This window comes from Azospirillaceae bacterium (genome assembly GCA_028283825.1).
Classification (GTDB): Bacteria; Pseudomonadota; Alphaproteobacteria; order Azospirillales; family Azospirillaceae; genus Nitrospirillum.
Genome location: JAPWJW010000002.1, coordinates 576179 through 633849, shown reverse-complemented (window position 1 = coordinate 633849; position 57671 = coordinate 576179). Strand labels below are relative to the sequence as shown.

44 protein-coding genes (2 of these 44 running past the window's edge) are annotated in these 57671 nt (G+C 66.6%); 27 read left to right on the top strand and 17 right to left on the bottom strand.

Annotated features, from left to right (window positions below):
- Positions 1 to 4145 carry the 5' portion of a hypothetical protein gene (locus PW843_11380; protein MDE1147207.1) on the bottom strand. Its footprint begins 217 nt before the window's first position, so the window shows 4145 of its 4362 coding nt (coding positions 1-4145); its start codon is at positions 4143 to 4145; the stop codon falls past the left edge of the window.
- Positions 4146 to 4935: 790 nt separating this feature from the next.
- On the opposite strand from PW843_11380, the gene PW843_11375 reads away from it, so the two are divergent.
- Together PW843_11375 and PW843_11370 are read left to right on the top strand one after the other, a co-directional pair.
- Positions 4936 to 6141: an NAD-dependent formate dehydrogenase gene (locus PW843_11375; protein ID MDE1147206.1), complete on the top strand. Its 1206-nt coding sequence runs from the start codon at positions 4936 to 4938 to the stop codon at positions 6139 to 6141.
- 79 nt (positions 6142 to 6220) lie between these two features.
- Positions 6221 to 6730: an HPP family protein gene (locus PW843_11370; GenBank protein ID MDE1147205.1), complete on the top strand. Its 510-nt coding sequence runs from the start codon at positions 6221 to 6223 to the stop codon at positions 6728 to 6730.
- A gap of 182 nt (positions 6731 to 6912) precedes the next feature.
- Here the strand turns inward: PW843_11370 and PW843_11365 are convergent, their stop codons facing one another.
- The 6 genes from PW843_11365 to PW843_11340 are packed head-to-tail and all read right to left on the bottom strand — an operon-like array spanning position 6913 to position 12053.
- Complete coding sequence (locus tag PW843_11365; protein MDE1147204.1) at positions 6913 to 7701, bottom strand: c-type cytochrome; 789 nt, start codon at positions 7699 to 7701, stop codon at positions 6913 to 6915.
- Positions 7698 to 9320, bottom strand: a complete 1623-nt coding sequence (locus tag PW843_11360; protein ID MDE1147203.1) for a b(o/a)3-type cytochrome-c oxidase subunit 1 — start codon at positions 9318 to 9320, stop codon at positions 7698 to 7700. The genes PW843_11365 and PW843_11360 overlap by 4 nt, the downstream gene beginning before the upstream one ends.
- Complete coding sequence (locus PW843_11355) at positions 9310 to 9876, bottom strand: hypothetical protein (GenBank protein ID MDE1147202.1); 567 nt, start codon at positions 9874 to 9876, stop codon at positions 9310 to 9312. Before PW843_11355 ends, PW843_11360 begins: the two co-directional genes overlap by 11 nt.
- 16 nt (positions 9877 to 9892) lie before the next feature.
- Complete coding sequence (locus tag PW843_11350; protein ID MDE1147201.1) at positions 9893 to 10075, bottom strand: hypothetical protein; 183 nt, start codon at positions 10073 to 10075, stop codon at positions 9893 to 9895.
- Positions 10076 to 10083: 8 nt separating this feature from the next.
- The gene (locus tag PW843_11345; protein MDE1147200.1) at positions 10084 to 11316 is read right to left on the bottom strand and encodes a c-type cytochrome; all 1233 of its coding nucleotides are present in this window, start codon (positions 11314 to 11316) and stop codon (positions 10084 to 10086) included.
- On the bottom strand, positions 11316 to 12053 hold the full coding sequence (locus PW843_11340; protein MDE1147199.1) for a c-type cytochrome: 738 nt from the start codon (positions 12051 to 12053) through the stop codon (positions 11316 to 11318). The genes PW843_11345 and PW843_11340 overlap by 1 nt, the downstream gene beginning before the upstream one ends.
- Before the next feature lie 502 nt (positions 12054 to 12555).
- Between PW843_11340 and PW843_11335 the strand changes: the two genes are divergently transcribed.
- Entirely contained in the window at positions 12556 to 13788 is a 1233-nt protein-coding gene (locus PW843_11335) for a glycosyltransferase (GenBank protein ID MDE1147198.1), read from the top strand.
- Complete coding sequence (locus PW843_11330; GenBank protein ID MDE1147197.1) at positions 13785 to 15224, top strand: oligosaccharide flippase family protein; 1440 nt, start codon at positions 13785 to 13787, stop codon at positions 15222 to 15224. The genes PW843_11335 and PW843_11330 overlap by 4 nt, the downstream gene beginning before the upstream one ends.
- Here the strand turns inward: PW843_11330 and PW843_11325 are convergent.
- A complete protein-coding gene (locus tag PW843_11325) occupies positions 15217 to 16305 on the bottom strand; it encodes a radical SAM protein (protein ID MDE1147196.1) in 1089 nt (362 codons plus the stop codon). The two genes, PW843_11330 and PW843_11325, sit on opposite strands and share 8 nt — an antisense overlap.
- Positions 16306 to 16368: 63 nt before the next feature.
- The gene (locus tag PW843_11320) at positions 16369 to 17505 is read right to left on the bottom strand and encodes a glycosyltransferase (GenBank protein MDE1147195.1); all 1137 of its coding nucleotides are present in this window, start codon (positions 17503 to 17505) and stop codon (positions 16369 to 16371) included.
- 130 nt (positions 17506 to 17635) lie between these two features.
- Between PW843_11320 and PW843_11315 the strand changes: the two genes are divergently transcribed.
- Entirely contained in the window at positions 17636 to 18094 is a 459-nt protein-coding gene (locus tag PW843_11315; protein MDE1147194.1) for a DUF2141 domain-containing protein, read from the top strand.
- On the opposite strand, the gene PW843_11310 is transcribed toward PW843_11315, so the two are convergent.
- Both PW843_11310 and PW843_11305 read right to left on the bottom strand, forming a co-directional pair.
- Positions 18088 to 19323: a pyridoxal phosphate-dependent aminotransferase family protein gene (locus PW843_11310; GenBank protein ID MDE1147193.1), complete on the bottom strand. Its 1236-nt coding sequence runs from the start codon at positions 19321 to 19323 to the stop codon at positions 18088 to 18090. The two genes, PW843_11315 and PW843_11310, sit on opposite strands and share 7 nt — an antisense overlap.
- Before the next feature lie 3 nt (positions 19324 to 19326).
- A complete protein-coding gene (locus tag PW843_11305; GenBank protein ID MDE1147192.1) occupies positions 19327 to 19578 on the bottom strand; it encodes an acyl carrier protein in 252 nt (83 codons plus the stop codon).
- A gap of 264 nt (positions 19579 to 19842) precedes the next feature.
- On the opposite strand from PW843_11305, the gene lptF reads away from it, so the two are divergent.
- Together lptF and lptG are read left to right on the top strand one after the other, a co-directional pair.
- Entirely contained in the window at positions 19843 to 20982 is a 1140-nt protein-coding gene (lptF, locus tag PW843_11300; GenBank protein ID MDE1147191.1) for an LPS export ABC transporter permease LptF, read from the top strand.
- Positions 20983 to 20987: 5 nt separating this feature from the next.
- Positions 20988 to 22097, top strand: coding sequence for an LPS export ABC transporter permease LptG (gene lptG, locus PW843_11295; GenBank protein MDE1147190.1), 1110 nt, complete (start codon positions 20988 to 20990; stop codon positions 22095 to 22097).
- On the opposite strand, the gene PW843_11290 is transcribed toward lptG, so the two are convergent.
- The 3 genes from PW843_11290 to PW843_11280 all read right to left on the bottom strand — a co-directional run bounded on the left by PW843_11290 (position 22072) and on the right by PW843_11280 (position 25040).
- Entirely contained in the window at positions 22072 to 22950 is an 879-nt protein-coding gene (locus tag PW843_11290; protein MDE1147189.1) for a CDP-alcohol phosphatidyltransferase family protein, read from the bottom strand. The genes lptG and PW843_11290 overlap by 26 nt on opposite strands.
- 249 nt (positions 22951 to 23199) lie before the next feature.
- Positions 23200 to 23916 carry an NTP transferase domain-containing protein gene (locus tag PW843_11285; GenBank protein ID MDE1147188.1) on the bottom strand — a complete coding sequence of 239 codons (717 nt, stop codon included), beginning with the start codon at positions 23914 to 23916 and terminating at the stop codon, positions 23200 to 23202.
- Positions 23913 to 25040: an inositol-3-phosphate synthase gene (locus tag PW843_11280; GenBank protein ID MDE1147187.1), complete on the bottom strand. Its 1128-nt coding sequence runs from the start codon at positions 25038 to 25040 to the stop codon at positions 23913 to 23915. The genes PW843_11285 and PW843_11280 overlap by 4 nt, the downstream gene beginning before the upstream one ends.
- Positions 25041 to 25355: 315 nt before the next feature.
- Here PW843_11280 and PW843_11275 point away from each other — a divergent pair, with 315 nt between their 5' ends.
- Both PW843_11275 and PW843_11270 read left to right on the top strand, forming a co-directional pair.
- A complete protein-coding gene (locus PW843_11275) occupies positions 25356 to 27107 on the top strand; it encodes a fatty acyl-AMP ligase (GenBank protein MDE1147186.1) in 1752 nt (583 codons plus the stop codon).
- Between the two features lie 35 nt (positions 27108 to 27142).
- Complete coding sequence (locus PW843_11270; GenBank protein MDE1147185.1) at positions 27143 to 28111, top strand: NAD-dependent epimerase/dehydratase family protein; 969 nt, start codon at positions 27143 to 27145, stop codon at positions 28109 to 28111.
- A gap of 141 nt (positions 28112 to 28252) precedes the next feature.
- Here the strand turns inward: PW843_11270 and PW843_11265 are convergent, their stop codons facing one another.
- Complete coding sequence (locus PW843_11265; GenBank protein ID MDE1147184.1) at positions 28253 to 29383, bottom strand: dATP pyrophosphohydrolase; 1131 nt, start codon at positions 29381 to 29383, stop codon at positions 28253 to 28255.
- Positions 29380 to 30186, bottom strand: a complete 807-nt coding sequence (locus PW843_11260) for a sterol desaturase family protein (protein ID MDE1147183.1) — start codon at positions 30184 to 30186, stop codon at positions 29380 to 29382. Before PW843_11260 ends, PW843_11265 begins: the two co-directional genes overlap by 4 nt.
- Positions 30187 to 30431: 245 nt before the next feature.
- Between PW843_11260 and PW843_11255 the strand changes: the two genes are divergently transcribed.
- The 6 genes from PW843_11255 to PW843_11230 all read left to right on the top strand — a co-directional run bounded on the left by PW843_11255 (position 30432) and on the right by PW843_11230 (position 38752).
- The gene (locus tag PW843_11255) at positions 30432 to 32051 is read left to right on the top strand and encodes an ABC-F family ATP-binding cassette domain-containing protein (protein MDE1147182.1); all 1620 of its coding nucleotides are present in this window, start codon (positions 30432 to 30434) and stop codon (positions 32049 to 32051) included.
- A 216-nt stretch (positions 32052 to 32267) separates the two neighbouring features.
- A complete protein-coding gene (locus tag PW843_11250) occupies positions 32268 to 33347 on the top strand; it encodes a class I SAM-dependent methyltransferase (protein ID MDE1147181.1) in 1080 nt (359 codons plus the stop codon).
- Between the two features lie 101 nt (positions 33348 to 33448).
- The gene (locus PW843_11245; protein MDE1147180.1) at positions 33449 to 35581 is read left to right on the top strand and encodes a hypothetical protein; all 2133 of its coding nucleotides are present in this window, start codon (positions 33449 to 33451) and stop codon (positions 35579 to 35581) included.
- Positions 35578 to 36948, top strand: a complete 1371-nt coding sequence (locus tag PW843_11240; protein ID MDE1147179.1) for a glycosyltransferase — start codon at positions 35578 to 35580, stop codon at positions 36946 to 36948. The genes PW843_11245 and PW843_11240 overlap by 4 nt, the downstream gene beginning before the upstream one ends.
- A 185-nt stretch (positions 36949 to 37133) precedes the next feature.
- Positions 37134 to 37865 (top strand): Stf0 family sulfotransferase, encoded by a 732-nt coding sequence (locus tag PW843_11235; protein ID MDE1147178.1) that lies wholly within the window; start codon positions 37134 to 37136, stop codon positions 37863 to 37865.
- Positions 37866 to 37915: 50 nt separating this feature from the next.
- Entirely contained in the window at positions 37916 to 38752 is an 837-nt protein-coding gene (locus PW843_11230) for a hypothetical protein (protein MDE1147177.1), read from the top strand.
- Here the strand turns inward: PW843_11230 and PW843_11225 are convergent.
- On the bottom strand, positions 38685 to 39776 hold the full coding sequence (locus PW843_11225; GenBank protein ID MDE1147176.1) for a GSCFA domain-containing protein: 1092 nt from the start codon (positions 39774 to 39776) through the stop codon (positions 38685 to 38687). The two genes, PW843_11230 and PW843_11225, sit on opposite strands and share 68 nt — an antisense overlap.
- Positions 39777 to 39962: 186 nt before the next feature.
- Here PW843_11225 and PW843_11220 point away from each other — a divergent pair, with 186 nt between their 5' ends.
- The 12 genes from PW843_11220 to PW843_11165 all read left to right on the top strand — a co-directional run.
- A complete protein-coding gene (locus PW843_11220) occupies positions 39963 to 40706 on the top strand; it encodes a ferritin family protein (protein ID MDE1147175.1) in 744 nt (247 codons plus the stop codon).
- Positions 40707 to 40933: 227 nt separating this feature from the next.
- Entirely contained in the window at positions 40934 to 43105 is a 2172-nt protein-coding gene (locus PW843_11215) for a 4Fe-4S binding protein (GenBank protein MDE1147174.1), read from the top strand.
- Positions 43106 to 43147: 42 nt separating this feature from the next.
- Positions 43148 to 45112 (top strand): TAT-dependent nitrous-oxide reductase, encoded by a 1965-nt coding sequence (nosZ, locus tag PW843_11210; GenBank protein ID MDE1147173.1) that lies wholly within the window; start codon positions 43148 to 43150, stop codon positions 45110 to 45112.
- A 4-nt stretch (positions 45113 to 45116) separates the two neighbouring features.
- The gene (gene nosD / locus PW843_11205; GenBank protein MDE1147172.1) at positions 45117 to 47414 is read left to right on the top strand and encodes a nitrous oxide reductase family maturation protein NosD; all 2298 of its coding nucleotides are present in this window, start codon (positions 45117 to 45119) and stop codon (positions 47412 to 47414) included.
- Positions 47411 to 48241: an ABC transporter permease gene (locus tag PW843_11200; GenBank protein MDE1147171.1), complete on the top strand. Its 831-nt coding sequence runs from the start codon at positions 47411 to 47413 to the stop codon at positions 48239 to 48241. Before nosD ends, PW843_11200 begins: the two co-directional genes overlap by 4 nt.
- Positions 48241 to 48768 (top strand): nitrous oxide reductase accessory protein NosL, encoded by a 528-nt coding sequence (locus tag PW843_11195; protein MDE1147170.1) that lies wholly within the window; start codon positions 48241 to 48243, stop codon positions 48766 to 48768. The genes PW843_11200 and PW843_11195 overlap by 1 nt, the downstream gene beginning before the upstream one ends.
- Entirely contained in the window at positions 48765 to 49766 is a 1002-nt protein-coding gene (locus tag PW843_11190; protein ID MDE1147169.1) for an FAD:protein FMN transferase, read from the top strand. Before PW843_11195 ends, PW843_11190 begins: the two co-directional genes overlap by 4 nt.
- A gap of 145 nt (positions 49767 to 49911) precedes the next feature.
- A complete protein-coding gene (locus PW843_11185; GenBank protein MDE1147168.1) occupies positions 49912 to 50517 on the top strand; it encodes an RNA polymerase sigma factor in 606 nt (201 codons plus the stop codon).
- Positions 50514 to 51470 (top strand): FecR domain-containing protein, encoded by a 957-nt coding sequence (locus PW843_11180; protein MDE1147167.1) that lies wholly within the window; start codon positions 50514 to 50516, stop codon positions 51468 to 51470. Before PW843_11185 ends, PW843_11180 begins: the two co-directional genes overlap by 4 nt.
- A 67-nt stretch (positions 51471 to 51537) precedes the next feature.
- Positions 51538 to 54468, top strand: coding sequence for a TonB-dependent receptor (locus PW843_11175; protein ID MDE1147166.1), 2931 nt, complete (start codon positions 51538 to 51540; stop codon positions 54466 to 54468).
- Positions 54469 to 54550: 82 nt separating this feature from the next.
- On the top strand, positions 54551 to 56056 hold the full coding sequence (locus tag PW843_11170; GenBank protein MDE1147165.1) for a tryptophan 7-halogenase: 1506 nt from the start codon (positions 54551 to 54553) through the stop codon (positions 56054 to 56056).
- Between the two features lie 38 nt (positions 56057 to 56094).
- Positions 56095 to 57671, top strand: the 5' portion of a protein-coding gene (locus tag PW843_11165; GenBank protein ID MDE1147164.1) for a hypothetical protein. 472 nt of this gene lie beyond the right edge of the window; 1577 of the gene's 2049 nt are visible here — the first part of the coding sequence; it begins with the start codon at positions 56095 to 56097; the stop codon falls past the right edge of the window.

Here is a 57671-nt window from a genome sequence, read left to right as displayed (position 1 = left end):
CCGCCGTTCTGGATGGCGGAGCTGGCGCCGCCCATGCTGCTGCTGTTGTCGATCAGGCCGATGGTGCCGTCGACGTTCCAGATGCCGTGGTTGCCAGTGAAGACACCACTGTTGCTGATGGTGCCGACGCTGCCGCCGAGCGTGACGTAGACCCCGAAGGCGTTGCTCAAGGTGCCGGTGTTGTCAATCAGGCCGACGGTGCCGCCGGCGACATTGATCGCCGCGACATACGTGGCCGAGATGACACCGGCGTTGAGGACGCTGCCCACCGTGCCGGCAAGGAACAGGCCCCCGCTGACGCCGCTGATCGTGCCAATGCTGGTGTTCACCAGCGTGCCGATACTGCCGGTGCTGATGACGTTGATGCCGTAGGCGTTTCTGGCCGTGCCGCTGATCGTGCCGCTGTTGGTCAGCGTGTCGATGACGCCGCCGTTGTAGATCGCGCTTCTGCCGGACAGCGTGCCGGTGTTGACCAGGGCCCCGATGGTGCCGTGGTTCAGGACGCCGTCGCTGCCCCCGGTCAGCAGCCCGCTGTTGCTGAGCAGGCCGATGCCGCCGGTGCTGACGACGTTGATGCCGTAGCTGGCCCCGCTGATCGTGCCGCTGTTGGTCAGCGTGTTGATGACGCCGGCGTTGTAGATCGCGGTCACACCGGTCAGCGTGTCGTTGTTGGCCAGGGTGCCGATGGTGCCGTAGTTCAGGACGCCGTCGCTGTCCCCGGCCAGCAGCCCGCTGTTGCTGAGCAGGCCGATGCTGCCGTTGTTGTAGACACCCCACCAGGCGGACAGGGTGCCGCTGTTGGTCACCGTCCCGATGCTGCCGCCGTTCTGGATGGCGGAACTGGCCCCGCCCATGCTGCTGCTGTTGTCGATCAGACCGATAGTGCCGCCGTCGTTCCAAATGCCATGGTTTCCGGTGAAGACGCCGCTGTTGCTGATGGTGCCGACGCTGCCGCCCAGGGTGACGTAGACCCCGAAGGCGTTGCTTAAGGTGCCGGTGTTGTCGATCAGGCCGACGGTGCCGCCAGCGACCTCGATCGCAGCGACAATCGAGGACGCGATGGTACCGTCGTTGACGATGCTGCCCACCGTGCCGGCGACGTACAGGCCGATGCTGCCACTGATGGTGCCGATGCTGGTGTTGACCAGCGTACCGATGCTGCCGCCGGCGACGTCGATGCCATAGCCGCTACTGTCGATCGTGCCGCTGTTGTTCAGGCTGCCGATCGTGGCGGCCGACCAGACGGCGGTGTACCCGCCATGGATGGACCCGCTGTTGAGCACGGTGTCGATGGTGCCACCGGACAACTCCAGGCCGACGCTCGAGCCTTGGATCAGCCTGCTGTTGTTCAGCGTGCCGACGCTGCCGCTATTGTAGAAACCCCACCAGCCGGTCAACGTGCCGCTGTTGGTAACCGTGCCGATGCTGCCGCCGTTCTGGATGCCGGAGCTGCCGCCACCCATGGTGCCGCTGTTATCGACCAGGCCGATGGTGCCATCGACGTTCCACAAACCGTGGCTGGTGCCGAAGATGCCGCTGTTGCTGACGGTGCCGACGCTGCCGCCCAGGGTGACGTATAAACCGACGGCGTTGCTCAACGTGCCGGTGTTGTCGATCAGGCCGATACTGCCACCGTCAACGATGATCGCGCCAACGTACGTGGAGGAGATGACGCCGGCGTTGACGACACTGCCCACCGTGCCGGCGACGGTGACGTACAGGCCCCCCAAGCTGCCGGCTATCGTGCCGATGCTGGTGTTGACCAACGTGCCGACACTGCCACCGCCATCGATGGTGATGCCGTAGCCGCTGACGCCGCTGATGGTGCCACTGTTGGTCAGCGTATCGATGGTACCGCTGGCCTGGATGCCCTGGGGACCAATGATCACGCCGCTGTTGGTCAGGGTGTGGATGGTGGCGCCGCCGCCATCGAGCATCACAGCGGCGGTGATGGAGTTGATGCCGCTGATCGTGCCGCCGGCCGCGTTGTCCAGCAGGGTGACGACGGCCTGGTCACTGACATAGACGCCGTTGTTGCCGGCGATCAGGCCGCTGTTGCTGATGGTGCCGACGACGCCGGAATTCGAAATCCGGAGACCTTTGTCGTCACTGGAACCGGCGGCGATGGCGCCGCTGATGGTGGCGCCGGCCTCATTGATCAGGGTGCCCAGGGTGCCGGTGCCGTGGACCTGCATGCCCGAATTGTTGCCGGCGACCGTGCCGCTGTTGTCGACGGTGTTCACCGTCCCATTCTCAATGTCGAGACCGGTATTGCCGCCGAAGATGGTGCCGCTGTTGGACAGGCTGCCCAGGCTGCCGTCGAGATAGATGCCCCTCAGCCAAGTCCCGTTGATGAAGCCGCTGTTGGCCAGGACGCCCAGGCTGCCCGACACGTTCAGGGCGATGGGGGAGCCGCTGATAACGCCCGAAACCGTGTTGATCACCGTGCCGACGGTGCCGCTGAGCACGACACCGATCTGGCCGGACACATTGCCGGCGTTGATCAGGGTGCCCAGGTTGCCCGCGACAACCACGCCGGTTGACGCCGAAATGTTGGCATTCGCCTGGTTGTCCAGCGTGCCGACACTGGCGCCGCCGGCGATGCTGATGCCGTAGCCGCTGGGGCCGCTGATGGTGCCGCTGTTGGACAGCGTGCCGATGCTGCCGCTACCGGCGACGTAGACGCCATAGCTGTTGGTGCCGGCGTTGACCAGGGCGGCCAGCGTGCCGCCGACATAGTCGCTGGTCACCGTCAGCAGCAGGTTGTTGCCGGCGATGCTGTAGCCAATGCCGGAAACGTTGTCGATGCTGCCGATGGTGACCACCGCGGCGCTATAGTCGGAGGTGCTGCCGGCGCCCACCAGGGTGACGCCACTGCCCGCCAGGTAATTGCCCGTACTGGACATGGTGGCCGACACCGTGCCGGCGATGGTGGCGTTGTCGGTCACCACCAGTTCCCCGCCGCTGCCCAGGCTGAGGGTACCGCCGGCCGCCTGGACGTAGGTGCCCATGACGGTGACGGCGCTGCCCACCATCAGGTTGGCGCCGGCGTTGACGACGGACCAGTCGTTGCCGTTGTTGCGGGGGGCCGTGTCGTTGGTGGCGTTGATGGTGTCGTTCAGCAGGATGTTGCCGGAGGCCAGCACCAGGTCGTTGCTGATATTCAGCACGCCCTGGGCGCCGGCATAGCCGGTGAAGGTGCCGACGGTGGTACCAACACCGCCGATGATGGTGCCGATGGTCGATCCGACGTTGCCGACGATGGTGCCGCTGTTGCTCAGGGTATCGACGCTGGCGATGATCGCGACATTGGCACTGATGAGGCCGGTGTTGACCAGGGTACCGATGCTGCCGCCGGAAATGGCCTGGGACGTGGCGACGATGGAACCGCTGTTGACCAGGGTGTTGATGACACCGCCGGTGTTGCCGATGGCGGTGAAACCGCCGCTACTGATGGTGCCAGCGTTGCTCAGATAGCCGATGATACCGGTGTTTCTGATGGCATTGGCGGAATTGGCCGCAAAGATCTGACCGCCGGTGGCGTTGACCAGCGTGCCGATGAAGCCGTCGTTGGTGAGGGCGCGCCCGCTGCCGTCGGTGGTGATGGTGCCGCTGTTGAGGATGGTGCCGATGCTGGCGCCGAGGGCATTGTGGAGGCCGCTGCGGCCGGTCAGCGTGCCGGTGCGGGTGTTCGTCACCAGACCGATGGTGTTCTCGTTCTGGAGCGCCGGATCGTTGCCGCCCTGGATCAGGCCGCTGTTGCTCAGCGTGGCGATGGTGCCGAGGTTCTGGAGGCCGTAGGCGCTGCTCTGGCCCCAGAGGGTGCCGCTGTTGACCAGGGTGCCGACGCTGCCCGTGCTTCCCACATAGAGCGGCGCGATGCTGGTGGTCGCGGTGTGCACCACGCCGCTGACGGTGATGTTCGCGTTGCCGTACAGCACGAAGTTGTCGGACGGCGAGCCGGAGATGACGGTGTCGCCGGTGATGGTGACTGTTTGCGCCTGGACCTTGGTCGGGGCCGCCAGGGCCGCCCCCATGGCCAGCAGGGAGGTGCCGGCGCGCAGCAGGGTGCGCGTCGTCCGGTTCCGCTTGTCCAGGTCACCCTTCAGCAGGCCCGAACGCGCGTCCAGCAGCATCTTACCCATACCCCGATCCCCCATGCCGTAATCACGGGTACCGACGTGGGGCAAATCCGGGAAGCTTCAGTTGACCGGTACCGGGGTCCATCCCCCCGGCAGGTCGCCGCCCCGCCCCAACCGGCACCCGGGAAAAACTGTTCATCCCAGGCCTGTACCTACCCAAAAGGTTGGTACTTGTTGTTAACTTCTGCGGGACGGTCCGGGTTCTGTCAACATGTCGATTGATACAAATCAAGTTAATGGCGGGCTTGATTTGAATTACAGTCCAAATGTATCACTTCCTAACCGCAGGTCGATGACGCCAACATATTGGTCGTTAGATTTCGTCATATTTGGTTGCTTTGTGGTTAATTTCGGTTGTCCGGCATTGTACTGGCCCTGATACTGATTCACGGGTGCGTAACACTACGTCCGACGGTCGGCAATTTTGCAAAATATCTGGGCCCGGGCCTTCGTTTACGAATGGCCCCATCGGCAGGCCTGGGCCGCCGGATACCTCGAACGGTAAAGGCATGCACGCCGGATCGACCCGTCTCCGGACATCGTCCTGATCGACGGGCCCTATCAAATCTTCCAAGACTTTCATTGGATTCCGCAACGGGTGCGGGGCCACACTTTGCCCCATCCGGCGCCCTACGAACGACGCCGGAACAACCGAGGAAACGCGCCGGGCGGCGATCCCGTGGCAACCACCACCAGGGTACATCCAAGGACGACCACCGGTGACACCGGCGGCCGGCCAACGATCCCGCTCGACCCAGCGTTTTCCTCGTCCCCCGACAGAGGACCCTCTCTCATGGCGAAAGTTGTCTGCGTTCTGTACGACGATCCGGTCGACGGCTACCCCAAGGGCTATGCCCGTGACGGCATTCCCGAGATCACCCACTATCCCAGTGGGCAGACGGCGCCGACGCCCAAGGCCATCGACTTCGCCCCCGGCACCCTGCTGGGCAGCGTCTCGGGCGAACTGGGCCTGCGCAAGTACCTGGAATCCCAGGGGCACACCCTGGTGGTAACGTCGGACAAGGACGGCCCCGATAGCGCCCTGGAACGCGAGCTGGCGGATGCGGAGGTCGTCATCTCCCAGCCCTTCTGGCCGGCCTACCTGACGGCGGAGCGCATCGCCAAGGCGCCCAAGCTGAAGCTGGCGCTGACCGCCGGCATCGGGTCCGACCATGTCGACCTGCAGGCCGCCATGGACCGGGGCGTCACCGTGGCCGAGGTCACCTATTGCAACAGCATCAGCGTGGCCGAGCATGTGGTCATGATGATCCTGGGCCTGGTGCGCAACTACCTGCCGTCGCACGAATGGGTGCTGAAGGGCGGCTGGAACATCGCCGACTGCGTCACCCGGTCCTATGACGTGGAGGGCATGCACGTGGGCACGGTGGCCGCCGGCCGTATCGGCCTGGCCGTGCTGCGCCGCCTGAAGCCCTTCGACATGCATCTGCACTATACCGACCGCCATCGCCTGCCCGAGGCGGTGGAGAAGGAACTGGGCCTGACCTGGCACGCGACGCGGGAGGAGATGTACAAGGTCTGCGATGTCGTCACGCTCAATTGCCCCCTCCACCCGGAGACGGAGCACATGATCAACGAACAGACGCTGAAGCTGTTCAAGCGCGGCGCCTATCTGGTCAACACGGCGCGCGGCAAGCTGTGCGACCGGGACGCCATCGCCCGCGCCCTGGAAAGCGGGCAACTGGCCGGTTACGCCGGTGACGTCTGGTTCCCGCAGCCCGCACCCCAGGACCACCCCTGGCGCACCATGCCCCACCACGGCATGACGCCCCACATCTCCGGCACGTCGCTGTCCGCCCAGACGCGCTACGCCGCCGGCACGCGCGAGATCCTGGAGTGCTTCTTCGAGGGCCGGCCCATCCGGGATGAATACCTGATCGTGGACGGCGGCAAGCTGGCCGGCACCGGCGCCCATTCCTACAGCGCCGGCAACGCCACCGGCGGGTCGGATGAGGCCGCCAAGTTCAAGAAGGCGGTCTGAGGATACGGTCGGCGGGGGCCCCCAAGGCCTCCGCCGCACCTCATCCCTTGCCCGCGTGCCTTTCAGGGAAGCCTGCCCCTTGTCCGAAAACTCGATCCCCGCGCGACCGCGCCCCTACTCGGTGCTGCGGTCCGTCGTCATGCCCGGCCTCAAGCCCCTGCCCGCGCTACTGGCCGGTTTCGGCGCCTTCCTCACCATCCTGCTGCTGGCGGAACTGACGGCCCGGGCCGGCGCGCCACTGCTGATCGCGCCGTTCGGCGCCAGTTGCGTCGTGGTGTTCGCGTTGCCCAAGGGCCCGCTGGCCCGGCCGCGCAACGTCATCGGCGGGCACCTGATATCCGCCACCATCGGCCTGGCGGTGCTGCACCTGCTGGGCCCGTCGCCGGCCGCCTACGCCATCGGCGTGGGCCTGGCCACGGCCGCCATGGCCCTGACCGACACGCTGCACCCACCGGCGGGCGCCGATCCCATCGTCGTCGTCATGACAGGTGCCGCCTGGCCCTTCCTGCTGATGCCCATCCTGGGTGGCGCGCTGCTGATCGTGGCGATGGCGCTGTGCTTCCGCCGGCTGGCCGTCCGGTACTACTGACCGGCATTATCATTCCAGCGGCATGAGTTTTCGCTTATGCCGCTGTAGGCCCCGACTGGGGCCGCCGGAGCTTTTCGGGGAGCGTCAGCGGACCGAAAAGTGAGGATCAGCCAAACGGCCGGATGGCAGCAAGCGGCGCATGAGGGGGCCTTTGACCGGCCACGGGCAAAGGCCGCGCACAATTATTGCCCGGCGTAATAGGCGGCAGCCGCCTCGATCTCCTCGGGCGTCATCGTCCGGGCGATGTTGCGCATCTGCTGGCCGATGTCGTTATGCCGGGTACCCGCGGCGAAGGCCACCAGCTGGGCGCGGATGTAGGCGTGGGCCTGGCCGTCCAGCCAGGCGGCACCCGGCTTCATGCTGAGCGTGCCGTGGCAGGCGCCGCAGGGGGCGATGCCGCGCACCGGGGCGCCGTTGATGACGATGCGGGGCGGCGGCGCGTCGGTCGGGATGTTCCAGGGGGCGCGCGGCAGATAGGCGTAGAAGGCCGCTAGGTCGCGCATGTCCTGGTCGGTCAGCTTGGCGACCAGCGGTTCCATGATGGCGCTGGACCGCGCGCCGGACTTGAAGTCCTGCAACTGCTTGTAGATCACCAGGGGGTGCTGGCCGGCCAGGTTGGGGGAGTCCGCCATGCTGAGCCCCCGCGCGCCGTGGCACATGGAGCACTGCATCGCCAGGGTGGCACCCCGGCCCACCGAGGCGGCATCCGCACCATCCAGCAGGGTGGGTGTGACCACCACCTGCGTTCCCTGGAAATCCGGCTTGACGGCGGTGTCCTTGGCTGGTGTTGAGCGGAAGAGGCCGGCGGCACTGCAAATCTCACCCCAGACCCCGTCGATGCCGCCGCCCGCCGGCAGGGACGGGAACCACAGGAAACCGGCCAGCGCCGCCACCGCCGCGATACCGGCCACGGCGCCGACGCTGGTGGTGAACCACCGGTTACGCAGCGAGAACAAGGGCTCGGCGCTCATTTCTGCGCCCCCACGGTGATGGCCGGCACGTTGGTGCCGGGCGTGGTCAGAAGATGGATGATGGGGAAGCCATAGTTGATCAGGGTGAGGCCCAGCATGAGGCTGAGCCACAGGCCATAGCTGTTGAGCGCCACCGGCACCCGCTGCGCCTGGTGCACCGCCACGGCGAAACGATAGGGGCCGGGATCGGCCACGGGCGCCCGGTGCCCCCGGATCAGCACGGTCAGGAACAGGATGCCCGACACCACCAGGATGGCGCCGCCGATGGTGGACATGACGACCCAGATGGCCTCCGCCGCCAGCACGGGGTCGGTATAATCATAATAGGCCATGCGCCGGGGCATGCTGAGGATGCCGACCCAATGCCAGGGGAAGGTCAGCACCATCATGCCGACGAACCATGTCCACAGCTGCGCCCGCATCAGGCCGTGGCATTCCAGCGCCCGGCCCGTCAGGTGCGGCCAGACATCGTAGGCGATCGCGAAATACATGATCACGATGGCGCCGCCGAAGATCAGGTGGAAATGGCCGGTGATCCACTGCGTGTTGTGGATGGTGCTGTCCAGCTGGTAGCTCATGTTGATCAGGCCGCCGGCGCCGCCGAAACCCAGCATGACGAAGGAGAAGGCCAGCGCCAGCATCATGGGGTTGCGCCAGGGCAGCGCCCGTATCCAGCCCAGCACACCCTTGCCGCCGCGCAGCCGGGCCGCGATCTCCACCGAGGCGCAGATGGTGAACACGGTCAGCAGGGTGGGCAGGGCCACCAGGGCGGTGAAGACCGAGTGCAGGAACTTGAAGCCGGCCCCCACCTGCGGATCCATGAACAGGTGATGGATGCCGATGGGCATGGCCACCACCAGGAACAGGATGAAGGACAGCCGGCCCATGGAGTCACTGTACAGCCGCCCGCCGATGGCCCGCGGCACGATGGTGTAATAGGCGATGTAGGTGGGCATCAGCCAGAAATAGACGATGGCGTGCAGCGTCCAGGAGAAGAACACCCGCGCCAGCCCGGCATCGATGGTGGTCTTCAGGCCCAGGGCCACCGGCAGGATCTGGAACAGCAGTTCGATCGCCGCCCCCACCGCCGTCCACGCCCAGAGGTAAGACCCCGCGACGTTGGCGAACATGGCCAGCGGCACCGGCGCGCCGGGATTGTCCTTCTTCCACCGGTAAAGGTTGATGGCCATCAGCGCCACCCAGATCCACGATCCCACCACCACCAGCACGACGCCGATGTAATAGAACGGGCTGCCGATCAGCGGCGGGTAGAAGGTGTAGAGGACGGAGGCCTTGCCCGCCGCCACCGGCACGACGGCCGTGACCGTGCCCACCAGCGCCAGGCCGAAGCCGGCCCAGGCCCACTTCTGCCCGATCAGCGGGCGCTTCAACGCCGCCTCGGTGATGAAATAGCCGAAACCCATGGCGACCAGGGTGGGCAGCACATAGGCCATGGCCGTGCCGTGGGCGGTGACGGAGCGGTAGTACCATTCCGGATTGCTGATCCAGGCGTGCAGCGGGCTGCGGATGAACATCTGCCATTCGCCCAGCAGCAAGGCCCCGGCGAACCCGGCGAAGGCCAGCCAGAAATGGGCCAGGATCAGGCGCTTACTGGTCAACACAGCTGAGCCTCCGGTGGTTGGCGGCCAATTTCTGGAACGCCGCCTTGTCGATGACCTTCACCCGGCCCCACATGCCCTCATGCCCGGTGCCGCAGAACTCATGGCAGGGCATGTGATGGTCGCCAGGGTTCTCGAACCGCGCGGAAATGACGGAGACGTAGCCCGGCACCAGCATGGTGTTGACGTTGGTGCCGTCGATCAGGAAACCGTGGACCACGTCGGCGCTGGTGGCGCGGATGGTGATGGGCGTGCCGGCCGGCACCAGGATGCAGGCCGGGGTGAAGGAATATTGCTGGCCGATGGCGCGCACCAGGATGGACCCGTCGGGCTCCACCGCGCTGCCCAGGTTGCTTTCCACGAATTCCCCCGCGATGTGCAAGGTGCGCGGGTCGGCGGTTTCCACGTGGGCCTGCGGCATGGTCGCCTGGTGGATGCCGGCGAAGGCCGCCATCACCACCAGCAGGGCGACGATGGCGGTGGACAGCGTCGCCCAGCGGCGCTCGATCCGCTCCGCGCGCTCCACACCCTCATGGCTTGGTTCATGATGCGTCATCGATAGGCTGCCCTTTTCACGGCGCGGTCGCGCGCGGCACGAACACGAACAGGTAGAAGGCGAACCAGATGGCGATGACGATCGCGGTGGCGATGCCCGCCAGGACGACCGCCCCCTTGGCGCCACCCAGGAGGATGCGGTCCACCGCCTCATCCTGGGCGGGGGCGCCGCCGGGAATATCCTGTTCCGAATTGATCATGGGCGTCCTCAATCCAGCGGTGCGGAGCGGAGTTGGTTGGCCTGGATGGCGGTCACCGGCCCCGCCTTGTTGCCCCAGGCGCCGCGGATGTAGGTGACGACGGCCGCCACATCCTCATCCGACAGCGACTGCGCGAAGGGCGGCATGCCGTAGGGCATGGGGTTGCCCTTGGTGCCGGGCGGATAGCCACCGTTCAGCACCATGCGGATGGCGTTGACGGCGGAGGTCATCTCGATCGACTGGTTGTTGGCCAGCGGCGGGAAATGCGGCGGCTTGCCCTTGCCGTCCGCACCATGGCAGGTGGCGCACTGCGCGTCGTAGACGGTCTTGCCCAGGCGGAACAGCAGGCTGCTCTCGGCCGAGGCGACGGCCGGCGCCGTCGCGTCCGGCGGCCCGCCCTGCCCCAGGCTTTTCAGATAGACCGCCATGGCGCGGGTGTCGGCATCGGACAGGTATTGCAGGCTGTCGTACACCACCTCCGCCATCGGGCCGTAGACCGCACCCCGGGCCGACACGCCGGTCCGCAGCAGGTCGGAGATTTCCTCCAGGCTCCACTCACCCAAGCCCGCCTCCTTGTTGGAGGTAAGCGAGGGGGCGTACCAGTTCTGCATGGGGATCAGCCCGCCCTCGAACGCCTTGCTGTCCGAACTGCCGCCCAGGGCATTGATGGGGGTGTGGCACATGGAACAATGGCCCAGCCCCTGCACCAGATAGGCGCCACGGTTCCATTCCGTCGACTTGGCCGGGTCGGGCTTGTACTCCCCCGCCTGGAAGAACAGGGTGCGCCAGCCCAGGATCAGCTGCCGGTTGTTGTAGGGGAAACGCAAATCGTGCGGGCGGTTGGGCGCCTTCACCGGCGGCACGGATTTCAGATAGGCGAAGATGGCGTCCGCGTCGGCCCGCGTCACCTTGGTGTAGGACCCGAAGGGCATGGCCGGATAGATCAGGCCGCCGTCCGATGAGCGGCCATCATGCATCATCGTGTAGAACTGGTCGGTGGTCCATTTGCCGATGCCGGTTTCCGGGTCGGACGTGATGTTGGACGAATAGAGGGTGCCGAACGGCGTGGGCATGGGGCGCCCGCCACCGAACAGCCGGCCGCCCGGCTCCGTATGGCAGGCGACGCAATCGCCCGCCCGCGCCAGGTACTCCCCCTGCTTGACCAGGTCGGCGTTGCTGGCGGCGGCGGCACCGCCGGCGGCCCCCAGCAGCATCGCCAGGGCGATAATGACGGTGCGCATCAATGCCCCCCTGCCTGCGGTTCACTGCCGCAAACCAGCGGCGTCGGGTACGCGTCCTTCTTCGCCGGCGACGGGTCCGCCGGGATGGGAAGCGAGGAGAGGTATGCCGCGACCGCGGCCACGTCGGCCTCCGTCAGGCGGCCGGCCACCTCCTGCATGCAGTCGGGCGCGATGGCGGTGCGCGTGCCGTAGCGGAAGGCGCCCAGCTGCGCGCTGATGTAATTGGCGCGCAGGCCGACCAGGCCGGGGATGCCCAGTTCCATGCCGGTGAAGGTGGCGCCGTGGCAACTGGCGCAGGCGGGAACGCCCGTGGCCGGATCGCCGCTGGTGACCAGCGATTGCCCGCGCGCCAGCACGTCCTGGCTGGCGTCAGTGGGTGGGTGCGGCGGCAGAGGCGGGCGCTGCGCCGCGTAATACTCCGCCATTTTATGGAGATATTCGTCCGGCTGGAATTCAAGCAGGTAGTTCATGGGCGCGTATTTCCGCCGCCCGTCCCGGAACGCCACCAGCTGATTGAACAGGTAACCGGCCGGCTTCCCCGCCAGGCGCGGGAAATAATCGCTGTTGGTGCCGGCCCCTTGCGCGCCATGACAAGCGGCACAGGCAAGCAGGCGATCCTCCATAGCGTCCTTGCCGGCGGCCCGGGCAGGTGCCGCATGGACAAGAAGCGCTGACAGCACCAATGGCAGGACGGCCCGCAAAGCGGGCAGCCGGGTGGCCATGCGGAAACCAACCATTACGCTCTCCCATCATTGGATTGAGCTTATTTATTGTTGGGGAGACTTCGGATTTTGCGGGAATTGAACGAAATAACGACTGGACGATACGCGCGAATTGGCCTCGCGTTACGGAAGTACGACGTTCAATTAAGGTAAATCTTGTTCAGGATCTTGGATTTTCAGGCCCAAACGTGATCAAGGGCTTGGATGCCGCCAAAGTTACACGTGTTAACCATGTGGTGCCAATACCTCATTAGGTATAACGGTGCGTGCACGGATCGCCGAATTGGATAATTCGGCCCTAATGCCAACCATAAGGTTGATGTATAATTATTCAGTCAGCGAACCTTGTGCCCCATGGTGACGCGCCGCCCGCCCCAGCCACCCTGAATCGGCATGCCAGCGCCAGCCCCCGGCGCTCTTGAGTCGCTGGCCGTTATATGGAAAGAAGGCCCGGTTGCATTCGGGCATCTAAATCACGCGGTTCTCAATGCGAATATTGTTCACCTTTGAAAATCCTTTGCCCAGCACTGAGGCCGATGCCGAGGTTTTTACTACAACGGCCCGCTACCTTTCCGCGCTGACCGAGGAATCCTGGCTGCATGTCCCGCTGGCCGACGAGGCCGGCCGCGCCGCCGCCCAGGCGCTGGTCGGCATGCCCGTGGTCGGCGCCCATGCGCCGCTGAAGCCCGCGGCCCTGCGCCACTTCCTGTGCGGCCTGACCCTGCCCTTCCGCCGTGAGTTTCGGCGGGCCGACCTGATCTATACCCGCAACCTGTGGGTCGCCTGGATGGCCATCCGGTTCGGGCAGCATGTGGCCTTCGACCATTACCGGCCCTGGCCCGACCAGATCCCGCCGCTGCAATTCTGGCTGTACCGCCTGCTCAGCCACCCGCGCTTCATCGTCAAGATCTGCCATTCCGAGTATACGCGGCGCAAGTACCTGGCCCTGGGACTGCCGGAGGACAAGGTGCGGGTGGTGCGCAACGGGTACGAGCCCGCGCGCTTCCAGGCCCGCATCCCGGTGGAGGAGGCCAAGCGCCGCATCGGCGTCGATCCCGCCCAGAAGACGGTGGTCTACACCGGCCGCGTCAACCACAAGAAGGGCCTGGCCCTGGCAGTGGAGGCGGCGAAGCAGCGGCCCGACGTGCTGTTCATCCTGGTCGGTTCCTATGGCGAAGGCCCCATCGAGGTGATGGCGCGCGACGTGCCCAACGTGCGCATCGTCCCCTATCAGACGGCCGACGCCCTGGCCGACTATGTCTACGCCGCCGACATCCTGCTGATCCCGCCCTCGCGCCTGCCGCTGGCGGAGTTCGGATCGACCGTGTTGCCGCTCAAGGTCTTTTTCTACCTGGCGTCCGGGCGCCCCATCCTGGCCGGACAGACGCCGGACGTGGCGGAGGTGCTGCGCCACGACCAGAACGCCTGGCTCTGTCCCCCCGACAGCATCCCCGACCTGGTGGCCGGCATCGACGCGCTGCTGACCGATCCGGCGCACGCCCGGCGGCTGGCGGACGCCGCCCTGGCCGACAGCCGCGACTATACCTGGGCGGCGCGGGTACAGCGCATCCACGCCCTGATCCAGGAACGGCTGGACGCCGCACCGGCGCCCCGGCGTGGCTGGGGCCGGCAGCAGTTCCGCACCTGGCTGGGCCAGTCCCGGCATTGGCTGGGCCATCTGGTCCGCACCGGCGCCCTGGTGTTGCCCCCCCGACCGGAACCGGCCGCCACCACCGCGGAACGCCCGTGAGCGCCGATCATCAGCGCCATCTGCGCCGCGGCTTCAACTGGCTGGGCGGCGCCACCGTCCTGGCCAAGGTCATCGACTTCACCACCATCCTGGCGGTGCTGGGTTTCCTCAGCAAACAGCAGGTGGGTGTGGCGTCCCTGGTCATGTCGGTCGGCATGGTGGTGGAGGCCTTCAACGGTTTAGGGACAGGCGACGCGCTGTTGCAGGCGCCATCCGTCGCCAAGCGCGAACTGGACAGCCTGTTCTGGTTCATCCTGGTCGCATCCCTGGCGATGGGCGGCCTGACCCTGTTGGCCGCCCCCGGCATCGGCGCGCTGTACGGCGTGTCCGGCATGGCGGCCTATTTCGTCGCCATCGCGGCCAAGCAGCCCATCGTCGCCGGCGCCGTGATCCCGCTGGCCTTGCTGAACCGCGACCTGCGGTATGAGCGCATCGCCATCATCAACGTAGCCTCCACCCTGGGGGCCGCCCTGACGCGGCTGGCCCTGGCCGCCCTGGGGGCCGGCGCCTGGGCCCTGGTCATCGGTTATGTCGCCAGCGGCCTCTACACCCTGATCGGCGCCACCGTCGCGCGCCCCTTCCGCCCCGGCCTGCATTTCGACCGGGCGGACATCCGGCACCTGACCCGCTTCGGCACGCGCGCCGCCGCCGTCAATCTGTTCGAGCAAATCTTCAAGAACATCGACTTCCTGCTGGTCGGCTGGTTCTACGGCACAGCCCCCCTGGCGTTGTATCGCGTCGCCTTCGACATCGCCATGGAACCGGTGATGGCGGTCGGCACCCTGATCAACCGCACCGCCCTGCCCGTGTTCGCCCGCCTGTCGGGGGACAAGGCCGGCCTGACGCAGGCGCTGACCTGGTCGCTGCGCCGCCTGGCCCTGCTGACCGCCCCGCTGATGGTGGGGCTGATCCTGGCGGCCGATCCGCTGACCACCCTGATCCACGACGACCACGGCGGCAGCTATGCCGGGGCCGCCCTGCCTCTGAAGCTGCTGGCGGGTGCCGCCCTGCTGCGCGCCATGTCGCAAATGCTGACGCCCCTGATGATGGCATCGGGCCGGCCGGGCCTGGCAGCACGGCTGTCGGCCACCACCCTGACCCTGCTGACCCTGGGCATCGCCGCCGTGGGCGTGCTGTTGCCGGCGGCAAGCGGCATCATCGCCGTTTCGGCCGTGTGGCTGGCGATCTACCCGCCCTTGCTGATCTGGGGGGGGCGTTATCTGGAGCGGACCTGGGGCATCAAGGCCGGCGGTGTGGCCCGCACCTTCGTGCTGCCGGCTGTCGGCGTCGCCGTCATGGCGGCGGTGGTCGGGGCCGTGCGCCTGCTGCCGGGCGCCGGCCAACCCATGGTCGGCGTCGCCATCGTGGTGGTGGCGATGGCGGCCACCTATGCCGGTCTGTTCCGTTACGACCGGGAGAAGAAGCCGGTCAGCTGACCGGCTTCGCACCCACCGGGTGAGCCACCGTGGTGGCTGGCGTCGTCGGGTCCGGGATGGCCTGGCGCCGCCGGTCGAACATACTCATCTGGTGCACGCAGCTGAGGGTACAGGTCGCGGCACAGCCCTTTTCGGTGTGGTACTCGCGCTTGATGTCCTCGACCGTGTAGTCCAGCAGCGGCTTGTTGGGATATCCGCGCTGCTGTGAGCACCAATGCACCCGGCCGTCCTCGGTGACGTAGAGGTAACGGGCGCCGGCGCGGCACTTCCAGTCGTTGCCCTTGCCGTTCATCAGGTTCTTCTGGAACAGCCAATAGTTCAGGCTGTGCACCATGGACGGCGAAATCTCGGTGACCCGCTCATAGGCCTGCATCTGCGCCGGGCTCAGCGGCTTCAGCAGGCCGCTGCCGTCGTGCAGCACGCCCACGGAATGCTGCAGGCCGTACTTGGCCGCCGTCTCCGCCACCGTGATCACGTCCTGCGTCCGTTCCCCCGTCACACCCAGGACGGAGTTGACGTTGACCTTGAACAGCGCGTGCTTGGACAGCAGTTCCAGCTTGCCCTCGACCGACTTCAAGCTCTTCATCGATATGTCGTCGGGCTCAAGGTTGTCGATGCTGATCTGCATCCCCTGGAGGCCGGCGTTGTTCAGCCTGTCGATCCAATCCTTGGTCAGGCGGAAGCCGTTGGTGATGGTGGTGACGATCATGCCCTTGGACCGGGCGTAGCGCACCGCCTTGTCCAAATGGGGGTTCAGCAGCGGCTCCCCCCCGGTGAAGGTGATGGACGCGGTCTTCAGCTTGGCCAGATGGTCGACGCGGGCGATCAGGTCTTTCAGCGGCACGGGCGGCGAGAAGTCGTCGTACTCGTTGCAATAACCGCAGGCCAGGTTGCAGCGGCGCGTCACCACCACCTGGGCCAGCAGCGGCGTATAGCGCTGCCCGATGGCGCGGGCGGCGAAACGCAGGCCGGCCGCCAGGTTTTCCAGGCGGCCCGGCCGGCCTTCGGGCGTACCGGCCGGAAGGCCGTCGGACGGAAGGGCCTCAAGCTGGGCGGTGTCGGTGTCGATCGTCGAAGTCATGGGACATCCCTAAAGCAGGAACGCGTTCCGAAGAAGACATAAATGCGATTTCGGACCCAACCGTCACCGCGCATGGCCAAGCGCCTCGTCATACAAATCCTCCAGCAGCGCCGTCTGGCGGTGAATGTCGAAGTGCGCGTCGATATGGGCCCGCGCCTGCGCGCCCATGCGGTGACGCAGGTCACCATCGTCCAGCAGGGTTGCCATGCAGCGGGCCAGCGCCTCCGGCGCCCGCTCCGGCGCCAGCAGGCCGGTTTGGCCCTCGACGATGACCTCGGGGATGCCGCCGATGCGCGACGCGATCACCGGCACGCCGGTGGCCGCCGCCTCCAGCATCACCATGCCCAGGCCCTCGACCCAGCCGTTGGCGGCGCGCACGCTGGGCAGGACCAGCATGGCCGCCCGCCGCATGTGGGCCAGCACCTCGCCATGCGGCAGCGCGCCCAGGAAGCGGATGCGCTCCGCCAGTCCCAGCGATCCCGCCAACGCCTGCAGTGCCGTGCGCAGGGGGCCGTCGCCGATGAGGTGCAGTTGCACCGTGGGATGCCGGTCCGCGATCCGCGCGAAGGCCCGGATCAGATACTCCGCGCCCTTGCCCTCCACCTGGCGGGCGACGTGCAGGATGGTCGGCGTCTCCTCCCCCACCGGGCGGACCCGCACCGCGCGGCTGTCGACGCCGATGTAGTGCACGCGGGTGCGTTCGGCCGGGAAACCCATGGCCAGCACCTGGTCGCGGATGAAGTTGGAGACGCAGAGGAACAACGCCCCCTGCCGCGCCAGGCGACCCCGGAACAGGGGATAGTTCATCCAGGCGGGCGAGCGCATCAGGGCGGCGGTGGACAGGGTGGCGTCAAAGCCGTGGAAGGTGGTGACCAGCGGCACGCCCAGCGCCCGCGCCACCGGCAGGGCGTAAACGCCGTCGATGCCGAAATGGGCGTGCATCAGGGCGGGGTGCCGGCCGCGCAGCAGGCGCAGATAGGGGGCGGGGTCGCGGCTCAGCAGTTGCCAGCCGATGGGCGGCCAGGGCCAGTGCGGCCACAGATCGCGCAAGGCCAGGGAATCGGCGCCCTCGGGCGCCGGGCCGTAGCGCAGGCGCCCCAGGTACAGGGGCGTGTGCCGCCGCAGCCGCTGCGCCTGTTCGGTGATGAAGGTTTCGGAAATCCGGAACAGGTTGTTCCGGAAGATGACGACCTCACGCACGAAGGGTCCCTTTGCCGCACTTGAAGTCCCCGCGACGGAGACGATAGATGGTGGGAAGGTGGTTGCCGGAAAAGGATACTGGGCAATGCGAGTTGGATTTTATCGGAGTGTGGCGGCGGCGGGCGCCCTCATGGCACTGCTGTCGGCGCCAACTGTGGCGTTGGCCGAGAAGGCGGTGGCGATGCCCGGTCCCGCGTGCGATGCCGCCAACCCGGACCAGGTCCGGCTGAAGATCAGCGTCAGCGGCATGCGGTCGGACAAGGGCAACGTCACCATCACTGTCTATCCCGACGATTCCGCCCATTTCCTGGACGGCGCCTACAAGGTCGCCCGCCAGATCATCCCCGTCGCCCTGCCGGTGACCGAGACCTGCATCGCCCTGCCCCTGGCCGACCATTACGCCGTGGCCCTGTTCCATGATGAGAACAGCAACGGGCATTTCGACACGACGATGCTGGGCATCCCGTCGGAAGGGTACGGCTTCTCCAACAACCCGACGCTCTATCTCGGGCCCCCGGGCCTGGACAAGGTGCGTATCCCCGTCCAGGCCGGCGACAATCCGGTTTCGGTGCAGATGAAGTATTACTGAGCCGCCACGCGCATCTCGGGGGGGGCGACCGCCTCCGCCGGGATGAGGCCCATGGCCCGGCCCGTCTCCGCGAACAGCGACAGGGCAAGGTCGATCTGGCTGCGGCTGTGGGCGGCGCTGACGCTGGACCGCAGCAGGGCCAGGCCCTTGGGCGTGGCCGGCGGCAGGCTGACGTTGGCGTACAGGCCGGCGTCCAGCAGGCGGCTCCAGAACGTGAAGGCCGTCTTCGGGTCGGGCATGATGGCCGACACCACCGGGCTGGCCTCGGGCCCCACGGTGAAGCCCAAATCGACCAGGCCGCCGTGGAAGCGGCGGGCGTTGTCCAGCAGCTGCTGGCGCAGGGCCGGCCGGTGGCGCAACTGGTTCAGCGCCTCGGTCACCGCCGCCACGACGGCGGGCGGCAGCGAGGCGGTGAACATGTAGGGCCGGCTGGCCACGCGCAGGATGTCGAAACCGTCCATGTCGCTGACGCAGAAGCCGCCGATGCCGCCCAGGCTTTTGGAGAAGGTGCCGACGATGAAGTCGACCTCATCCTCCACCCCGGCGGCCTCGGCCAGGCCGCGGCCGGTGCGGCCCAGGACACCCAGGGAGTGCGCCTCGTCCACCACCAGGTAGGCGCCCCACTTGCGCTTCACCTCGACGAACTCACGCAACGGCGCGGTGTCGCCCAGCATGGAATAGATGCCCTCGACGACGATGACCTTGTCGCCGGGCACGTCGGCCAGGCGCCGCAGGCGGTTGTCCAGGTCGTCGGGGTCGTTGTGGCGGAAGCGCGTGACCTGGGCATGGCCCAGGCGCGAGCCGTCATAGATGCTGGCGTGGCTGTCGGCATCCAGGATCAGGTGGTCATCCTTGCCGGCCAGGGCCGACAGGATGCCCAGGTTGGCCTGGTACCCCGTCGAGAACACCATGCCGTGCTTGCGGCCGTAGAAGTCGGCCAGCGACCGCTCCAGCTGCCGATGGCCGCCATAGCTGCCATTGGCCACCCTTGACCCGGTGGTGCCGGCACCCAACCTTTCCATAGCCTTCACCGACTCAGCGATCACCGCCGGGTCATAGGTCAGGCCAAGGTAATTGTTGGTGCCCAGCAGCAGAATACGTCGATTGCCGATCATCGCCTCGGTCGGCGAGACAACGTTGTCGAACGTGACGTTGAAGGGATTGTGCCCGGCGGCCTCCAGACTCTCGTACTGGGCCAATAACGGTGCATACTTGTCAAATAGAGCCATCTGTCAGGACTTGCCCTTCAAGTCGTGCGCTGTCGTGATCAGGTCACCAATGGTCTTCACTTCGGCGATCCGGTCAAGCGGAATGGAGATATCAAGGGCATCCTCGATTTCCATCACGAAATCCATGACCGCGACGGAGTCTAAGCCAAGCCCTTCGGTGATGTTGGTATCGTCGGAGAGTTCGATGGGGTTCTGTAAAGATGCCTTGAGTGCATCCAATACCAACGCCCGAATCTGCTCTATTGAGTTATCCATGCGAATATATTAGCCATATCGTCGTGTTGGTGCTGCCAAACACCCTCTGGCGCGTTCGCCAAGGCCGGTACCTCGTAAGCCTTTATAAAGGCGTTATGTCACACTGTCATAGACATTAATGCAAGGTGCCATATGCCTTGGGTGGGCGTCTGCTGCCACAATACCGTGGGAGTAAGTTCGGCCTACACCGGTTAGCTTAGCCGCCCGAAGACGGCCCCCCAAAACAGGCCCCGAAACAGGCATCGTACGGGACGATATGCAATCGTGATCATCGAACGCTACCTGATCCGCGAAATCGCGAAGCCGCTGGCGGCCGTGCTGGGCATCCTGGTCGCCCTTTTCGCCGGTTACAGTACCGCCAGCCTGCTGTCCGACGCCGTCAACGGCCTGCTGCCCACCGGCGCAATCGCCGAGCTGATCGGCCTTAAGCTGCTGATCGCGCTGGAAGTCCTGGTGCCGATCTCGCTTTACATCTCGGTGGTGATGTCCTTCGGCAAGCTGTATGGCGATTCCGAGTTCACCGCCATGTACGCGCTGAACATCTCCCCCGCCATCGTGCTGCGCAGCGTCTTCCTGCTGTCCGCGGCGCTGGCCACGGTGGTGCTGCTGGTGTCGCTGTTCATCCGGCCGTGGGCTTACGAAAAGTCGCACGATATTTCCCGCCGGGCGCAACTGTCGATGAACGTCGATGCCATGGAATCCGGTACCTTCTACATAAGCCAGCACGGCAATCGGGTGATCTTCTTCCCCAACCGCCAGGGACTGGGCGGGCCGGCGCAGGACGTCTTCATCCAGCTTCAGCATCCCAAGCGCACCGACATCATCCTGGCCCGCACCGCCCGCGCCCTGCCGCAGAAGCCGGACGGCGGGTCGAACGTGCGCCTGGATGATGCCCACGTCTATTTCCTGGGACGGGATAATGAGGTGGCGGACCGGATGATGGATGTGAAGAACATCACCCTGGACCCCAGCAACCGCAACATCACCCCGCAGGAGTACAGCGCCACGGGCATCAGCAGCGCCCTGCTGGCCGCATCCGACCACGCGGACGACATCGCGGAGTTCCAGTGGCGCCTGTCCACCCCGCTGTCCACCCTGCTGCTGGGCATGCTGGGCGTGCCGCTCAGCCGCGTCCGCCCCCGGCAGGGCGGCAAGTACGCCAATTTCGGCACCGCCATCCTGGTCTATTCCGGCTATTACCTGCTGTGCACGTCGGCCCGCACCTGGGTGCAGCACGGCACCATCGGCGCCACCCCCGGCATCTGGTGGGCGCCGGCCTTGCTGGCCATGCTGCTGATCACCGCCATCTACTGGCCCCTGTGGAACGTCGAGTTCCGCGTCCGGACGCTGGCCAAGCGCCTGTTCGGGCGCATGGAAGCGCCGGAGCGCGAACGTACGGTATGATCCACATGACGCAGTTTGACCGTTACATCGGCGGCGCCGCCCTCAAGGCCTTCCTGATGGTCACCGCCGGCCTGGCGGCCCTGTTCAGCCTGCTTGAGTTCGTGGAGCAGCTGAAATCCGTGGGCGAGGGGCAGTACCGCGTCATCAACGCCGTGGCCTACGTGGCGCTGACCATCCCGGCGCGTGTCCTGCAGGTGGCGCCGGTAGCCATGCTGATCGGGACCCTGCTGTCCCTGGGCGGCCTGGCCAAGGATTCCGAAGTGACCGCCATGCGGGCCCTGTGCCAATCCGAGATGCGCATCATCGGATCGGTGCTGAAGATCCTGCCGCCGGTCCTGCTGGTGCTGTTCGTGATCGCGCAGTTCATCATCCCGCCGGCGCAGCACCTGGCGCTGACCTCACGGGCCGCGGCATTGGCCGACTCGCCCCTGGCCGACAGCGGTGACAGCTTCTGGGCCGGGGGCGCCCGGCAGTACCTCAACGTGCGCTCGATCGAGAGCAAGAACGTCCTGCGCGGCGTCAACGTCTATGGCTTTTCCGCGGACGGACGGCTGGAGACCTTCATCCATGCCGACCGCGCGGAAATCCAGGCCGACGGTCCCTGGCAGCTACGCGATGTCACCCGCAAGACCATCGTCGCCCAGCGTTTCCAGACCGAGCACCTGGACACCCTGTCCTGGGCCTCCTTCCTGCCGGGCAAGCGCGTCCAGGACCTGATGCCGGCGCCGGAGAACATGTCGCCCACCGACCTCTTCCGCTATGTCCGCGAGATGAGCCGGCAGGGCCAGTACGCCGTGCGCTATGTGCAGGAATTGTGGGCAAAGCTGGGCCTGCCGCTGACCATGCTGGCCATGGCGCTGATCGCCGCGCCCTTCGTGTTCGGGCCGCCGCGCTCCCAGAACACCGGACAGCAGATCACCATCGGCGCCGTCATCGGCATCGTCTTTTCCCTGACACAGCAAATCTCCAACCGCCTGGACCTGCTGCTGAACCTGAACCCGGCGGTGACGGCCTTGGGGCCGTCGTTCATCCTCATCGGGCTGGCGGCCTACCTGTATCAGCGCGAGCACCGGGTGCGCCCGGTGCCCGCTACGCCACCCGTTCCAAGTCCCTGAGGAAGCGGGCGCTGCGCGCCGCCTGGCGCGACAGCAGCACGGCCAGGATCAGGCTGAAGCCGATCAGCTCGAACCAGAAGTACAGCAGCGGCCGGCCGGCCGCGGCGGCGATGAAGATGCCCAGCGTGCGGTAGTTGGCCGACAGGATGGACCAGCGCCGCACCGACGGGGCGAAGACGGCGCGGTAGGCCTCCCGGATGCGGGGTGCGCGCGCGGCGTCCGCGGCCAGGGCCCGCGCCAGTTCGTCATGGAAGCCGACGGTGACGCCGGTGGTCAGGTACTGCAGGCGCAGGTACAGGCGGTAGAGGCCGCCCAGGATGCCGGGCCGGTGCGCCGCCGGGGCGTCCAGCTTGGCCAGTTCGGCCGACTTGCGGCCCCAGCCCCAGAAATTGTAGCACTGGCGCTGCATCTCATAGGCGGCGGACTGGACCGCGTGGGCGACGCCGCTTGCCACGATGACAATCCACACCCAGGCGCCCTGTTCCGCCGTCAGCGTGATGGCCAGGCCGACATAGACGGCGATGAAGGTGACGTAGTCGCAGATGCCGTCCAGGATCTTGCCGGTCTCGGACTGGGCATTGGTCAGGCGCGCCAGTTGCCCATCGGCACCGTCCATGACGTGCCAGGCGACCATCAGGACGAAGGCCGCCAGGGTGCAGCCCAGGTTCTGGTAGTGCGAATAGGCGATGCCGGCGGTGATGCCGAAGGCCATGCCGGCCAGGGACACCGCGTTGGGGTGTATGCCCAGGCGGGCGAACCGGGGCGTCAGCCAGCTTGAGATGGGATGGATGACATACAGGTTTGTGACCTCCTCGATTTCGGAGGTCCGCTTGACCGGTTCGGTGATGTGCATGGGTGCCCGGGTTTGAGAGAAATGGCGCCGGCCCGGTTTAACCGGAACCCATTGCCGGCGCCATGATTCTGATCAGCCGGAAGCTTGGCGCGGGCTTTCCCACGCATCCTTAATAGGCCCCGACCGGGGCCGCCGGAGCTTTCCGGGGAGCATGGCGGACTGGAAAGCGAGGAAGCCAAGCGACCGGATGGTCGCGCCCGGCGATTGAGGGGCGGCATTTGAGCGGATCACGATCAAATGCCGCACGTATCAAAGCTGCCCGGCGTCCAGAAGCTTTTCCGCCTTATCGAAGGCGGCGGGATCATCCACGTCGATCCAGATCTTCTCACCGATGTCCAGGACGTGGGCCTTCTTCCAGCCCGCCAGGACGTTCATGGCGCCCGAGATGCTGTCGTCGCCCTTGGACTGCCCCTCCTCCAGCGCCGCGAACATGCCGGGCGTGCACAGGAAGACGCCGGTGTCGAAGGCGTTGAAGTCGCGGATCACCTTGCCGATATGCTCGATCCGGCCGTCCACGCACTTCACGCGGGTGACGTCCTCCGGATCGTTCAGCGGGCGGTCGAGGTTGAAATCCACCGCCAGGGTGACCGTGCCCGGTTCCGGCTGCAGGGCCATCAGGGCCTGGAAGATGCCGGGATCGACCAGGTGGTCGCACATCGTCAGCAGGAAGGGTTCCGTCAGCACGGCCTTGGCCTTGTGGACGGAAACGCCATTGGCCCGTTCCCATTCATCATTGATGACGTGGGTGACGGCCACACCGATGCGCGCCGCCAATTCGTCCAGCGCCGCCCGCAGGTCCGCGCCGCGATAGCCGCTGACCACCACGAACTCATTGATACCGGCGCTGTGGGCCTGCGTGATCACGCGTTCGATCAGCGGGCTGCCCTTGATCGGAATGAGGGGCTTTGACGCCCCCCGCTCCCGCAGCCGGGTACCCTGCCCGGCCGCGACGATCAGGCACTTCATTTAGCGACGGCGAGCTTCACCGTGTTGCCACGGATGAAGGTCTCGGTCATCTGGTAGGCATCGTCGTCGGTGTACTGCACCGGCGGATGCTTGCAGAAGTAGGCGCTGGGGCCTTCCAGGATGCCGCCGATGCCGTTGTCCAGCGCCAGCTTGCAGCAGCGGATCATGTCGATGACCACGCCGGCGGAATTGGGCGAGTCCTCGACCGACAGGCGCAGCTCGATGTCCATGGGGACGTCACCGAACAGGTGGCCTTCCATGCGGATGAAGCACAGCTTGTTGTCGTTCTGCCACGGAACATAGTCGCTGGGGCCGACGTGGATGTTCTCATCCTCAAGGCGCTTGTGCGCCACGGCCTGCACCGCCTCGGTCTTCGAGGTCTTCTTGGAAACCAGGCGGCTCTGGTTCTTCATGTTCAGGAAGTCGGTGTTGCCGCCGGTGTTCAGCTGGTAGGTCCGCAGCAGCTTCACGCCGCGCTTGGCGAACAGGTCGGTCAGCACGCGGTGGGTGATGGTGGCGCCCACCTGGGACTTGATGTCGTCGCCGACGATGGGCAGGTTCTTCGCCTTGAAGCGGTCGGCGAAGGCCTTATTGCTGGCGATGAACACCGGCATGTTGTTGATGAAGGCGACACCGGCCTCCAGCGCGCATTCGGCGTAGAAGCGCGCGGCCTGTTCCGAACCCACCGGCATGTAGTTCAGCAGTACCTCGGCGCCGCTGCGCTTCAGTTCCGCGACGATTTCCGCCTGGGTCAGTTCCACCGCGTCGGCGCGGATGAAGGTCCGGTCATCGGCATAGTCGGCCATGTGCTCGGAAATGCCATCCAGCACCTGGCCCATCTTCACCGTCACGCCGCTGTCGGGGACCTCGGCCTGGAAGATCTTGGTGCAGTTCGGCTTGGCGAAGATGGCGCGGTGCACATCCGTGCCGACCTTGCGGGCATCAACGTCGAACGCGGCCACGACCTCGATATCGCACGGCAGGAAGCCGCCGATCTCACGGTGCATCAGGCCAACCACACCCTCACGGCATCGTTCCGCCGTGTAGTAGTGGATGCCCTGGATCAACGCGCTCGCACAGTTGCCGATCCCCGCGATGGCGATACGGATTTTGCCCTTCTGCATGACGTAACCTGTGAGTTGCTAATTGTAGGAATATTACGTCCAACGCCCCATCGCGCTTCAGTTGCAATTCGCCAACCGCACTAATGCCGGCTCAGATCGCTGAGGTGAGGATAACGCATCAAATTCTTTGGGATACAGTGTGCCATATCACTGCAAACCCACGGCCCCAACACCTAAACGGCACAAGGGTGCGGCACAAGCGCTGCTTTCCGGGACACTGCCACAACGTCGTCACATATTGCCTTTCGGCAATCAATTTGCATAGCTGTCTATATCCTTCCGGTTAAAGCGCTGGATTGTTAGGGTTTCCGAATTATGCTGTCTCCTACGCCCTCCCACCATCCGGGACTTCCCACGCGCTATGCGGACTTCACGTCCATCGCCGACGCGCTGGACTATGCCGCCCAGGGCCCGACGGGCTTTAATTTTTATTCCGGGAAGGGCGTCCTTACCGAGGCGCTTTCCTATCACGATCTGCGGGACCAGGCGATCGACCTCGCCCGCCGTCTGCTGGCCTCCGGACTGGAACCGGGTGAGCGCGTCGGCCTGATCGCCGAAAGCGACGGCGACTTCGTCCGCGCCTTTTTCGCCTGCCAGTATGCCGGGCTGGTGCCGGCCCCCTTGCCCCTGCCCGCCGCTTTCGGCGGCAAGGACGCCTACATCGCCCACATCCGCCGCATGCTGCAAAGCTGCGGCGCCACGGCCGCCTTCGGGCCGGCCATGCTGGAGGATTGGCTGTCGCAGGCGGTGCAGGGCCTGGACCTGAAGATGTCGGGCACCCTGGACTTTCTGGCGACGGTGGCGCCCATCACCGGCGACCTGCCGCAGCAGTCGCTGGACGGCACCAGCTATCTGCAATTCTCGTCCGGCAGCACACGCTTCCCCATGGGCATCGCGGTCACGCACCGCGCCTTCCTCAGCAACGCCGCCCATGTCGGACGCAGCGGCCTGGTGATCACCGACGGCGACCGTTGTGTGTCCTGGCTGCCGTTCTACCATGACATGGGGCTGGTGGGTTTCCTGCTGATCCCCCTGGCCTGCCAGATGTCGGTGGACACCCTGCCCACCCGGGATTTCGCCCGTAGGCCCCTGATCTGGCTGGATCTCATCAGCCGCAACAAGGGCACCATCTCCTACAGCCCGTCCTTCGGGTATGAGTTGTGCGCCCGCCGCGCGGAGACGTTGTCGACCACCGGCATCGACCTGTCGACCTGGCGCAGCGCCGGCATCGGCGGCGACATGATCCGCCCCAACGTCCTGGCCAATTTCACCAAGCGCTTCGCCGCCAACGGCTTCAGCGGCAACGCCTTCGTCCCCAGCTACGGCATGGCGGAGGCGACCCTGGCCCTGAACTTCACGTCCAAGGGCCATGGCGTGCGGCTGGACGTGGTCGACAGCGTCATCCTGGAAAACGAGCACCGCGCCGTGCCGCCGCAGCGGGAGGGCGACCGCGCCCGCGCCTTCGTCCTGTGCGGACACATCCTGCCGGAACATGAGCTTGAGGTGCGCAACGCCGCCGGCAAGCCCCAGCCGCCGCGCAGCATCGGCCGCATCTTCGTGCGCGGCCCCAGCCTGATGACCGGCTATTACGGCGCGCCGGAGGAAACCGCCCGCGTCATGGACTCGGCGGGCTGGCTGGATACCGGCGACCTGGGATACCTGCTGGACGACCAGATCGTCATCACCGGCCGGGCCAAGGACCTGATCATCGTCAATGGCCGCAACCTGTGGCCCCAGGACCTGGAATGGACGGCGGAGAATGAGATCGCGGCACTGCGCAGCGGCGACGTCGCGGTCTTCTCGGTCGACAGCGGTGTGGAGGAAGAGGTGGTGACGCTGGTGCAGTGCCGCAGCCCCGACCCGAGCGCCCGCGGCGCGCTGGCCGATGAAATCGCCCAGGTCTTCCGCAGCCGGCACGGCATCCTGTCCCGCATCGTGCTGGTGCCGCCGCACAGCCTGCCCCAGACCACCTCGGGCAAGCTCAGCCGCAGCCGCGCGCGGGCGATGTATCTCGACGGCTTCTTCGAGCCTGTGAGCACGCCGCTGGCCCAAGCCGCGACGGCGTGACCCCCGAGTCCCGGCCCCATGCCCCGTAACTGCCCATGACAGCCGCGCCGATCGTCGCGATCACGGGGGCGACGGGGTTCCTGGGGGGGCATCTGGTCCAGATTTTGGCCGACTCGGGTGTACAGTTACGCGTCCTGGCGCGTCGTCCGCCCGATCCGGCCACTTGGGCCGGCCTGCCCGTCGATGTCGTCCAGGGCGGGTTGGAGGACGCGGGCGCGCTGGCCCGGCTGACGGACGGCGTCGACGCCCTGGTCCATGCCGCCGGCCTGATCAAGGCGCGTGACCGGGCCGCCTTCCTGCGGACCAACCGGGACGGCGCCGGGGCGGTGGCCACGTGCCTGCGCCGGCAGGCACCGGCGGCGCCCTTCATCCTCGTCTCCTCCCTCGCCGCCCGCGAACCGCAATTGTCGGATTATGCCGCCAGCAAGCGCGCCGGCGAGGAGGAGGTGCGGCGCGTCTACGCCGATGCGCCCGAACAGTTGACCATCGTGCGGCCGCCCATGATCTACGGCCCCGGCGACCGCGAGACCCTGGCCATCTTCCAGGCAGCCGGACGTCCGCTGGCACCGCTGGTCGGCACCGGGCGCCTGGCCGCAATCCACGTCACCGATGCGGCCGCCGCCCTGGTCGCCGTCACTGGTGCGGGCCTACGTGGCCCCACCGGCGGCACCTATGCCCTGGCCGACACCAACCCCGCCGGCTACGCCATGGCCGACATGATGCGGGAGGCGGCGCGCGCCATGGGCCACACCGCCCCACCCCGCCTATGGGCTATTCCCGGACCGTTGCTGCTGGCGGCCGGCACGCTGTCCGCCCGCTGGGGCGCCCTGCGCGGCACCGCCCCCATCTTCACCGACGGCAAGGCGCGGGAAATCCTGCACCCCGACTGGACGGTGGCGCCGGGCGAACTGCTGCCCGCCCGCATCCACGCGTCCCGCATCGGCCTGGCGGAAGGCTTCCGCGAGACCGTGGCCTGGTACCGCGCCGCCGGCTGGCTGACGTAAGTTAGATTGGCGGCCTGAGACAGTGTCTCAGGCCGCTAGGACGCGACCGCATCCGCCGGAAGTTCCCGGGGAGTGTCCCGGACCGGGAACTGAGGAAGCCCAAGGCCACGGATGTGGCCGCCCGGCGCCTGAGGGGACGTATCAAAGCGCCTTGTCGTACAAGCGGTAGGTCTTGTAGGCGACGCCGCCCAGGCTTTCGTTGATGCGGCGCATGGGCAGGTTGTCCTCCAGGATCCAGGACAGCTCGATCTGCTGGAACCCCTTCTCCGCCGCCGACTTGCGCACCGCGTCGATCAGCAGGAAGGGCAGCAGGCTGCCGATCACCCCTTGCGAGGCCGACTTGCGGACGCCCATCAGCGGCACGCGTGCGGTCTTGAGCCCTGATACCTTCATGCGCCACAGCAGCTTGGCCCAGCCGAAGGGCAGCAGCTTGCCGTCCAGGCCACGGATGGCCTCGTTCAGGTTGGGCAGGCAGACGATAAAACCGACGGGCTCGCCGTTCAATTCGACAAAGCGCACCAGGTCGGCATGCAGCAGGGGCTTCAGCGACTTGGCCAAATGGTCTGTCTCGATCTCCGTCAGGGGAACGAAACCCCAATTGTCCTGCCAGGCATCGTTGAAGATGGAGGTGACGGCCCGGATCTCGTCGTCATAGCGCTTGAAGTCCAGGGACCGCACGATCAGGCCCTTGGGCAGGGGCCGGTCGATCAGGCGCCGCGCGCCGGCGGGCAATTCCTGGGTGATGTCGTAGAGGTAGGCCAGGACGTCCTTTTCCCGGGCGAAGCCCTGTTCCTCCAGCCGCGGGCCCAGATAGGCTTTGTCGTGGCCCATCAGCAGCATGGGCGGCGTATCGAAGCCATCGACCAGCAGCCCGATCTCCTCATTGATGTTGAGGTTGAACGGGCCCTGCATGCGCTTCATGCCACGCGCGCGCAGCCAGTCGGCGGCGGTATCCACCAGCGCCTTGATGATCTGGGGATCGTCCTCGGCCGCGATCATGCCGAACTGGCCGGGGGCGTCGGGGTTGCGCTCCAGCGCGTGGCGGTCGACCTGGGCGCTGATGCGCCCCACGTCCCGGCCGTCCTTGCGCGCCAGCCAGAACTGGACATCGGCGAAACCGAAGAAGGGGTTCTTGGGCGTCAGCGCGTCCTTCCGCTCCATATGCAGCGGCGCGATGTAGTGGGGATCGTCCTTATGCAGCCGTTCCGGCAGCCGGATGAAGCGGTCCAGCAGGGCGCTGCCCGCGACCGGAATGATCTCGACCGAACTCACGAAGCGGTACCCCTGGTCTCGGACGTGGCGAAGGCGGATGGCGGGCGGTCGCGCGGTGGCGCGCCCGTCGCCTCCATCACCCAGGGATAGCGGCGCGCCTCTTCCACATCATAGCCCAGGTTGAAGACGGTGGCGCTTTTCGGACAGTCCCGTGCCGAGGCGAAATAGGTGCCGAAAATCCGGTCCGGGGTGAAGCTGACGATACCCAGGTTGGTATCCTCATTATGAAAATGGTGGATCAGGTGATCGCGCTTCAGCTTCTGGATGAACTGGTTCCTGGGCTTGTAGTTCAGGTGCTGGATGCAGTGGATGAATTCATAGGTGCAGGTCAGGAACAGCCCCATGGACAAGGCCGCCGCCGCCGCAGGCCAGCCGCCGATGGCGTAGCCGATGGGCATGGTCACGCCGGCGATGGTCGGCAGGGTGTTCACCGGCGACCCGAACAGCACCTCCAGCAGATGGGGATCCTGGTGGTGGTCGAAATGGATGCGTTTCCACAGGGTGGCCGTCCACTTGATCCGGTACAGCCAGCGGCCGTGCAGGATGTAGCGGTGGATGAAGAACCAGGCCATGGGATAGACGAAGAAGACCGCCACCACGGCGACCAGCGGCGCCAGCCAATGCCCGGCGGCGATGCCCTCCGGCGCCACGACGGCGTAGACCGCGGCGGCCACGGCCAACGCGGCGTACAGCTGGATCGCCGGATAGGTCAGGTACGCGCGCCAAAGATCCGCCAGGGTCATGCGGCCGAGGTCGTAACTGCGCCCATGCCAACTGCGGCCCCAGGCGAGTTTCTGTGCCATTTTCCTATCCTTCGGAATCCAGAAAAGCATTCCTGCACATGATGCGGGCCCGTTCTAGCCCGAAAGGCACGGAAGGGTAAAGATCTGCTTCCCCCGCCCCTGCCCCCACCCGGGGCCGGGCCGACAGCCCCCGAATAGCCCGTGTTATGTCATGGACGCTGGGCGCGGGCTGTGATCGGGACTCCATCGCCGACATCTTCCTGTGGCATAAGGGGGCCAATCCCGCCCTTGGAACTCAGCAGCCCATGATCCGCCTCGAAAACATCAGCAAGCACAACGGCCACCGCATCCTGTTCATGGAAACGTCGGCGGCGTTGAACCGGGGCGAGAAGGTCGGCCTGGTCGGTCCCAACGGTGCGGGCAAGACCACCCTGTTCCGCATGATCACGGGCGAGGAATTGCCGGACACCGGCCAGGTGTCGGTCGAGAAGCTGGTCACCATCGGCTATTTCAACCAGGATGTCGGTGAAATGTCCGGCCGTAGCGCCGTGGCGGAGGTGATGGACGGCGCCGGCCCGATCAGCGACGTGGCGCGGGAACTGGCCAACCTGGAGGCGGCTATGGCCGACCCCGAGCAGGCCGACCAGATGGACACCATCATCGAACGCTATGGCGAGGTGCAGGCGCGCTTCGACGAACTGGGCGGCTATGAGCTGGAGGGCAAGGCGCGCGAAGTGCTGGCCGGCCTCAGCTTCAGCCAGGAGATGATGGACAAGGACGTCGGCATGCTGTCCGGCGGCTGGAAGATGCGCGTGGCGCTGGCCCGCATCCTGCTGATGAAACCCGACGCCATGCTACTGGACGAACCCAGCAACCATCTGGACCTCGAAAGCCTGATCTGGCTGGAGGGCTTCCTGAAGGGGTATGAGGGTGCCCTGCTGATGACCTCGCACGACCGGGAATTCATGAACCGGATCGTCAACAAGATCATCGAGATCGATGGCGGGGCGCTGACCAGCTATTCCGGCGACTATGTCTTTTACGAACAGCAGCGGGCGCTGAACGAAAAGCAGCAGCAGGCGCAGTTCGAACGGCAGCAGGCCATGCTGGCCAAGGAACTGAAGTTCATCGAGCGCTTCAAGGCCCGCGCCTCGCACGCCAGCCAGGTGCAGAGCCGGGTGAAGAAGCTGGACAAGATCGAGCGGGTGGAACCGCCCAAGCGCCGCCAGACCGTGACCTTCGACTTCCCGCCCGCGCCACGCTCCGGCGACGACGTCGCGGTCCTGAAGAACGTGCACAAGGGGTACGGCAGCCGCACCATCTATCAGGGCTTCGACCTCACCATCCGCCGCAAGGAACGCTGGTGCGTCATGGGCGTCAACGGCGCCGGCAAGTCGACGCTGCTGAAACTGGTGGCGGGGGCGGACCAGCCGGACACCGGCACCGTCCAGGTCGGCGGCAGCGTCAAGATGGGCTATTTCTCCCAGCACGCCATGGAACTGCTGGATGGCGAGCGCACGGTGTTCGAGGCGCTGGAGGGCAACTTCCCGCAGGCCAACCAGGGATCGTTGCGCACCCTGGCCGGGTGTTTCGGCTTCTCCGGCGACGATGTGGAAAAGAAGTGCCGCGTCCTGTCGGGTGGCGAGAAGGCGCGGCTGGTCATGGCCATCATGCTGTACAACCCGCCCAACTTCCTGGTGCTGGACGAGCCGACCAACCATCTGGACCTGGACACCAAGCAGATGCTGATCACGGCGCTGGCGGCCTACGAGGGCACCATGCTGTTCGTGTCCCACGACCGGCATTTCCTGGCGACGCTGTCCAACCGGGTGCTGGAACTGACGCCGGAGGGCATCCACCAGTACGGCGGCGGCTACACCGAATATGTGGCGCGCACCGGACAGGAAGCGCCGGGTCTGCACTGAGAGGGGCGGGCCACGCAAAGCATGGGGGCTGGATCCAGCCCCCACTCGGCCGGCTATTGTTTATTCGCCGAAGAAAATGAGCAGAAAAGCCAACAATAATAGCATCAGAATAGAATGCCCATCGGCCACTCAATTTCCTTGCCCCCCAGCACACCACACTCCATATAAATACGCGGAAAATGCGATTGTTTGGCGTCGAGGCCACCAAGGTCCCTCATGCATGACATAACAACAAACGTCACCCTGTATGACGAAGCGTTTTATGCCAGCCAGGCCCCCGGAAGCGCCCGATCGGCCGCAATCATTCTTGGGCATCTTTTCCAGTGGCTCCAGCCCAGGCGGGTGGCTGATGTCGGTTGCGGAGTCGCCACTTGGCTTCGGATCGCGCAGGCCCTTGGCGCATCGGAGGTCGCGGGCTTCGACGGTGATTACGTTGACCGGGCGACGCTGCAAATCGCGCCGGACGCCTTTTACCCGACGGCCCTGGACCGGGAATTGCCCAGGGACAAGCTACCGCCCGGCAGCGCCCCTTTCGACCTGGTCATCTCAATGGAGGTCGTGGAGCATCTGCCCCATGACCGCGGGGAAGCGTTCATCACCGGACTGACCCAGTTGGGCGACACCATTCTGTTCGGCGCGGCCATCCCCTTCCAGGGGGGGACGGGGCACATCAACGAACTATGGGCCGAATATTGGGCCGTTCATTTTCGGGCGAAAGGCTATCTTTGCTTCGATGCCCTGCGCCCGCTGATCTGGCAGCAGGAAGGGGTCGACTGGTGGTATGCCCAGAACTCATTGATCTTCGCCCGTCCCGACTCCGTTGCAGCGCGGGTCCTGCCTCGCGAAAGTTTGCGGGAAAACGGGCCGTTGAGTTTCGTGCACCCCAAAAGCTTCCTGACGCAGGTTCTCTATAATTTTCGCACCCATCGCGCCGCCGCGCGCGGCGTGGAGGAGCGGGACTACGATGCCGGCGTCCAGGCATGGCGGTCGGGCGCCTCACGGCCACCGCAATTGACTGCCCCGATGATGGCCGAGGAGGCGCCGCACGGCTCCATCGCGGTCTTTCCAGCAACCCGCATGGAACAGCATGAACCGGAGGCCCTGGCCGCCACCAAGGAAGCGGCGTTGCAGGCGGCGCTTGCCGAAACGCGGGCTTTGGCACACGAACTGGCGGCGATGCGGCACCGGGCATTGATAGCCGAGGCCAAGGTCGCCGCACTGGAATCCTCGTCTTCTTGGCGGATCACCGCCCCGATCCGCAAGATCGCATCAGTTCTGAAAAATCGATCCCACTGATTATCAGGACACGGGGGCGACCTAACGGGTTGCGGCGCCGCTGGAGCGGTAACGGTCAACAAGAATACTGAAGACCATCATCCCCATGGATTGAAGTCGATATGCTTAACAGATTTCCGTCTTCTTTTGACTTTAACAGCGCAGATGCTGAAACGACGGAAGACCGCCCCGTAAAGAATGGCATCAGGACGCTGTCCGACTGGTCCCTGGACGAGCCGTTCATTAACGAAATCCGATCACTCAGCGCACGTTGCGACATCGTCTCCCTGGACATTTTCGATACCGCCCTGACCCGCCTGGTGGATAGCCCCGCCGACACCTTTGCCGAGATGGAAAGGCGCCTCATCCTGCAATTCGGCCCCATGGCCAAGGGTTTCGCGACCGAACGCGAAGAGGCGGAGCGCGACGCGCGCAAGCGGCAGCAGCGGCTGAAGGGCGCGGAAGAGGTTACCTTCCAGCAGATCTACACCGAGATCGGGCAGCGCATGCCGGCCCTGGCACCCCATCTCGAGATCGCCCGACAAGTCGAGCTTGAGGTGGAACGGGACATATTGGTGGCGGTTCCGGACATCCTGGAACTGACGCGGCGACTTGCCGTGATCGGCAAGCCGTACATCTTTGTTTCCGACATGTACTTGCCGGCTGATTTCCTGGCGGACGTTCTGGCCGGCTGCGGGTACACGGGATGGCAGGCGCTGCATGTTTCCTGTGAGACGATGGCCACGAAGTCGGGTGGCCGCCAATGGGACGTCGTCAAGACGCGGCACCCGCAGGCATCCCGCTTCCTTCATATCGGCGACGACGATTGGTCCGATGGCCGTACCGCCCGGGAGCATGGGATTGAAGCGCGCATCTATCTGCGCGCCCGGTCAGAGCGGCGCCTCGCCGGCCCCCTTACCCCCGCCTGCCTTCCCTTTTCACGGTTCCGACGCGCCACAGTCCTGAACGCGCGCGCTGATTTCCAGGCGCCCGAGACATCCGCCGACTATTGGCGTGGGGTGGGCCGGACCCTGGGCGGCATCGTGGTCGGCGGCTACATCCGCTGGCTGGCCCAGAGGGTAAAGCTTCACGGCATCAGGCGGTTGTACTTTTGCGCCCGGGACGGCTGGCTTATGCACCAGGCTTGGCAAGCCGCGAACCTGGCCCGGGAAACGGGGGTCGAGGATCAGTATTTCCATACGTCCCGGCGGCCGCTGAACCTGGCGCAGGGTTACATGGAAAGCACCCCGCACCGCCTGAGCCCGGGCTTGCTTGAATTCCTCCATAACAATGTCGATGACCGGGTCACCGTCCGGCTGGCCCTGGCGCGGGCCGACCTGCTGGGCGAGGCCGCCTTGGTGGAGGATTGCGCCACCCGGTTCGGATCGCTGGACGTCCCCCTGGACGCCCCGGAATTCGATGCCCTCCTGCAGCGCCATTCCGCCGCCGTCCACGCGCGGATGGCGCCGGCATATGAGGGCCTTAGGGGATACCTGGAGCAGGAAAGGCTGGACTGCGACGGCCGGTCGGCGATTGTCGACATGGGATGGAACGCCACCATGCAGCGGTGCTTGCGCCTGATCCTGGAACGCATGCACGGCAAGGCGCGGCTGAGCGGCTTCTATTACGGCCTCTGGTCCAATGCCTTGAGCAACCGTTACGGCGCGGGGTTGATGGAGGCGGCGTTCGGCAACGAATTCAGGCCGACGGGGCAGCAGTTCCAATTGCACAGCGCCGTCGACATCCTGGAAGAACTGCACGCGGCACCGCACGGCACCGTCCATTCCTATGCCTGGAAAGCGGGCCGATGGCATCCGGTACTGGCGGAGAACCCGGTGGAGAAGGCGCAATACGAGGCAATCACCCGTCACTTCCAGGATGGGGCGCTGGAGACGGTCACGGAACTGTTCGCCACCGGCGCCTGCGGGCCGCTAACCTTGGACGACCTGACGCCGGCCGCCGCCAGGGCCGCCATGGCGGCCTTCAGCGTGGCGCCATCCAAGCACGACCTCATGATGTTCGGCCGGATCGGCCATTGCGCAACCTTCGATCATGCGCATCTGGACGGCATCATCGCCACCACCCTTCCCACTGGCGAAGAGGCGATGCGCAAGGCGCTTACCGGCGGCTGGTCGATGGGAACATTGAAGTACTGGTCCGCCAACGGTTCCGCCGACCAGCGCGAACTGGTGCGCACGCTGGCCAGGGAAAATTTCAGCCATTACGGCGCACGGGCGCTGCGGCAGTTCGATTGAACGCCGCGAAAAAACAGCGAGAATTGATGACGACCACTCTCTTCCCGACCAGCATGGCCACGGTGGAGCAACCACGGCCCCTCGGCGACCGCGTCGCCATTCTCACCAGGACCAAGAACCGCCCGATCCTGCTGGCACGCGCCCTGGCCAGCATCCTGAGCCAGACGCACCAGAACTGGCATCTGTATCTGGTGAACGACGGCGGTGAAACGGACGCCGTCAATGAATTGGTCGACACGTACCGGACATCATTCGCCGGCCGCCTGACCCTTATCCACCATGACCGAAGCCTTGGCATGGAGGCCGCGTCGAATGCCGGCCTGGGCGTGGCGGAAGGGGACTTCATCGTCGTGCATGACGATGACGACTCCTGGCACCCGGATTTCCTGGAGACCACGACCACCTTCCTCAACGCCCCGGCGAACACCCGTTACGCCGCCGTCCTGACGAACTGCGAAGTCATCGTCGAACGCATTGAGGACGATCGCGTCCTGGAGGAAGAACGCCGTCCCTGGGGCCACTGGCAGCCCCATGTCGACCTCACCTATCTGCTGACCAGGAACTCCTCCCCCCCCATCTGCCTGCTGATCCGAAAGTCCGTCGCCGACCTCATCGGCCCCTACAACGCGGCACTGCCGGTGCTGGGCGATTGGGATTACACCCTGCGCATCCTGATGGTTGGCGATATCGCCACCATCAATGAACCCCTTGCCTACTATCATCACCGCTTCAAGACGGACGCCGATTTCTACGGCAATTCCGTGCATGCCGGGTTGGACCAGCATCAGCTTTACGACGTGCTGTATCGCAACAGCCTGGTGCGGCCGCTGCTGCAAAAGGAACCGGGCCATATCGGCCTGCTGCACGTCCTGCTGCGGCAAGCGGATGACCGGCAGGCCCAGCTTTCCCAGCTGTTCAACCGGAACGCGGACTGGAGCCATAACCGGCACGTCGACCTGCAGCAGATGCTCAACCGGAACGCCGAGTGGAGCCACAACCGGTACGCCGACCTGCGGCAGGTACTCGACCGGAATGCCGACTGGAGCCACAACCGGCACATCGATCTGCAGAACCGGATCGTCCAGTTGGAAAGCCAGGCGGAGGAACTGCGGCAAATATCCCTGGAAAGCCGCCGGCTTGCGGCTGGCAACCATCAGCTGATCCAACAGCTGGTCGCGGGAAATCACCAGCTGGCCGCGGAAAACCGCCACCTGATCCTGGAAAGTACCCAGCTGGCCGCGGAAACGCGCCAGTTGGTCCTGGAGATCCACCACAGGATCAATCAATTGATCCGCCCCCTTCGCGGAATTTGGCGACGCATCACGCCGTTGCGACGCCTGGTCGCGAAACTGAGGGGCCGCATCTAGGCCATCGACCGTCGTCCCATTCGCTGATGCCCCTATCCAGCCCGAGAGGCACCCCATTGCCCGCCCCCAGCCCCAAGACACTTCGCGGCTATTTGCACAGGCTATTCGGCAGCACCGCACCCAAGGACGGCGAGGCCGCGGTTCCCGGGCCCGACTGGCACCCCCATTTCGGACGAATCGCCGGGGTGTCCCTCGATTCCTGGCTGTCGGGCTTCCCCGCGGATGTCCAGCCCCGGCATTCCCTGGTCCTGGCAACCGATGAGCGGACGGGCAGCGAACTGCTATGCCAGTTGCTGGGGGCCACCGGCCGGCTGGGACGACCGTCGGAATACCTGAACACCAGCTGGATGCAGCGGTTCATCCCCGACTATCCGGCGGACGTCGCATCACAGGTCGCCATCGCCCACCGCGCCGGGACGACGCCCAACGGCTGTTTCTCCATGAAGGTACACCCCTGGCACATCGACCGGCTGCTGTCGGAAGGCACCATCTCCCACACCTTCCCCACCCCGACCTTCGTGCGACTGATGCGGCGGGACCTGCTGGGCCAGGCGATTTCGCTGCATCGCGCGCGGCAGACGGGCCGCTACCATTCCCATATCCAGGAAGAACGTCCCGCCGGGTTCGATGCCGAGGCCATCGGAACGACGATGCGGGACCTGGCGGCCAACCGGGCGCGATGGGACCTGTATTTCGCCCGCATCGGCACATCGCCCCTGACCGTCACCTATGAGGAATTGTGCGCGGATTCGTTCCAGGTGGTGCATCGTGTCGCCGCCGCCATGGGGGAGACGGTGGACCGGACGATGGTGACCAGCTTCACGCCGATCCGCAGACAGGCCGATGAATTGTCCGTGGAATGGCGCGCCCGCTATATCCATGAATGCGGCAGCGTTGATCGTTTCGACCGGCTGTAACCCCAAGGGCCGCGCCATTTCGGCGTTGAAGGCAGCACGAGGCCTGGACCATGATCACGCCGAGGCTGAACAAGGGCATGGACCCCGTGCTGGAAAACAGGAGCGACACTTCCCTTGCCGCACCACGGGCAAGGCGGCGCGTTTGCGTGATCGGCAACAGCTACACGGGGGCCGTGAAGCGGGCCTATCAATTGGGCCTTGTGGACACGCGCGGCCATACGCTGAACTTCTTCGCCAATCCGGGACCGAATTTCATCAACCTCAGGCTGGACGGAAAACGCATCGTCGACGCCCCCTTTTCCGACGGGGGCAGCGATGACGTCGATGACTATGATGCCTTCGTCGTCTATGGCGACACGCCGACGCCGGTGGAAATCAGGACCTTCATGGATGGTCTTTCAACCGAATCCTACTCCCGGCAAGTGCGGGCGGCGGCACTTCGGGAACGGCTTCTCCAGTCCCACGCCTATCGTATCTGCGGGCAATTGCTGACGGCCCAGGACCGGCCCGTCTTCCTGCTTTCCCGGAACTACAGCGTCGAGGAATGCCGCGGGAATGGGGATGTGGCGGAACGGACGGATGCCCTTTTCGCCGAGGCGATCCGCCCGGCTTGCCACATCCCGTTTCCGGTCCCCCTGTTCGGGGGTGACGGCCACCCCCTGCCTGATCTTTATTCCGGATCGCTGAACGTCGACGGCGTCGAACCGGACCGGATCGAACAGCCCCATCACCATTTGGTTCACCTCAACCAGACGGGTGGAGCGCTGGTCCTGGCGGCGGTCCTGGAAGGGGTGGAAGCGGCCTTCCCGCCACCGCCGTTCACGGCCGCGGCAGAAAAGCCTCAAGCAGCTCTTCTTCACAGGCTACGTCGCTGGGTGTCGGCGTAAGGTCGGCCGCCGCCGCCGGTTCCACCCTTGCGTCAGCCGACGGTCCGGACGCCGCCGGATCGCGGAAGAAATGCCCCATGACGCAATCAACGCCCATGGCGGACACGGAACGCAAATTCGGCTCGAAAAAGGCGCCACGCGCCGCGGGGCTGTTGATGATCTCGTACGAGGGGAAATAATCGACATCGGGGTGCTGGCGCGCCATTTCCCCCGCGACCGCGCGCAGGATGGATTTCGACTCCATGGTCGCGACCAGGACGTGACTGCCGGAATTGGTCGCCACCAGAGGCACTGGCGACACGGTGAGGATGAAACGGATGTTGGGGTTGGCCGCCCGCATCAGGTCGAAGGCGCCGGTCAGCGCATCCCTGATTTCGTTGAAAGACAGGTTGCGAAACGCGTGCGCGGCGGCGTCGAAATCGCCGGCGATGGTGCCTGGGCAGGCCGGGTACTCATAACCGCCATCGGCGTTCCACCAGCTTTCCGTCAGCCCGAGGGTGAACACGAAACAATCGGCGGACCGGATCGCTTCGCCGAACGCGCGGATGGTAAGGCCGCGCAGGCGCATCATCTCTTCAGCGGTGTCGAACCCGCCCGGTTCCACCGCGGGACGGAACGGGTCGTGGACCCGACCACCCCGTTCCCAGACCTCCGCCGGCACCCGTTCGTCCCGCAGGGCCCAGCGCGTCCATTGCAGCAGCAGGGACGGCGTATAGATGTTCCCCGTGCGGCAGGTGAAGACGTCATAATTGTATTTCTTGCGGGATTCGGCCGACAGCGTCACCGGCGCGGGTTCGGTATTGAGCCATTGGAAGCCGCGCTTCCTCAAAGCCCGCCCGATGTGCTGGGCGAAACAGGAACCGAAGGTCGCCACCCTTTGGTCCGCCGTGAGGAGGGTCTTGGGACGCCACAACGGGCCGACGTCGGCGAAATGCGCTTGCGCCACGGCCGGCCGCCAGAAAGCGGTGACGGGCAAACGGTCATAGGGGTTGGTCCCACCGCGTTCCACTGCCGTGCCGTCCATGGTGTGCTCCAAACGCCCCGCCCCGGTTTGCATCCCGGGCAGAGCTTATTACACCCAGCCCCGTTCCTGTCCTTTTTCCTGAAATGAGCGGCGGCGGCCAACCTTGAGGTGCATCAAGGCCGCCGCCGTATCGCCTGTCATGATGCCGTGTCCCGCCCCGCCTGGTTCCGTGAGGGAACGCGCATCATGCCTTTGCTCCGGCAAGAGCCGGCCGCCGCCGTCGCATCCATGGACGAATTGCTGACCATCGCCCTGATGCTGGAGGAGGAAGCCGCCCGGCGCTATCTGGCGCTGGCGGACCACCACAGCGGCACGCCGGAATTGGCGACCCTGTTCCAGACCCTGGCGGAAGAGGAAAAGCGGCACGCCGACGCCCTGGCCCAGGGTGCGCGGCACCTGTCGCGGCACCAACCGCAGGCGGCCGACATCCTGTGGCGCCTGCCGCCGGAGATCGCCGCGTCGTGGGACGCGGTCAAGGACAGCGCCCTGCTCAGCCCCTACACCGCCCTGTCCATCGCCGTGCGCAATGAAGAGCGGACCTTCGCCTTCTACAGCTATATCGCCGCCCACGCCGCGACGCCCGAGATCGCACGACAGGCGGAGGCGCTGGCGCAGGAGGAACTGAACCACGCCGCCCGCCTGCGACAGGTCCGCCGGCTGGCCTTCCATCGGGAACGCGGCACGCGCCCGCCCCTGCCCACGGCCGCCGACGCCCAAGCCTTGCGCGCCCTGGCCGAGACGATTGAGGCCGAAATCGCCGTGGCACTGACCCAGGCGCCGCAGGCCGCACGGCAGGCGGCGGAGCGTGCCGTCGATATCTATGCCCATGCCCTGGGCCAGATGGCGGACGAGGGTGGCATCGACCTGGCGCGCGACCTGCTGAAGGCGGCCGTCATCCGCCTGGGGTCGCTGAACGATGCGGCCCCTTAATATACATCTGGTTTACCTCTTATTGATGCAGCGCAAGGCCGACCGTCAGCCCCCACGGTAAAACGTGTCCTGTGCCTGGAGCCGCTCGCGGCCCAACGCCTCGCCTGAGAGCCTACCGTTCAATGCGCCCGCCTTCCCTGCCCAATCGGCCCCGGCCGATAACGCCCCCGCTTGCCCGCGTGGTGCCGCCAATCCCTGGTCATAACCGCAAGGATGCTCCGCACCGGGTGCTGATCGCGATATTGGCACTCTTGCTAGCGTTCTGGGGATTGCCGGGCGGCCCCGCACGGGCGGCGGAAAGTCACCTTGCCACCTACCTGCCCTTGGCGACACCAGCCGAACTGGTGCCGGGTTCCGACCATTTCGGGGCGCCGCAAGGCCCCCTGCCGGTGGTGCCGGCGCTGGCCGGCGACAAGGTGGTGGGCTACGTCTACCTCAACAGCGACGTGGTCAACGCCACCGGCTATTCCGGCCGCCCCATCTCCATCCTGGTGGGCATCGGGCCCGACGCCCGCATCACCGGCGCCAAGCTGGTGGACCATCATGAACCCATCGTGCTGGTGGGCATACCGGTCGCCAAGATCGAGCATTTCATCAACGGTTATGTCGGCCGCAGTGCCGCGGACATGATGGCCGACACGGGCGGAAAACCGCCGGTGGACATCGTCAGCGGCGCCACCGTGACCGTCATGGTCATCGGCGACACCATCACGCGGTCCGCCATCAAGGTGGCGCACACCCTGGGCCTGGGCGGGCTGACGGCCGGCACGGATGATGGCGCCGCCAAGGCGGCGGCGCGGCCGACCGTGAACCGCGACCTGGCGGGCGAGGCCGACTGGACCACCCTGACGGGCGACGGGTCGGTGCGCCGCCTGCTGCTGCCCGTGGCCCAGGTGAACCAGGCCTTCATCGAGGCCGGCGGCCCCGGTGCCGCGGCACGGCCGGAACCGGGGCCCGACGACGACACCTTCATCGACCTGTACGCCACCGTCGCCACCCTGCCGGTGGTGGGGCGCAGCCTGCTGGGCCAGGACGGCTATGACCGGCTGGGCCAGCGGCTGAAGCCGGGGCAGCAGGCCGTCATCATCGCCGGCACCGGCCGCTATTCCTTCAAGGGGTCGGGTTATGTGCGCGGCGGCATCTTCGACCGCATCGAACTGATCCAGGGTGAGAACACCATCCGCTTCCGCGACAGCAACCACACCCGGCTGGGGTCGCTGGCGGGCGGGGCGCCGGACTTCCCCGACATCGGCCTGTTCACCATCCCCGACGGCAGCACGTTCGATGCCGCCCAGCCCTGGCGCCTGCGCCTGCTGATCCAGCGGCAGGTGGGCAGCCTGGACAAGGCGTTCATCACCGTCGACCTGGATTACACCCCGCCGCAGAAATACCTGACCCTGCCGCCGGCGCCCGCCCCTGCGGCGGCGCCCACGGCGGCCCCCTCCGCCGCCGGCGCCAAGCTTTGGCAGCGCATGTGGGACGGCGACCGGCTGGACCTGGCGCTGCTGGCCCTGCTGCTGGCCGCCGTCACCGCAATCTTCTTCTTCCAGCACGAACTGGTGCGCCGGCCGGCGCTGTACGACAGGGTGCGGCTGGCGATCCTGGTCGCTTCCCTGTTCTGGCTGGGGTGGTGGAAGCACGCGCAGCTGTCGGTCGTGAACGTCCTGACCTTCGTGAACGCGCTGCGCACCGACTTCAGCTGGGACTATTTCCTGATGGAGCCGCTGCTGTTCGTGCTGTGGTTCGCCGTGGCCGCCGCCCTGCTGTTCTGGGGCCGGGGGGCGTTCTGCGGCTGGCTGTGCCCCTTCGGCGCGCTGCAGGAACTGACCAACCGCGTGGCCCGGCGCCTCAAGGTCAAACAGGTCAAGGTGCCGTTCAGCGTGCACCAGCGCCTGTGGCCCCTGAAATACATCCTCTTCCTGATCCTGTTCGGCCTGTCTTTAAGCGAACTGTCCATGGCCGAGCGCCTGGCGGAGGTGGAGCCGTTCAAGACCGCCATCGTCCTGGTGTTCTGGCGGTCCTGGCCCTTCGTCCTGTTCGCCGTGGCCCTGCTGGCCGCCAACCTGTTCATCGAACGCTTCTTCTGCCGCTATCTCTGCCCGCTGGGGGCGGCGTTGGCCATCCCGGCGCGCCTGCGCATGTTCGACTGGCTGCGGCGCTACCGCGAATGCGGCAACCCCTGCCAGCGCTGCGGCAACGAATGCCCGGTCCAGGCCATCCATCCGGAGGGGGACATCAACCCCAACGAATGCATCCAGTGCCTGCACTGCCAGCTGCTCTACCACCACGACCAGATGTGCCCGGTCATGATCCAGCGCCGCCTGAAGCGCGACCGGCAGAACGGCCTGGCACCCCCCACCACGCTTCCCCCCCGCCCCGAGGCCACGCCCCGGGCCTGAGGCCCTTGCCACCATCATTCCCAAGAAGAGAGAAGGCCCAAAATGTCCAACCCGAAACTGCCCACCCCCGAAACCCCCCATGACGGCACCAGCGAAATCCTGGGGCCCGTCAGCCGCCGCGGCCTGATCGGCGGGTCGGCCAAGGCCGCCCTGGCGGCGGCGGCCGTGGGTGCCGTCGGCACCGGCGGCGCCCTGGTCATGCCCTCGGTCGGCGGGGCCGCCCCAGCGGCCGCACCCCAGAACAAGGGCGAGGTGAAGCCCGGCGACCTGGACGAATACTACGTCTTCTCCTCCAGCGGGCAGACGGGCGAGGTCCGGATCGTGGGCATGCCGTCGATGCGTGAACTGATGCGCATCCCCGTCTTCAACCGCTGTTCCGCCACCGGCTGGGGCCTGACCAACGAATCCAAGAAGATCCTGACGGAAGGCCTGACGCCGGAAACCAAGAAGTTCCTGGCCAACCGGGGCGGCGTCTACCACAACGGCGACACCCACCACCCGCACATGTCGTTCACCAACGGCACCTATGACGGCCGCTACGTCTTCATCAACGACAAGGCCAACACCCGCGTCGCCCGCATCCGCTGCGACATCATGAAGTGCGACAAGATCATCGAGATCCCGAACGCGCACGACATCCACGGGCTGCGCCCGCAGAAATATCCCCGCACCGGCTACATCTTCGCCAACAGCGAACACCGCGCCCCGCTGGTGAACGACGGCACCATCCTGGATGAGCCGAAGAAATACGGCTGCGTCTTCACCGCCATCGACGGCGACGCCATGAAGGTGTCCTGGCAGGTGCTGGTGGACGGCAACCTCGACAATTGCGACGCCGACTACCAGGGCAAGTACGCCTTCGCCACCTGCTACAACTCCGAAGAGGGCGTGACCCTGGCGGAGATGACCGCCAGCACCGAGGACTGGGCCGTCGTCTTCGACATCAAGCGCATCGAGGAAGCGGTCAAGAAGGGCGATTGCAAGATCATCAACGGCGTGCCCGTCGTCGATGGCCGCCATGGCTCGCGTTTCACCCGCTACATCCCCGTGCCCAACAACCCGCACGGCTGCAACGTGGCGCCGGACGGCATCCACGTGATGTTCGCCGGCAAGCTGTCGCCCACCGTCACCGTCATCGACGTGCGCAAGCTGGATGACCTGTTCGCCGACAAGATCAAGCCGCGCGACGCGGTGGTGGCGGAACCGCAGATCGGCCTGGGCCCCCTGCACACCGCCTTCGACGGCCGGGGCAACGCCTACACCACCGTGTTCCTGGACAGCCAGGTGGTGAAGTGGGACATCGAAAAGGCCAAGCGCGCCTTCAAGGGTGAGAAGGTGGACCCCATCCTGCAGAAGCTGGATGTGCAGTACCAGCCGGGCCACAACCATTCCTCCATGGGCGAAACCAAGGAGGCGGATGGCAAGTGGCTGATCTCCCTCAACAAATTCTCCAAGGACCGCTTCCTGAACGTCGGCCCGCTGAAGCCGGAGAACGACCAGCTGATCGACATCTCCGGCGACCGGATGGTGGTGGTGCACGACGGCCCCAGCTTCGCCGAGCCGCACGACGCCATGATCGTCCACCGGTCCAAGATCAACCCGCTCAGCGTCTACAAGCGCGACGACCCGATGTGGGAGGAAGCGCGGCAGTGGGCCAAGAAGGACGGCGTGGAGCTGGAATCGGCCGCCAACGTCATCCGCGACGGCAAGAAGGTCCGCGTCTACATGTATTCGGTGGCGCCGGCCTACAGCCTGGAGAAGTTCGAGGTCAACCAGGGGGACGAGGTCACCATCTTCATCACCAACATGGATGATGTGGATGACCTGACCCACGGCTTCACCCTGTCGGGCCACGGCATCGCCATGGAGATCGGGCCGCAGGCCACCGCCTCGGTCACCTTCACCGCCGACCGGCCGGGCGTGCACTGGTATTATTGCCAGTGGTTCTGCCACGCCCTGCACATGGAAATGGTGGGCCGCATGCTGGTCCACCCGACGAAGGCCTAAGCCGATGCGCCGCACCGCCATCGCCGGGCTTTTGCTGCTGTCGTGTCCCGCCTGGGTCGCCCCCGGCCGCGCCGCGGTCCGGGACGTGTCTCCGGGCGGGGACGATCTGGCCCGCGCGGTGGCGGCCGCGGCACCGGGGGACGTCCTGCGCCTGGCGCCGGGCGTCTACCCCGGCGGCATCACCATCGACAAACCCCTGACCCTGGAGGGCGCCGGGCCGGATGCGGCCGTCCTGGACGCGCGGGGCCAGGGGCGGGTGGTCACGGTCACGGGGCCCGACGTGACCGTGCGCCACCTGACCCTGACCGGTTCCGGCACCGACCAGCGCGGGATGGACGCCGGCGTGCTGCTGCAACCCACGGCCGCCCGCGCCCGCATCGTGGGCAACCGTCTCACCGGCAACCTCTACGGCGTCTACGTCCAGGGCCCGCAGGACGCGGTGGTGGCGGACAACGACATCGCCGGGCGCACCGACCTGCCCATAAGCCAGCGGGGCAATGGCGTGACCGTGTGGAACGCCCCCGGCGCCCGCATCGTCGCCAACCGCATCACCGGCGGCCGCGACGGCATCTTCGCCAACGCCAGCCGCCAGGACCTGTTCCAGGGCAACCACATGGAAGGCGTGCGGTTCGCCATCCACTACATGTACACCAACGACAGCCGCATCCTGGACAACGTGTCGCTCGACAACGACATCGGCTTCGCGCTCATGTTCTCCAGCCAGCTGGAAATCCGGGGCAACCAGTCGGTGCGCGACCGCGACTATGGCCTGCTGCTGAACTACGCCAACGGCTCCGTCATCACCGGCAACCGGGTGCTGGGCCGTTTTTCAAAGCCCATGGTGACCGCCGCCACGGTCAACGCCGCCGGCGACGGCGACGCGGCGATGACGCCCGGCCGCGCGGCGGGCCCGACCTTGCGCATCGGCACCGCCAAGTGCGTCTTCGTCTACAACGCCAACAAGAACCGCCTGGCCGACAACCGGTTCGAGGGGTGCGAGATCGGCATCCACTTCACCGCCGGGGCCGAACGCAACGTGATGACCGGCAACGCCTTCATCGCCAACCGCACCCAGGTCATGTATGTGGGCACCCGCTCGTTGGACTGGTCCGACCACGGCCGCGGCAATTACTGGAGCGACAATCCCGCCTTCGACCTGAACGGCGACGGCATCGCGGATGAGGCACTACCGCCCCAACGACCTGGTGGACCGCGTCGTCTGGCGCCTGCCGGCGGCCAAGCTGCTGCTGAACAGCCCGGCCGTCCAGGTCATCCGCTGGGCCCAGGCGCAGTTCCCCGCCCTGCATCCCGGCGGGGTGGTGGACAGCGCCCCCCTGATGAAGCCGCCACCCTTGGACGCAGCCCCTTCCCCCGATACCGCGAGCGCCCTGCCATGACCGCCACCGTCACCATCGACCAGGTCAGTAAAATCTACGGCGGCCGCGCCGCGCTGAACCAGGTGAGCCTGGATTTGGAACCGGGCCAGTGCGTGGCCCTGGTGGGCCACAACGGCGCCGGCAAAAGCACCCTGATCAAGCTGATGCTGGGCCTGATCCACCCCAGCCGGGGTCAGGTGCGCCTGCTGGGCGAGGATCCGGCCGGCGCCCATGCCGCCCACCTGCGCCGCGCCGTGGGATATTTGCCGGAGAACCTGGCCTTCCACCCCTCGCTCACCGGGCGGGAGACGCTGGACTTCTACGCCCGGCTGAAGGGCCTGCCACGCCGGGGCAACGCCGACCTGCTGGCCCATGTGGGGCTGGAAGCGGAAGCGGCCGGCCGCCGCGTCGGCACCTATTCCAAGGGTATGCGCCAGCGCCTGGGCCTGGCCCAGGCCCTGCTGGGCCAACCCCGGGTGCTGTTCCTTGACGAACCCACCACCGGCCTGGACCCCGCCTTGCGCCAGGTGTTCTATGAGATCGTACAGACCCTGCGCACCGCCGGCGTCACCGTGCTGCTGTCGTCCCACGCCCTGACGGAGCTGGAGGGGCAGACCGACCGCATCATCGTCATGAACCGGGGCCTGAAAATCGCGGACGGCACCTTGGCCAGCCTGCGCCACCTGGCCGACCTGCCGGTGCGCGTCCGGACTATGGGTGCGGACGCGGAGGGCGTGGCAAACGCCCTGGGCCCCTTCGGCCGCGTCCAAGCGCATGGCGAGGCGGTGGAATGCCTGTGCAACGGCGACGACAAGGTCGCCGTGCTGCGCCGCCTGTCCGCCCTGCCGCTGACCGACATCGCCGTCATCGAGCCGACGCTGGATGAGCTGTACGCCCATTTCCTGCGACAGGAGCAGGCCGCATGACCATCCCCCTCATCCTGGCCGGCAAGGAAATCCGCGACGGCCTGCGCAACCGCTGGGTCACGGCGGCCACCCTGCTGATGGCCACGCTGTCCTTGAGCCTGTCCTTCCTGGGCAGCGTGCCCACCGGCACCGTGGGCGTGGACGCGCTGCAGGTGGTGGTGGTCAGCCTGTCCAGCCTGACCATCTTCCTGGTGCCGCTGATCGCCCTGCTGCTGTCCTTCGACGCCATCGTGGGGGAGGTCGATCGCGGCACCATGAGCCTGCTGCTCTCATACCCCGTGTCGCGGGGGCAGGTGGTGGTGGGCAAGTTCCTGGGCCACCTGGCCCTGTTGGCCTTCGCCACCCTGGTGGGCTACGGCGCCGCCGGGGCCGCGCTGGCGCTGACCGGCGTCGATGCCGGGCCCGAAGGCTGGGCCGCCTTCGGCGCGCTGATCGGGTCCAGCATCCTGCTGGGTGCGGTGTTCATCGCACTCGGCTATCTGATCAGCGCCCTGGTGCGTGACCGGGCGGCGGCCGGCGGCATCGCCATCGGCCTGTGGCTGGTGTTCGTACTGGTGTTCGACATGGCTTTGCTGGGCGCGCTGGTGGCGGACCAGGGCCGCACCATCGGCGTCGGCCTGCTGAACTGGCTGATGCTGGCCAACCCGGCCGACGCCTTCCGCCTGTTCAACCTGACCGGTGCGGCCCAAGTCAGCCAGTTCGCCGGCATGGCCGGGGTGGCGGGGCAAATCCATCTGGGGCGCGGTCCCCTGTTGGCCGTGCTGCTGGGCTGGACCGCCGTGCCCCTGGCCCTGGCGGCCTGGCTGTTCTCGCGAAGGGAAATCTGATGCGCCAATCCTACATCCTGGCCGTCCTGGCCGTGCTGGCGCTGGCCGGCTGCAAGCCGAAACCTGAGGCGGCGGCCCCACCGGCACCGCACGCCCTGGCCGACGGCGACATCGCCCATTTCTGCAACATGGCGGTGACGGAGCATGCCGGACCCAAGGGCCAGATCCTGCTGAAGGGCGATCCCACGCCGGTCTGGTTCTCCTCCGTCCGCGATACCGTGGCCTACACCCTGCTGCCGGAGGAGCCCAAGGACATCGCCGCCATCTACGTGACGGACATGGACAAGCTGGCCGACCAATACCACCCGGCACTCACGGCCTGGATCGACGCCCGCAACGCCTTCTACGTGGTGGGCAGCGCCGAGGCGGGCGCCATGGGCGGGGCGGAGTTGTTCCCCTTCGGCACCGAGGACGGCGCCCGGCGCTTCGCCGCCCAGCACCAGGGTACCGTCGTGCCCTATGCCGCCATCCCCAGGCACGCGGTGTTCGAGGGCGAGGACAAGCCGGCGACCGGTGGCGCGTCATGAGCCCGAACCCCACCCGCCGCCGCGTCATCACCATCGTGGCCGCGGCCGCCGGCCTGCCGCTGCTGGCGCCCCGGGCCTGGGCCACGGCGGCGTCCGACATCCCCACCCTGCACGGCTGGTCCGGCGTGACGCTGGGTGCGGACGCCCGCCTGCTGATCAACCACCCCGATGCCGCCCAGGCCCAGGCGCTGATCCACGCCAGCCTGGAGGAGGCGGCACGGCTGGAGGGCATCTTCAGCCTGTACCGGCCGGACAGCACCCTGAACCGCCTGAATCGGCAGGGCGCGCTGACCGATCCGCCGTCGGACATGGTGGCCTTGCTGGGCCAGGCCCAGGCCGTCACCCGGCTGACCGGTGGTGCCTTCGACCCGACGGTGCAACCGCTGTGGACCCTGTACGCCGACCATTTCAGCCGGCCTGACGCCGATCCGGCGGGCCCGCCCCCGGCGGTCCTGGCGCGTGCCCTGGCCCATGTCGGCCACGACGCCCTGTCGGTGGAGGCGGACCGCATCACCCTGCGGCGGCCGGGCATGGCCCTGACCCTCAACGGCATCGCCCAGGGCTATGTCACCGACCGGGTGGTGGCCCTGATGCGCGCCCGGGGGGTGGAACGCGCGCTGGTCGACATGGGGGAAATCCGCGCCATGGGTCGGCACCCCAGCGGCCGCCCCTGGACCGCCGGCGTGAAGCGGCCGGGCGCGCAGGACGCGACGGTCCTGACCCTGGACCTGGTGGACCGCGCCCTGTCCACCTCCGGCGCCTACGGCACCCCGTTTGAGGCCACCGGCCGCTTCAACCATCTATTCGACCCCACCACCGGCCGTTGCAGCGACCCGTCATCCAGCCTGACGGTGGCGGCGCCCACCGCCGCCCTGGCCGATGGCCTGTCCACCGCCTTCAGCGTCATGCCCCCGGACGCCATCGCCCGCACCCTGGCGCAGGTGCCGGACTGCCAGGCCTGGCGGTCGCGCACGGATGGCACCGTCAGCCGGGTCTGACCACCCCACCCTTCCCTCATAACGAATTTTAGGTGGGCCTACCCATTTTTTAGGAATTGCCCATCAGGGATTTTTGGCGCCCGTTCGTCCTCTATAGAAACAGCACCTTCAGGGTGCGGAAAAACCAAGGGAGGAATGGCGTCCGGTGAACAGAAACGCGGTGGATTTATGGTTTGTCGAGGAAGTCCTGCCGCTGGAGGCGGCGCTGACCGGTTACCTGCGCCGCAAATGGCGGGAAGCGAGCGAGATTCCCGATCTGCGCCAGGAAATCTACACCCGCGTCTACGAGGCGGCGACCGTGGCCATCCCTGACATGACCAAGCCCTTTCTGTTCATGACCGCGCGCAACCTGCTGATCGACCGGGCGCGCCGCGCCCAGGTGGTGTCGATCGAAACCATCCTGGACAGCGAAGGCCTGGACGTGGCCGACACCGTCCCCAATCCGGAACAGAGCGCCGTGGGCCGCGAGGCGCTGCGCCTGTTGCAGGCGGCGATCGACCGCCTGCCGCCGCGCTGCCGCGAGGTGACCCTGCTGCGCAAGGTGCACGGCCTGCCCCAGCGCGATGTCGCCCGCCGCATGGGCATCAGCGAAAGCACGGTGGAGCAGCAGGTGGCGAAGGGCGTCCGCCTGATCGCCGACGCCATGGTCGACATCGTTCCCGAACCCATCGCCAGCCGCTTCGGCCGGCAGGCCCGGCCCATGGGGCACCCGGCGGGACACCCAGCGGGACACAAGGCGGGCCGCTCATGACCGAGCATGACCCCATCGAGGAACAGGCGGCCCGCTGGCTGGCCCGCCAGGATGCCGGCCCCCTGGACGCGGCGGCCACGGCCGGCTTCGACGCCTGGATCGCCACCTCCACCCGCCATCGCGTCACCTATTTGCGGCTGGAGGCCGCCTGGCGGCATGCCGACCGGCTGGGCACCGCCCCGGTTCCGGCACGCCCATCCACGCCGCGCGCGCCCTGGCGCCGCTGGGCGCCCCTGATGGCGACGGCCGCGGCGGTGGCCCTGGTGGCCGTGGTGCCGCTGGTGGACTGGGATTGGCCCTTCGCCGGGGGCCAGAAGTTCAGCACCGGCGTCGGCGACCGCTATACCGCGCATTTGCAGGACGGCTCGCAGATCGAGTTGAACACCAACACCCGTCTGCGCGCCTCCGTCGACCAGACGACACGTGAAGTGCGGCTGGACAAGGGTGAGGCGTTCTTTGAGGTCGTGCACGACGACAAGCACCCCTTCGTGGTGATCGCCGGCGACCTGCGCATCGTCGATGTCGGCACCAAGTTCTCCGTGCGGCGCGATGGCGACAGGCTGGAGGTGGTGGTGGCGGAGGGCGCCGTCCTGGTGGAGGACATGGCCCATCCCAACGACGTGCCGCCCACGCTGGTGACCCAGCTGGGCTCGGCCGTGGCCCAGCCCAAAGCCATCCGCAAAAGCAACCGCAGCGAGGAACAGGTGCGCGACGCGCTGGGCTGGCGCCGGGGCGCGCTGGTCTTCACCGACCGGCCACTGCGTGAGGTGGCGGCGGAGTTCAACCGCTATAACCGCAAGCAGCTGGTGGTGCCGGTGGATGGCCCCCTGGGCGACATCCGCATCGGCGGCAGTTTCGAGGCCACCAATGTCGACGCCTTCGCCCGGCTGCTGCACAGCGGTTTCGGGCTGAAGGTAAACGACGACGGGTGGGAAATAAAAATTTCAAATTGAGGATAGGGGATCCGGCGGCGCCCTTCGTCATTACAAAATACAATAACTTAAGAAGTTAGGGAGAATCGTGCCAAATCCGAATATCCGGCGTGCCGTTTCGGCCGCCCTGATGACGACGGTCTGCTGGCCCGCCTTGACGCATGCCGCCGAATCCATCACCCAGTCCCCCACCGCGCCAACGATCACTGTGGCCGCCGCCGATACGGCGACCGAGACCGCGATCAACATTCCGGCCGGCGACCTGCGCACGGCGCTGGAAAGCTATATCCGCCAGACGGGATCGCAGCTGATTTACCGCGCCGACGATGTCGCCGGCCTCAGCACCCAGGGCGCGCAAGGCCACTTGTCGGCACAGCAGGCACTGGACAGCATCCTGGCCAACACCGGCCTGACCGTCCACCGCGACCCCTCGGGCGCCGTGGTGGTCAGCCGCAAGTCTGCCAGCAGCGCCGATGCGGCCCCGGCTGTGCGCAACGCGGCGGCGGCCGGCGCCGTGGTGGCCCAGCCCCAGGTGGCGCAGGCGGACACCATCGACACCGCCGTGGCCGGCGCCCCCGACCTTCAGGAAATCATCGTCACCGGCCTGCGATCCAAGCGCAACCTGCTGAACGCCTCCGTCGCCATCACGGCGGTGAACGAGGGCGACCTGGACCAGAAGGCGGCGCGCAGCACGGCCGAGGTGCTGGAAACCATTCCCGGCATCTTCGTGGAGGCCACCGCCGGCCCCGTGTCCAACAACTACTCGGTCCGCGGCCTGCCCGGCGGCAGCCAGCAGTTCGTCCGCCTGATCGAGGACGGCATGCCCGGCATCTATGGCGGCCTGAACGATGACGAGGTGTTCCAGAACGACATCTCGATCGAGCGGGTGGAGGCGTTGCAGGGCGGCAGCTCGGGCATCCTGACGCCCAACGCGGCCGGCGCCTCCATCAACTTCATCTCGCGCAAGCTGAACTTCGATGAGGCCGGCGGCATCGCCCGCATGACCGGCACCACCTATGGCGACCGGCGCGGCGATCTGTGGTTTTCCTCGCCCATCCCGGGCCTGAAGGACACCGCCTTCGCCATTTCCGGCTATTACGACAGCACGCCGGGCGTGCGCGATTCCCCGTTCCGCTACGACACCTATCACATCAAGGCGCAGCTGGAGCACAAGTTCGAAGACGGCTGGATCCGCTTCACCGTCAAGGATTGGGACGAGCACGACCCCTACTACGCCGACCAGCCCTACGCCTACAGCAACGGCCAGATTTCCAGTGTGGCCGGCCTGGACAGCCAGTACGGCAACATCATCGGCAAGGGTTTCGCCAACATCTCGGTGCCGGACTCCTGCTACGCCAACGGCCAGTGCTTCCGCAATTTCAGCATGCAGGAAGGCATCCACGCCAAGGGCCACCAGTTCCGCGTGGATGGGGAGCGGGAGTTCGACAACGGCCTGTCCGTGTTCTTCCGGGGCCGGTACACCGAGACGGACTGGAACTTCAACGGCGTGTTCGCCGGCAGCGGCACCGGCAACGGCGGCCTGGCCTCGGCGGTCGATTACCTGACGCCCAGCAGCGTCTCGCCCATCTACAGCCTGCTGCAGTCCGGCCTGGCGGCCTACCCCACCACGGCGCAGTTCGGCATCCGCAACCTGACCACCGGCCAGATCACCGCCGCGTCCAACACGGCGGCCCTGAACGCGCTGAACGGCAACGGCCTGCTGCAGCAGACGGTGCTGAACCGCCAGCTGGTCAAGCTGCGCGACTGGGGCAGCGATTTCGGCGCCAAGTGGGAAACGTCGGGCGACAGTTGGGCCAACAGCCTGACCGTGGGCGGCATGATTTACGCCACCGACATCAACACCGACCAGTCGGGCGTCGCCACCGTCATCAACGACGTGAGCAACGGGTCCAACATCTACGACGTCGTCGCGCTGAACAGCGCCGGCGGCGTGCTGGGATCCATCAGCAACAACGGCCTGATCTCCTACGGCGACTGGGGCCAGGGCATCAGCGCCACGCACCAGACCTCAAAATCCGTCTATGTGAACAATGAGTTCACCTGGAACCAGGATCTGCACGTCGACTTCGGCGTGCGGTATGAGCGCGAGGATACCGACGCGGTGGCGGGCAACAGCTCGGCCCTGGCCATCCCGGCCGGCGTCGGCGGCATCGTGCAGACCAACCCCAACGCCTTCAACGGCACCTACAGCTACACCTCGGGCCATGAATCGCCGGTGAACGTCACCGCCGGCGTCAACTACACCATCGCCCAGAACCTGTCGGTCTACGGCCGCTACGCCCACGCCTACCAGACCCAGGGCACCAACGCCGTCGCCACCGCCCTGACCCTGTATGAGGCGGGCGTGACATATTCCGACTATGGCCTGACGGGCACCATCCGCGGCTTCCGGACGGAGTTCAACAACCAGAACTGGGGCGGCGGCGTCGACGTCGACAACCCCAACCTGAACCAGGCCTTCTTCGCCGATTCCCAGACCAACGGCGTCGACGTCGACCTGTTCTACCGCCCGACGTACGAGCCGCTGCGGGCCTTCGCCATCCATGCCCAGGCGACCTACCAGGATCCGAAGTTCAGCAACGTCAAGGTCGGCTACACCGACGTCAACGGCACCAACATCGCGCCGCAGGTGGCCGCCTTCTATGACGGCAAGATCCCGGGCCGCACGCCGAAGCTTTTGTACGCCATCACGCCGGAATACGACCTGCCCGACAACAAGGGCCAGATCTACCTGCGCTACAAGTATGTCGGCCGCATCTTCGCCGACAACGGCAACCAGGTGGAACTGCCCGGCTACGGCGTGCTCAGCATCGGTGCCATCTACAACGTGACGCAGGCGACCACCCTGAACGTCAGTGTCGACAACGTGACCAACGAGTTGGGCCTGACGGAGGGCAACCCCCGCCAGGGCTTCACCCAGGAAATCGTCAACGGCTATTTCTACGGCCGCGGCATCGTCGGCACCAACGCCATGGTGTCCCTGACCGTGAAGTTCTGATCCCACGTTTCCTTCTTCCCGTTCCCTCCCTGAGGGCGGCGGATCGATGTCCGCCGCCCGTCTTTTTGAGGAGAGTCATCCCGTGTCAGATCGGCGGATCCGGAAGGTCGTCATCCTGGGTGGGGGCACCGCCGGCTGGATGACGGCGGCGGCACTGGCCAAGGTGAACACCCCGCCGCAGTTCGAGGTGACGCTGATCGAATCCGATGAGATCGGCATCATCGGCGTGGGTGAGGCCACCATCCCCACCATCCACTGGTTCAACCGCCTGGTCGACCTGGACGAGGGGCAGTTCCTGCGCGAGACCCGCGCCACCTTCAAGCTGGGCATCGAGTTCGTCGGCTGGAACGGCGGCGACTGCCGCTATTTCCACCCCTTCGGCCGCTATGGCGGACCGGCCGACGCGCAGATGTTCTTCCATCGCTGGATCCGCGCCGGCCTGGACGGAGCCACGGAAAGCCACCAGGACTATTCCCTGGCCACCCTGGCGGCGATGCAGGGCCGCTTCGGGCCGCCCGCCCCCGATCCCAATTCCATATTCGCCCCCCTGGGCTACGCCTACCATTTCGACGCCGGCCTCTATGCCGCCCATCTGCGCCGCCGGTCAGAAGCGCGCGGGGTGAAGCGTATCGAAGGCAAGGTGGAACGGATCGAGCAGGATCCGGAAACCGGCTTCGTCACCCGCCTTACCACCCACCGGGGTGAGATGGTGGAAGGCGACCTGTTCATCGACTGCTCCGGCCTGCGCGCCCTGCTGATCGACGGCACCCTGAAAAGCGGGTTCGAGGACTGGTCCCATTGGCTGCCCTGCGACCGCGCCCTGGCGGTGCCGTGTGAGCGGGTGGCCGCCCCCCTGCCCTACACCCGCGCCACCGCCCACGCCTTCGGCTGGCAATGGCGCATCCCGCTGCAGCACCGCACTGGCAACGGCATGGTCTACAGCAGCGCGTTCGCCAGCGAGGATGAGGCGGCGGCCGCCCTGATGGCCAACCTGGACGGCAAGCCGCTGGCCGACCCGCGCCTGATCCGCTTCCAGACCGGGCGACGGCCCCGCGCCTGGGTCAAGAACGTGGTGGCCATCGGCCTGTCCAGCGGCTTCCTGGAGCCCTTGGAGTCCACCTCCATCCACCTGATCCAGAGCGGCATCGCCAAGCTCCTGTCCCTGTTCCCCACCCGCGACTGCCCGGAAGAGACATCCCACCAGTTCAACCAGGTCTATGGCGCCGACGTGGAGGCGGTGCGCGATCTGCTGGTGCTGCACTACAGCCGCACCCAGGGTCGGGAGGAGCCGCTATGGCGCCATTGCCAGGCCATGGCCGTGCCGGAGGGCCTGACCTGGAAGGAACGGCACTTCACCCGCACCGGCCGTATCGTGCTGTCCACCGATGAACTGTTCCGCGAGGCCAGCTGGTTCGCCGTGATGATGGGCCAGGGCCTGCGGGCCACCGACTACAACCCGCTGCTGGACACCGTGCCGGCGGCGGAGAACCTGACCTATCTGAAGCGCCTGCGCGAACAGATGGCCAAGGCCGCCGCCACCTTGCCCACGCACGAGGATTACATCCGCCGCATGATGGGACCGGCGTGACCTCAAGCCCTTTCCGACTTTCCCCACAGGACCCGCCGATGCCACGCCTTTCCCACCTGCTCTCCAGTTCCGTCCTGGCCCTGACGCTGGCCTGGGCGCCGATGCCGGCCGTCGCCGACACCGCCCCGGCGCTGTCGTACAGCCTGACGGAGGGGCGCAACCTCAACAGCTTCACCCGTGATGGCAATGTGGCGGCCCACCTGCTGCTGCGCTCCGGCCGGGACGCCCGCATCCTGGTGGCCTTCCCCGCCGGCAACAGCAGCGTGGGCCTGTGGCTGGACACCGCCGACACTGCCACCTGGGCCCTGGACGGTGCACCCCGGCCGGTGACCGCCACCGACGGCCAGGGCCGCCCGATGCGCGGCATCGTGTTCGAGGCCACGCTGAAGGCGGACAGCGCCGTGCCCCGCCAGGGCGTGCTGTCCAGCACCCGGGTGTTGCGCGATTATGAGGGGCTGCACACCCTGCCGGCCCAGGTTCAGGTTCAGTCCACCCGCACCGGCGACACGCTGGACTGGGCCCGCGACCGCCTGGACGGTGCGCCCGGCTATCGCCTGACGGTGACGGTGACGCACGGCCAGTTGACGGACGCTGGCCTGAAGGCCGGCGCCGGCGGTACCATCGGCCTGCGCGTCACGGCGCTGACGGGGGAGACGCCGCTGACCCCGCTGGCCGGCGACCATCTGTTGAACGCCCAGGCAGCGGACCAGCCGGCCGCGCGCGACGCCCTGACCTTCCTCAGCTATCGCGAAAAGCTGCTGGCCGGGTCCTGGCGTTTTCACACCTATTTCGGGCGCGACACCCTGATGTCCGTCATGCTGCTGATGCCGGCCTTGCAGCCGGACGCGGTGCAGGCGGGCCTGGGCTCCGTCCTGGCCCGCCTGTCGCCGGATGGACAGGTGGCGCATGAGGAGGATATCGGCGAATTCGCCATCCTGGACCATCTGAAGACCGACGGCACCAAATCCGACGCGCCGGTCTATGACTACAAGATGGTGGACAGCGATTTCCTGCTGGCGCCGGTGGCGCGGGCCTGGCTGGTGGACGACGCGCGCGGCCGGGCCACGGCCGCCGCCTTCCTGGCCGCCCCGGATGGGCGCCAAACGGCTGGACAGGATGCGGAGGCGGCGGGTGCCGCCCTGGTGCGCAACCTGCGCCGGGTGGTGGCCCAGGCAGAACCCTTCGCCGCCGCGCCCGGCGCCCACACCCTGATACGGCTGAAGCCGGGCGTGCCGGTGGGTGAGTGGCGCGACAGCAACGACGGCCTGGGCGGCGGCGTCTATCCCTATGACGTCAACGCCATCCTGGTGCCGGCGGCACTGGAGGCGGTGGACGCCCTGCTGGCCGCCAAGCTGCTGGACCCGTGGCTGGACGGCGCGGCCCGCACGGATCTCGCCAAGGCCGCCACCCTGGCCAAGGTCTGGCGGGCCAAGGCCCCCGCCCTGTTTGAGGTGACGGTGACCCCGAACGCGGCGCGCATGGCCGTCGCCGCCTACGCCGCCAAGGTGGGCGTGCCGGCCGATGCCGCCCTGGCCGCCCTGCCTCTGGCGCCGGTGCGTTTCCACGCCCTGTCGCTGGACGCGGCGGGCAAGCCCATCCCGGTGCTGAATTCCGA

Coding starts and splice junctions, on each gene's coding strand:
- PW843_11190 (MDE1147169.1), top strand. CDS start 48,765: ATGAGCCCGAACCCCACCCGCCGCCGCGTCATCACCATCGTGGCCGCG.
- PW843_11345 (MDE1147200.1), bottom strand. CDS start 11,316: ATGCGCACCGTCATTATCGCCCTGGCGATGCTGCTGGGGGCCGCCGGC.
- PW843_11225 (MDE1147176.1), bottom strand. CDS start 39,776: ATGGACGGCACGGCAGTGGAACGCGGTGGGACCAACCCCTATGACCGT.
- PW843_11230 (MDE1147177.1), top strand. CDS start 37,916: ATGATCACGCCGAGGCTGAACAAGGGCATGGACCCCGTGCTGGAAAAC.
- nosD (MDE1147172.1), top strand. CDS start 45,117: ATGCGCCGCACCGCCATCGCCGGGCTTTTGCTGCTGTCGTGTCCCGCC.
- PW843_11290 (MDE1147189.1), bottom strand. CDS start 22,950: ATGCACATCACCGAACCGGTCAAGCGGACCTCCGAAATCGAGGAGGTC.
- PW843_11255 (MDE1147182.1), top strand. CDS start 30,432: ATGATCCGCCTCGAAAACATCAGCAAGCACAACGGCCACCGCATCCTG.
- lptG (MDE1147190.1), top strand. CDS start 20,988: ATGACGCAGTTTGACCGTTACATCGGCGGCGCCGCCCTCAAGGCCTTC.
- PW843_11280 (MDE1147187.1), bottom strand. CDS start 25,040: ATGCAGAAGGGCAAAATCCGTATCGCCATCGCGGGGATCGGCAACTGT.
- PW843_11310 (MDE1147193.1), bottom strand. CDS start 19,323: ATGGCTCTATTTGACAAGTATGCACCGTTATTGGCCCAGTACGAGAGT.
- PW843_11220 (MDE1147175.1), top strand. CDS start 39,963: ATGCCTTTGCTCCGGCAAGAGCCGGCCGCCGCCGTCGCATCCATGGAC.
- PW843_11195 (MDE1147170.1), top strand. CDS start 48,241: ATGCGCCAATCCTACATCCTGGCCGTCCTGGCCGTGCTGGCGCTGGCC.
- PW843_11285 (MDE1147188.1), bottom strand. CDS start 23,916: ATGAAGTGCCTGATCGTCGCGGCCGGGCAGGGTACCCGGCTGCGGGAG.
- PW843_11350 (MDE1147201.1), bottom strand. CDS start 10,075: ATGATCAATTCGGAACAGGATATTCCCGGCGGCGCCCCCGCCCAGGAT.
- PW843_11325 (MDE1147196.1), bottom strand. CDS start 16,305: ATGACTTCGACGATCGACACCGACACCGCCCAGCTTGAGGCCCTTCCG.
- PW843_11180 (MDE1147167.1), top strand. CDS start 50,514: ATGACCGAGCATGACCCCATCGAGGAACAGGCGGCCCGCTGGCTGGCC.
- nosZ (MDE1147173.1), top strand. CDS start 43,148: ATGTCCAACCCGAAACTGCCCACCCCCGAAACCCCCCATGACGGCACC.
- PW843_11250 (MDE1147181.1), top strand. CDS start 32,268: ATGCATGACATAACAACAAACGTCACCCTGTATGACGAAGCGTTTTAT.
- PW843_11275 (MDE1147186.1), top strand. CDS start 25,356: ATGCTGTCTCCTACGCCCTCCCACCATCCGGGACTTCCCACGCGCTAT.
- PW843_11305 (MDE1147192.1), bottom strand. CDS start 19,578: ATGGATAACTCAATAGAGCAGATTCGGGCGTTGGTATTGGATGCACTC.
- PW843_11260 (MDE1147183.1), bottom strand. CDS start 30,186: ATGGCACAGAAACTCGCCTGGGGCCGCAGTTGGCATGGGCGCAGTTAC.
- PW843_11270 (MDE1147185.1), top strand. CDS start 27,143: ATGACAGCCGCGCCGATCGTCGCGATCACGGGGGCGACGGGGTTCCTG.
- PW843_11355 (MDE1147202.1), bottom strand. CDS start 9,876: ATGACGCATCATGAACCAAGCCATGAGGGTGTGGAGCGCGCGGAGCGG.
- PW843_11315 (MDE1147194.1), top strand. CDS start 17,636: ATGGCACTGCTGTCGGCGCCAACTGTGGCGTTGGCCGAGAAGGCGGTG.
- PW843_11245 (MDE1147180.1), top strand. CDS start 33,449: ATGCTTAACAGATTTCCGTCTTCTTTTGACTTTAACAGCGCAGATGCT.
- PW843_11340 (MDE1147199.1), bottom strand. CDS start 12,053: ATGGTTGGTTTCCGCATGGCCACCCGGCTGCCCGCTTTGCGGGCCGTC.
- PW843_11200 (MDE1147171.1), top strand. CDS start 47,411: ATGACCATCCCCCTCATCCTGGCCGGCAAGGAAATCCGCGACGGCCTG.
- PW843_11365 (MDE1147204.1), bottom strand. CDS start 7,701: ATGAGCGCCGAGCCCTTGTTCTCGCTGCGTAACCGGTGGTTCACCACC.
- PW843_11375 (MDE1147206.1), top strand. CDS start 4,936: ATGGCGAAAGTTGTCTGCGTTCTGTACGACGATCCGGTCGACGGCTAC.